This window comes from Virgibacillus chiguensis (assembly GCF_900129865.1).
Taxonomy (GTDB): Bacteria; Bacillota; Bacilli; order Bacillales; family Amphibacillaceae; genus Virgibacillus; species Virgibacillus chiguensis.
This window is the reverse complement of the sequence record NZ_FQXD01000023.1, coordinates 1-45,848: the sequence shown is the minus strand read 5'-3', so window position 1 is coordinate 45,848 and position 45,848 is coordinate 1. Positions and strand designations below refer to the sequence as shown.

At 34.6% G+C, this 45,848-nt stretch carries 26 protein-coding genes, 14 tRNA genes, 1 rRNA gene, 1 pseudogene and 1 other annotated feature; of the genes and pseudogenes, 2 read left to right on the top strand and 40 right to left on the bottom strand.

The window, feature by feature from the left end:
• The 14 genes from tnpA to BUB45_RS17815 form a co-directional block, all read right to left on the bottom strand.
• The coding region (gene tnpA, locus BUB45_RS17880; RefSeq protein WP_139300150.1) for an IS200/IS605 family transposase at positions 1 to 254 on the bottom strand (254 nt) is incomplete at its 3' end.
• A 337-nt stretch (positions 255 to 591) separates the two neighbouring features.
• Positions 592 to 848: a binding site (T-box leader), on the bottom strand.
• A 55-nt stretch (positions 849 to 903) separates the two neighbouring features.
• Positions 904 to 1,449: a GNAT family N-acetyltransferase gene (locus BUB45_RS17875; RefSeq protein WP_073013019.1), complete on the bottom strand. Its 546-nt coding sequence runs from the start codon at positions 1,447 to 1,449 to the stop codon at positions 904 to 906.
• A 93-nt stretch (positions 1,450 to 1,542) separates the two neighbouring features.
• A complete protein-coding gene (locus BUB45_RS17870) occupies positions 1,543 to 2,736 on the bottom strand; it encodes a DUF4317 domain-containing protein (RefSeq protein WP_073013016.1) in 1,194 nt (397 codons plus the stop codon).
• A gap of 206 nt (positions 2,737 to 2,942) precedes the next feature.
• On the bottom strand, positions 2,943 to 4,166 hold the full coding sequence (locus BUB45_RS17865; RefSeq protein WP_084723804.1) for a YecA family protein: 1,224 nt from the start codon (positions 4,164 to 4,166) through the stop codon (positions 2,943 to 2,945).
• 274 nt (positions 4,167 to 4,440) lie between these two features.
• Positions 4,441 to 5,985, bottom strand: a complete 1,545-nt coding sequence (locus BUB45_RS17860; RefSeq protein ID WP_073013013.1) for an acyl-CoA carboxylase subunit beta — start codon at positions 5,983 to 5,985, stop codon at positions 4,441 to 4,443.
• A 387-nt stretch (positions 5,986 to 6,372) separates the two neighbouring features.
• Entirely contained in the window at positions 6,373 to 7,128 is a 756-nt protein-coding gene (locus BUB45_RS17855; protein ID WP_073013011.1) for a methyltransferase domain-containing protein, read from the bottom strand.
• A 361-nt stretch (positions 7,129 to 7,489) separates the two neighbouring features.
• Complete coding sequence (gene kamA / locus BUB45_RS17850) at positions 7,490 to 8,890, bottom strand: lysine 2,3-aminomutase (protein WP_073013008.1); 1,401 nt, start codon at positions 8,888 to 8,890, stop codon at positions 7,490 to 7,492.
• A gap of 50 nt (positions 8,891 to 8,940) precedes the next feature.
• Positions 8,941 to 9,714 carry a thioesterase II family protein gene (locus BUB45_RS17845; protein WP_073013025.1) on the bottom strand — a complete coding sequence of 258 codons (774 nt, stop codon included), beginning with the start codon at positions 9,712 to 9,714 and terminating at the stop codon, positions 8,941 to 8,943.
• Positions 9,715 to 9,716: 2 nt separating this feature from the next.
• Entirely contained in the window at positions 9,717 to 12,902 is a 3,186-nt protein-coding gene (locus BUB45_RS17840; protein WP_073013005.1) for a condensation domain-containing protein, read from the bottom strand.
• Between the two features lie 19 nt (positions 12,903 to 12,921).
• Positions 12,922 to 17,757 carry a non-ribosomal peptide synthetase gene (locus BUB45_RS17835; protein ID WP_073013003.1) on the bottom strand — a complete coding sequence of 1,612 codons (4,836 nt, stop codon included), beginning with the start codon at positions 17,755 to 17,757 and terminating at the stop codon, positions 12,922 to 12,924.
• Positions 17,758 to 17,771: 14 nt separating this feature from the next.
• Complete coding sequence (locus BUB45_RS17830; RefSeq protein WP_073013000.1) at positions 17,772 to 19,016, bottom strand: ACP S-malonyltransferase; 1,245 nt, start codon at positions 19,014 to 19,016, stop codon at positions 17,772 to 17,774.
• A gap of 14 nt (positions 19,017 to 19,030) precedes the next feature.
• Positions 19,031 to 22,882, bottom strand: coding sequence for a beta-ketoacyl synthase N-terminal-like domain-containing protein (locus tag BUB45_RS17825; RefSeq protein ID WP_244527765.1), 3,852 nt, complete (start codon positions 22,880 to 22,882; stop codon positions 19,031 to 19,033).
• Between the two features lie 438 nt (positions 22,883 to 23,320).
• A complete protein-coding gene (locus BUB45_RS17820; protein ID WP_073012998.1) occupies positions 23,321 to 30,721 on the bottom strand; it encodes a condensation domain-containing protein in 7,401 nt (2,466 codons plus the stop codon).
• Positions 30,722 to 30,737: 16 nt separating this feature from the next.
• The gene (locus BUB45_RS17815; protein WP_073012995.1) at positions 30,738 to 31,424 is read right to left on the bottom strand and encodes a 4'-phosphopantetheinyl transferase family protein; all 687 of its coding nucleotides are present in this window, start codon (positions 31,422 to 31,424) and stop codon (positions 30,738 to 30,740) included.
• 277 nt (positions 31,425 to 31,701) lie between these two features.
• Between BUB45_RS17815 and BUB45_RS17810 the strand changes: the two genes are divergently transcribed.
• A complete protein-coding gene (locus BUB45_RS17810; RefSeq protein WP_073012993.1) occupies positions 31,702 to 33,456 on the top strand; it encodes an ABC transporter substrate-binding protein in 1,755 nt (584 codons plus the stop codon).
• Positions 33,457 to 33,712: 256 nt separating this feature from the next.
• A complete protein-coding gene (locus BUB45_RS17805) occupies positions 33,713 to 34,954 on the top strand; it encodes an MDR family MFS transporter (protein WP_073012990.1) in 1,242 nt (413 codons plus the stop codon).
• A 629-nt stretch (positions 34,955 to 35,583) separates the two neighbouring features.
• Here BUB45_RS17805 and BUB45_RS20690 read toward each other — a convergent pair.
• The 26 genes and pseudogenes from BUB45_RS20690 to rrf form a co-directional block, all read right to left on the bottom strand.
• Complete coding sequence (locus tag BUB45_RS20690; protein WP_280157593.1) at positions 35,584 to 36,291, bottom strand: sodium:solute symporter family protein; 708 nt, start codon at positions 36,289 to 36,291, stop codon at positions 35,584 to 35,586.
• 80 nt (positions 36,292 to 36,371) lie between these two features.
• On the bottom strand, positions 36,372 to 37,025 hold the full coding sequence (locus tag BUB45_RS20685; protein ID WP_280157586.1) for a sodium:solute symporter family transporter: 654 nt from the start codon (positions 37,023 to 37,025) through the stop codon (positions 36,372 to 36,374).
• A 30-nt stretch (positions 37,026 to 37,055) separates the two neighbouring features.
• Positions 37,056 to 38,672: an amidohydrolase gene (locus BUB45_RS17795; protein ID WP_084723800.1), complete on the bottom strand. Its 1,617-nt coding sequence runs from the start codon at positions 38,670 to 38,672 to the stop codon at positions 37,056 to 37,058.
• Between the two features lie 808 nt (positions 38,673 to 39,480).
• The gene (gene plsY / locus BUB45_RS17790) at positions 39,481 to 40,107 is read right to left on the bottom strand and encodes a glycerol-3-phosphate 1-O-acyltransferase PlsY (protein ID WP_073012987.1); all 627 of its coding nucleotides are present in this window, start codon (positions 40,105 to 40,107) and stop codon (positions 39,481 to 39,483) included.
• Between the two features lie 146 nt (positions 40,108 to 40,253).
• Positions 40,254 to 40,706 carry a VOC family protein gene (locus BUB45_RS17785; RefSeq protein WP_073012984.1) on the bottom strand — a complete coding sequence of 151 codons (453 nt, stop codon included), beginning with the start codon at positions 40,704 to 40,706 and terminating at the stop codon, positions 40,254 to 40,256.
• 175 nt (positions 40,707 to 40,881) lie between these two features.
• Positions 40,882 to 41,364 carry a GNAT family N-acetyltransferase gene (locus BUB45_RS17780; protein ID WP_073012981.1) on the bottom strand — a complete coding sequence of 161 codons (483 nt, stop codon included), beginning with the start codon at positions 41,362 to 41,364 and terminating at the stop codon, positions 40,882 to 40,884.
• A 73-nt stretch (positions 41,365 to 41,437) separates the two neighbouring features.
• Positions 41,438 to 42,046, bottom strand: a complete 609-nt coding sequence (locus BUB45_RS17775; RefSeq protein WP_084723798.1) for a metallophosphoesterase family protein — start codon at positions 42,044 to 42,046, stop codon at positions 41,438 to 41,440.
• Entirely contained in the window at positions 41,985 to 42,179 is a 195-nt protein-coding gene (locus BUB45_RS20830; RefSeq protein WP_084723795.1) for a metallophosphoesterase family protein, read from the bottom strand. The genes BUB45_RS17775 and BUB45_RS20830 overlap by 62 nt, the downstream gene beginning before the upstream one ends.
• A 132-nt stretch (positions 42,180 to 42,311) precedes the next feature.
• A complete protein-coding gene (locus BUB45_RS20515) occupies positions 42,312 to 42,515 on the bottom strand; it encodes a GNAT family N-acetyltransferase (RefSeq protein ID WP_244527766.1) in 204 nt (67 codons plus the stop codon).
• A 289-nt stretch (positions 42,516 to 42,804) separates the two neighbouring features.
• Entirely contained in the window at positions 42,805 to 43,350 is a 546-nt protein-coding gene (locus BUB45_RS17765) for a GNAT family N-acetyltransferase (protein WP_073012978.1), read from the bottom strand.
• 123 nt (positions 43,351 to 43,473) lie between these two features.
• Positions 43,474 to 43,971: pseudogene (locus tag BUB45_RS17760) on the bottom strand (P-loop nucleotide/nucleoside kinase family protein).
• 222 nt (positions 43,972 to 44,193) lie between these two features.
• Positions 44,194 to 44,278 (bottom strand) — tRNA-Leu (locus tag BUB45_RS17755).
• A 9-nt stretch (positions 44,279 to 44,287) separates the two neighbouring features.
• A tRNA-Cys gene (locus BUB45_RS17750) sits at positions 44,288 to 44,361 on the bottom strand.
• 16 nt (positions 44,362 to 44,377) lie between these two features.
• A tRNA-Gly gene (locus BUB45_RS17745) sits at positions 44,378 to 44,452 on the bottom strand.
• 4 nt (positions 44,453 to 44,456) lie between these two features.
• Positions 44,457 to 44,531: transfer RNA gene (locus BUB45_RS17740), tRNA-Gln, on the bottom strand.
• 12 nt (positions 44,532 to 44,543) lie between these two features.
• Positions 44,544 to 44,616, bottom strand: a tRNA-His gene (locus BUB45_RS17735).
• A gap of 8 nt (positions 44,617 to 44,624) precedes the next feature.
• Positions 44,625 to 44,698: transfer RNA gene (locus BUB45_RS17730), tRNA-Trp, on the bottom strand.
• Between the two features lie 11 nt (positions 44,699 to 44,709).
• Positions 44,710 to 44,794, bottom strand: a tRNA-Tyr gene (locus BUB45_RS17725).
• 18 nt (positions 44,795 to 44,812) lie between these two features.
• Positions 44,813 to 44,888: transfer RNA gene (locus tag BUB45_RS17720), tRNA-Phe, on the bottom strand.
• Positions 44,889 to 44,924: 36 nt separating this feature from the next.
• Positions 44,925 to 45,001: transfer RNA gene (locus BUB45_RS17715), tRNA-Asp, on the bottom strand.
• A gap of 17 nt (positions 45,002 to 45,018) precedes the next feature.
• Positions 45,019 to 45,095: transfer RNA gene (locus BUB45_RS17710), tRNA-Met, on the bottom strand.
• 73 nt (positions 45,096 to 45,168) lie between these two features.
• Positions 45,169 to 45,244 (bottom strand) — tRNA-Val (locus BUB45_RS17705).
• A 5-nt stretch (positions 45,245 to 45,249) separates the two neighbouring features.
• Positions 45,250 to 45,324 (bottom strand) — tRNA-Glu (locus tag BUB45_RS17700).
• Positions 45,325 to 45,348: 24 nt separating this feature from the next.
• Positions 45,349 to 45,440, bottom strand: a tRNA-Ser gene (locus BUB45_RS17695).
• Between the two features lie 2 nt (positions 45,441 to 45,442).
• Positions 45,443 to 45,517: transfer RNA gene (locus BUB45_RS17690), tRNA-Asn, on the bottom strand.
• 23 nt (positions 45,518 to 45,540) lie between these two features.
• Positions 45,541 to 45,656: ribosomal RNA gene (rrf, locus tag BUB45_RS17685) — 5S ribosomal RNA — on the bottom strand.
• Positions 45,657 to 45,848 lie beyond the last annotated feature (192 nt).

Sequence of the window (45,848 nt, the reverse complement as noted above, 5' to 3'; positions counted from 1 at the left end):
GATCTTCCTTTTAGATACTGCAATATTTTACTTGGAGCAATACTTGGAGGACAAGATAATAATAAATGAATGTGGTCTTTCCCAACACTTCCTTGCAATATGGTAATTCCTCTGGCTTCACAACCTTGTCTTATCAAATCACGCACTCTCACCGCTATATGCCCGCCCAAAACCTTATATCTATACTTTGTCACCCATATGACATGATACTTGATATCATACACAGTATGACTATTTTTTCTATATCCTTCCATACTTTCACCTCTTCACTTAGTATGGACAAAAAAGATAAGGCTAAAAGCGGATACCGTCTAAAGACGGTGGAGTTAGACCACGCATTTGTAAGTTAAATTAGTTCAGCTTACATCTCTAATTTTGGAAGTGGGAGTCGTACATCACCTTATATTCGGGATTAATTTAAATTTATCAGAAAAATAAAATTATAATAGCATCTCTATAGGGAAGCTATAAACCAAGCATGAGAAATTTGACTTATCGCCAATTCATATAAAAAACGCTGTCGTTTTTCTTATAAACCTTTAAATTTTTATACTTGACCAAAATAAAAAATCCCACCCCCAAGACGATTGTCTTGGGGACGAGATTAAGAATGATAACCGTGGTGCCACCCCAGTTTATTTATATGTCACCATATAAACCTTTTAAGTACGGCAAAAGGACCTTTGCTTATACTTTAGCTCAATAACAGGAGCTCCTGTCACGCTATCATTTGCAATCCAACGTGCTACTCCGAGGCTTGGTTCCATAAAAGACTGCATACCCCTTTTCAGCACCGGGGCTCTCTCTTATGCATTCCTTTTATATACTCTTCTCTTCATCGTATTTTATATTCAATTTCAAATAGGTTATCATACTATTAAAGTAAACTCAACATCATTTTTACTATTGCTTGTTAATTACGCCATAGTATACAAGATCTTCAAATCGATCTTCTTTCTTTACATGCTCCTTCAATACTCCTTCTTTTTCCATGCCGATTTTTTGCAAAACTTTACTGGATGCTGCATTTGACAAAAAACAGCGAGCAAACACTTTATGATAATGTTTTTCAGTAAACGCAAATTGTAAGATAGCTTTTGCTGCTTCTGTCGCAAAACCTTTTCCCCAAAATACTTCCCCAATGAAATAAGCTATTTCACCATGAAGAATTCTTTGATTGTTCGATAATGCTATGGAACCGTACAATCTACCGTTCGTCTTATCCGTTATTGCAAATTCATATAATTTATCCTCACAAAAATTATCATGATGGTTCTTTATCCATGATACAGCATCATCTATTTGATAAGGATACGGTAAATTCAATGTATGCTTATAAATATTGTAGTTATTACAAAGTTTAGCAACTTCGGCTGCATCTTCTTTTTGAAATAGTCTTAATAATAACCTATTCGTAGTAATCGTTTTTGTCTGTTCATCATAATACAAAAAAACCCCTCCAATTGTATATTGATGGAGTAATACCAATCCTTTTCTTCCATTGTCCCAGTTAACATGATAATACAAACATGGCAATACGAATTATTCCTCTTCTCCTTCCACTTTTTCAAACAACACTTCTGGGATCAATTCAAAACCTTCAATCATCGTATTTTCTTCTACTTCAATCATCAGGCTTAATTTCCCTCCGAAATGAATTTGACGCACATATCTTAGGTCTTGTGGGCTAATGGAAATATCCGCTACTTTTGTCTTTATTTTGATCGACTTTGACGTTGGTTTCGGCACAATATTATTCGCTTTTAATTCGAACTTTTCATCATCAATGACTGTCTTGAATGCCTCTTCTACCTTTTCCGTATCCACATCTTTTACACCACTGCTCTTTAGAACTCTTTCTACGTCTTTATAGTCTAGTTTCGGTACTTCTTGCTCTTCCTCACTTTCTTCAATAACATGATAGATTTCATCATACACATTGGAAAGAGTCGACGTATTTATACGCTCGCCCGCTACTTTCTTTACAATTTCTTCAAAGACTATTTTATCTTCTTCAGCCGTCATAATTTCTTCTGCATTCAATACTTCCTCGATAAAATGGTAATTTAATTCATTTGCTTTTCCTGCTGAGTAAAGAACATGATTCACATCTGCAGCATTGTCGGTAAAGCAAGGAAACAGAAATCCAGATATCGGTGCTTTCAAGTTAATAATTGGATCGACGACAATATTATATTTAAATTCCTTTTCCACATAATCAAATAATAGCTCTTTTTTAGGATCTTGTGTTTTATTCATACTGCATAAGATAAATGAGTGAGAATGTACCGTGTCCCGTTCACTTTCTTCTGCTTCTTCACGCTGGGGTTTCATTGGTTTCAAGTATTCCCCACGAATAAAACTAACAACAATGTCCATTTCATATTGCTTATCTTTTAGCATTTTTTCTACGAGTCGAAGCATATGCGCTTTCCATTCTTCGGTGTCACTACTCAGTAATCCTTGATGCAGGATAAGCTGACTATTATCTTCTGCTTCGCGTTTAAATTTTAACTCAAATAATTTCTGATCAAGCTGGCCAGTTAATACTTTTTTAAAATTGGCCATAAATAGCTCTTTCTGTTCGTCCTCTAATAACTCAAATGGTGTACTCTGATGATGATATACTTCACTTGACTCTTTCATGATGTATACGTTGAAAATCTCATGGATTTTTAAAAGATCATTATTTAATTTAAATTGTTTCCGGATATTTGCGATGTCCTTCTTATTCAATCTCGTTTCACTCCTACATTGGTAATCAGCATATGGATCATGTATGCACTTTTCATCATAACATAGATGCGCTTATTATATTTTCATCATGGTGGATGAGAACTATGTTCGTTTCTTTCTATACTACTAACCACATTCAAAAACTCTCACATGCTTGCGCTTAGCAATATTTGTGAGAGTTTAGTCTAAATGCACACCTTAATCATTTATTTGCCACAGCATTTTTTATGTTTTTTTCCGCTACCGCATGGACAAGGCTGATTTCTACCAATTTTGACAACCTTTTGACTAGGGTTAGAATGAGTCTTTCCACTTATCTTGGAATTAGATTTCGTTTCTGGCATCGGTTGAAGATGTTTTTTCTCCAATCCAAATGCTTCATCAGGAGTATGTCCTTTTAGTACCCATCCCCTTGTGTTATTCATTAAGTGGATTACTTTATCCATTACAGCTTTCACTAATTGTTCGCTATCGAACTCTAACATCTGGGATAAATAGGAAATAACTTGATTGGGACTGTCGCCAGATTTTATCGTATACGTACACTCTTCTACGATCATATCTGCATCTTCTATATCCATGTCAAAGTTTTGCGTTAGAAAATGAACGAATTGCTGGTAACTAGCATTTCTTTCCACAAAACCTGGTGCTCCAGCTTCAAGGAGTTGTTTTTCTGTAAAATCATAGTAAGGAATGCTTTCTTTCAGTTGCTGTTCTCGCTTCACCTCTTTCGGTTCCAACACATCTATATGTGAAAATGAATCTGTGTCAACAGTTATTTCCGGACAATAATGTGTCGAATCTGCAATAACTTTGAAATACATTGTAACGTCAATAGGTTCTTTCATATATTTTTCTACCATCTGGATTAACCGCACCGGGTCTAATACGCCGTAATAATATAATAAGCCACGCGTTAGCTTTATCCATTTTGTATTTCGTTTTATCGTAGCTCGTACATGTAAATCATGTTTCAAAGCTAGAATAGGGTCGTACAGTTCATTTGGCAAGGCAAAAACCTTATTTCCTTCCCAAGTTCCAGTATAAATGAACCCGGTATGACGTAGATACTCCATTTCATCCATTTCTAGATCTGGAGCCATTATTTTCCCGTTATTTTCGGCGATTTTTAATAGCATATTAAAACGTTCCCTATCCCATAAAAGAACCGACGGATATAGATGATCAGGGATATTTTTCTCTAAGAGATGAACGATTTCAGCTTTCTTTAATTTGCTTGCATTTTTGATCTCTAAATATTTTCTAATACCGTCTAAATCAGCCTTTGTATATCTGTTTAAAGCGTCATGCAATGACAAAGGAAATGGGATTTTTCGCCATTGTTTCTGTGCTTGTTTTTGCATTCTCGCCATTTCTTCTTTCGTTAATTCTTCTATTATCTGCTCTACATTCTTATCATCTTTGTTCATAACATACACCTCTTCGTGTATCATTATAAATGATGTTTTGCTTGTATCCAACCAAAACAATAACCTGAGTATTCGATCATTAGGGGGGAGTCTTTTATCTCACACGGAAGGGTATGACCTGAAGCCCTCTTATACCCTCTACATTTTTCGTACCAAAAATATCCCCTTGAAGAATTTTATCTTCAGAGGGGATGATTAATTAAAAAGGAACTAAACTTATGTTTAAAATTTCCATGTACTTATCAATTTCAATTCTTTATTTTCAATTGATTATTCATAAAGAAATATTCCCATGTTTCTTTTTAGGTCTTCCTTCCTGCTTATTTTCTAGCATCTCTAAAGACTGTAATAACTTTATACGTGTTTCTCTCGGGTCGATAACTGTATCAACCATTCCAAGACCAGCAGCAATATAAGGATTTGTAAACTTTTTACGAAACATGTCAATTTTCTCTCTTCTCGTTTGAGACGGGTGCTCGCTCATGCTAATTTCCTTTTGATAAATGATATTCGCTGCTCCTTCAGGTCCCATGACAGCAATTTCAGCATTAGGCCATGCATATACTAAATCTGCACCAATTGATTTGCTGTTTAAAGCTACATATGCACCTCCATATGCTTTTCTCATAATGACAGTAATTTTTGGAACCGTAGCTTCTGAATACGCGTATAGAATTTTAGCCCCATGTCTAATGATACCGCCATATTCTTGTTTGATTCCAGGAAGGAAACCTGTAACATCTTCTAAAGTAATAACCGGGATATTAAAACAATCACAAAAGCGAATAAAGCGACTTGCTTTGTCTGAAGAATCAATATCTAATCCACCTGCCATATATTTGGGCTGATTACATACAAGACCAATGCTTCTACCTCCTATACGAGCAAACCCTACTACTATATTTTTAGCAAATCCAGCATGAATTTCAAAAAAACTGCTTTCATCGACTACCTCTTTAATCACTTTTTTGACATCATAGGGTCTTATAGAATCAAATGGCACGATATCTGCTAAAGCAGGTCTCTCTTCATTAATCATCATTTCATAAGGATACGTCGTTGGAAATTCAGTATAATTGGAGGGTAAATAATTTAATAATTCTTTGACCATATCTAATGCTTCTTCTTCTGTCTTAGCCTGCATATGAGCACTGCCACTTTTCGAATTGTGGACATGTGCTCCTCCTAATTCTTCTACTGATATATTCTCTCCAGTTACAGCTTCTATCACCTTTGGACCGGTAATAAACATTTGAGAGCTTTTCTCCACCATGACGACAAAATCGGTGAGAGCTGGTGAATAGACAGCTCCACCAGCACTAGGGCCCATAATAACAGAAATTTGTGGAATGACACCAGAATATATAACGTTTCGGTAAAATACTTGTCCGTATCCATCCAATGAAGAAACACCTTCTTGGATACGTGCACCACCAGAATCATTTAAACCAATAAAAGGAACTTTATTCTTAGCTGCTAAATCCATTACTTTAGCAATTTTCAGACCATGCACTTCCCCCAACGTTCCACCATAAACAGTAAAATCCTGGGCGAATAAATATACTTTTTTCCCATTTATTTTTCCAAACCCAGTCACTACCCCTTCGCCATTGTACATATCCTCATCATAAGAAAAAGATCTGCTTTTCATGAAAGGATTCAATTCTACAAACGTCTCTTTATCTAGTAAATAGTCAATTCTCTCACGGGCCGTCATCTTCCCTTTAATATGTTGTTTGTCTATTCGTTCTTCACCACCACCAAGTTCCACTTGGTGGCGTTTATCGTATAATTCATTAATTTTATCAATAATACTCATCTTTATTCATCCTCCCTCAATCATCCAAAATATCTTCCATATGCTCTTGATTTCTTATAATTTCTCATTTAAGGGGGAGCGGTTAGAAGTGAGGTACATTTTCCCTACCACACTTCTACTGTTTACGATGATATAAATCAACAAAAACTCCCTTGTGCTTTGAGATGAATAAAGGATGTAAGACTATTCATTGTGGCCTTTGTTTGCTATCTGTTAATTGGTTAATATCACCTTTCTATACCTTTTTCATCCTCTTATTACTGCTGTCATCCACTTAACCCAATATGGTAAACAACTTCCATTTTTTAATAAAGAGAATCTCCAATTAGCAAGGGTTCATACCTCACTAATTGTTGAGTTTCACACTAAATAGCGAAGAGCCACTTTTTAGTGTTTTGTAGCTTCAAACGTAATAATTTGCGAGGCTTTCGTTGGATATTGATTATATATATAATCTGAAGAAATCACTATCGATGTAAATCCTATTTTTTCTAATATCAAACGAAATTCTTCCACTCCATACCACTTTAATGGAAATATTTCAAGTTCAGAATCCATTAGCTTTCCTTGTCTCCATTTTTCATAGCGATTATGATAGACAGAAAATTGATTGATTTGGTCAATTTTAACCAATGTTTCCTCTAACATAATTGTATCTCCTTGTGGATTGGTAAATCCTCGTTTTGATACAAAACCTTCTTTGGTGTTTTCCGGTAGAAAAATATCTAAAATTAATCTTCCATTTTTCTCTAAGTGTTCATAAAAACATTTTAAAGAGCTAATTGCCTCTTCTAATTGATGCAAAAGTAAAAATGAACCCGTTGGTACAATAATAGCCTCATACTTTTGATTAATAGTGAAATTGGACATATCTTGTTTATAACAGCTAGTATGAATACCTCTTTCATTGCAATTTTTGTTGAATAATTCCAACATATTATTTGAAGAATCTATCCCCTCTATATCTAAACCGTTTTCTAGTAAAGGAATTAATATACGCCCATTTCCAACCGCAGGCTCTAATACTTTCCCTTCTATTCCTTTTAATCGATCTTGGTAGTACTCCAAATCACCGAAAGATTTACCAATATACTTATCAATTTCATAAACCTCCGAGGATAATTTTCCGTATATATTATTCATTCTTATATCCACTCCTTCACCGTACTCAAAAAATTTAATTAACTGTAAATTTATCACTAGTAATTTGATGTCATTCGTCCACAATTACTTCATTTGAAACGCTATCAGCTTTACATTGGATGCGGTCAATTTATGATTTAACGAAGAGGAAAATGCTAAATTTTTTATTGGCTTTAGAATTAAACTGGCAATAAAATCAAAATTGTTTCCTTTATTAACATCACACCTCAAAAATCAATACGCCCTATAATTTATTAATTGGTCATTTATGACTTATTTGTTATTTTGTTATTAAATTATCCTTTTTACACTTTCGAATCTTTCCTTTCTACTGACCAAGGGATTCTATAAAAAAGTAAGTTTAATTTTTAGACGTTATAGCTTGTTGTTTTTGATATTTCTTTTCTTTTAATTGATCTCTTTTTTCTCTTCTATCCTTTATAGTAGAATGTTTTTGATCTTGATTATATTCTAGACGACGATTGGTACGTTTTAAATCTTTTGGAACGAGATTAAATTCTGATTCATTAATCAATGATGATATTCCTATTTTCGATTGATATGCTTCCATATCAGGATAAATTGTTTTAAAATAATCATCTGCTTGCCCGGATACATAATTATTCGGCTCTGGATATGTGGTAATAACACCTTCAAAATTTCGAAGTACTACCTTATCAGCGCTTTGGGAAATAATATAATTAGGTTGGACAACAATTTTACCACCACCACCTGGAGCATCAACGACAAATTTAGGTACTGCATAACCTGACGTATGTCCTTGCAACCCTTCTATTATCTCTAATCCTTTTGAGATAGGCGCTCTAAAATGCCCAATTCCTTCGGATAAATCACATTGATAAATATAGTATGGACGTACTCGCATTTTAACCAGATCGTGATTCAACTTTTTCATAATCGGAACACTGTCATTAATACCAGCCAAAATTACCGCTTGGTTTCCTACTGGAACACCCGCGTTAACAAGCATTTCACATGCGCGCTTAGATTCCTCCGTTATTTCTATGGAGCTATTAAAATGAGTATTGAGCCAGATTGGATGGTACTTCTTTAAAATCTCACATAATTCATTCGTAATTCGTTGCGGGAATACTACTGGTGCTCTGGTACCAATACGTATAATTTCTACATGTTTGATAGCTCTGAGATTTTTTATTATATATTCCAATACAGTATCATTAATTAGTAACCCGTCTCCTCCTGATATGAGCACATCGCGAACTTCAGGTGTTTGTCTAATATATTCTATTGCATTATCAAGCAAGTTTTTGGCAATCCCCATTCCAATTTGACCTGAAAAACGCCGTCTTGTACAATACCTACAATACATAGAGCATTGATTAGTTACTAAGAATAATACTCGATCAGGATATCGGTGTGTTATACCGGGAACTGGAGAATCTTCGTCTTCATCTAAAGGATCTTCTAAATCATATTTTGTTTTATAAGTCTCTTCAGAAATCGGAACAGATTGCATACGAATCGGACATCGTGGATTATCTGGATTCATTAAAGATGCAAAATATGGTGTAATATTAAGTGGTATAGTCTTAATTGAAATCTTAACCCCCGCTTCTTCTTCTGGGGTTAAATTAATTACTTTTTTGAGATCCTCCAAGGTTTTAATTGTATTTCTTAACTGCCACAGCCAATCATTCCATTGTTCCTCTGTAACATCTTTCCACAGTTCAATATCTTTCCAATTTCTAGCCGGCTTGTATAAATCTGCGTTATTAAACATTTTAAATCCCCTCCGTTTTTGTATTATGCATGCTATTTATAGCTAAACTCCTAAACTATTTTATTTTCAATATTTATCATAATAGTCAACAAAGTTTCCTTTAATAGATCAGCCGGCTCAGTACTTTCACTTATAAAAAAATGGCCTCCATTAAAATATCGATAACAAAAATCTCCTTGAATTTCCTCACGCCACTTATAAATCTCTCGTTCATGAACAGCCTTGTCATATTTCCCTAGCCATAATTCGAATGGAAAAGATGATTTTACTACGCCATCTAAAGTAAATGTATCCAATAAGTGAAAGTCATTTCCAGTAATATTAATAATGGAATGCAATAAAGAATCATCCACATCTACTGGTATTCCTCCTAAAGCTTCTATATCCATTTTCACACTATCTCTTGATCTTACAATGAATGGTTTTTCAGGATGTATCGCATATTCAAGAACTGTTTGAGGAGATTTAGCTGCTGAGATGATAACTCTTTCAATATAATTCTGTTTCTTACTTAAACTACCAGATATAGCATATGAAAAAAGTCCTCCTAAACTATGTCCAAGAAATACGGTTGGCCTGTCCATACAATCTATTACTTTAGGAAGAAAATATGCCATAGCCTCTGAAAAATTAGCAACAAAATCTTGATTCGCCGATATTCCCCTCCCAGGCAGCTCAAAAAGATAGGTCTCAATATCCTTAGGTAAAGTTCTCACTAAAGGTATAAATGATAAAGCGGAACCCCCAGCGTGATGAAAACACATTAATTTTACTTTTGCTTTTTTGTTTGGATTAAATATGATATAGCCTTCACGTTGTTCCATCTTCACGTGTTATTACCACCTAATATATACATAGCTTCATCTATTGATACATCACCCTGTTTAACTTTTTCCAATAAGTCTATCTTATTGACAGACTCTGTTTGACCATTGGTTGAAGAATTATTATCAATTCGATGCGATAATTGTTCAACAAATCTATCTATCGTTGGGTATCGAAACAAATCTCCAATTACAAATTCATAATCAGGTAATCTCTGCCGCAGCTGGTTAAATAGTTTTAATACAATGAGAGAATGACCTCCTTGATCAAAAAATGTTTTATTCGTAAATACTTTTCTACCTAATACCATTTCCCACTCATTCCTTACAATGTCTTCTATCTCATTAGATACAACCGAAACAACCTTTTGTGATTGATGAACTATTTTTTCTGATTCCTCCATGAGTAGTGGACGGTCAATTTTCCCATTGGAATTGCGTGGGAGACGATGAAGTAGCACAATAAAACGAGGAATCGCATAATAAGGGATTCTCTTACTAATCTTTTCTCGAATCACATCTTCAGAATCCTTTGTCCCACTTAGAAAAACTACTAATTCCTTCTCCCCCTCCATCGATGAATATGTGACAAAACATTCCATACCTGTCTCCAAACTTAGGAAAGCATTTTCTATTTCTCCTAATTCCACTCTAAATCCACGTATCTTAACTTGTTGATCTTCCCTTCCATAAAACTCGATCATTCCATTTGTATTTAAACGCACGTTATCTCCGGTCATAAAATACTTTATATGGTTATGTTCATAAATCTTTGACGTATCCATACTATTCATAGTTACATATCCATTCATAACTTGATCACCACCAATATGTAACTCCCCTATCATCCCTGGTGCTACTGAATTTCCTGTTTCATCTACAATTCGTAATAGTGTCCCTGGCAAAGGCTGACCAATTGGACACATGCCTGAAACGGACAATTGATCCATATTATCATTGCAGTGGTAAACAACAGATTCAATTGTACATTCACTCAATCCATATCCATTATAAAAATCCACACCTTTCCAAAGCATGTTACAAATCTCATTTTTCTCTTCGAGACGAAAAACATCAGATCCTACTACTATCGTTTTCAAATGTTCTAGTATCTGATTTTTATCATACAAATACTTTATGAATTCCCTGATTAAGTGAGGTGTTGACTCAACAAAAGATATTTTATATTCTTTAGAAAGAACATATAAATAATCCATATCCACTCTTCTATTCTCATCACATACGATTAGTGAACCTCCAGTGGACCATGCCTTAAGTAAATCACCCAAATAAACATCGGAAGTCCAGCTTCCGAGTTGTAGAATATGTTGGTTCTCTTTAAAACAATAGAATGTTTTCCAACTTTCGATAATTTGAAAAACACCTTTTATTCCTAAGGAGACAAGTTTTGGTTTGCCTGTACTCCCAGAAGTGGAGATAAAATATGCTAAGTCCTCTTCCTTAAATGCATAGGAATTTAATTCCAATTCATTCTGACATACATTGTCTTTTAAAAGCTCTTTCATTTCCTCTAGGTTTAAAACAATTTTTGGATTTAATACTTTTATTATTTGATCATTTCTTGTTTTTGGTACGCGTCTATCTAAGTTGCACCACCTAGCACCAATTCTCCAGCAAGCGAACATACCAATTGCAACTTCAATACCTTTTTCTCCATTCAGGGCAACTGTGTCCCCACTTTTAACATCTTGTTGTGATAAATAATTAGACACCTGTTCTATATAGGTTCTTACTTGCTTATAAGATAACTCCGTTTTCCCATCAGACAGTGCTAATTTATCACTTGACCAATCGACCATAGAATCAATGGAATAATTAATCTGATTTATCGGCAACTCATTTTCTAAGCAGATTTTCAATTTTTCATTTTCCAAGGTAGTTAAATTAAATTCTTTTATCAATTTATCTCCATAAAATTCTATTTCTTCAAATATATGTTCTAATGATTCCATAAGCTCTAGTAAATCTTGTTTCTGATATTTACTAGCATCCCAACCTAATCTCCATTCACCGTTATCACGGTTTAAGCTGATGGTTAAAGACAAAGGATCAGAACTCGTTCCTTTTTGATGAACTAGTTCAGCGTCTTCAAAGTGTAAGCCACCTTGATAATTTTGGAATATAACAGAAGACTTAAACAGTTCGGTGTCTCCTGGTAAATTACTTAGTTGCAAAAGCTTAGAATACGGAACCCCGCTATACTCCGATACATCTTGAATCGTATCCATGGTATTTAAGAAATACTCTTTGATAGAGATATCAGGTTTCAGATCTAGCTTTACTGGTAACGTATTAATTAGCATTCCGTTCATTTCATGCGACTCTCTTAATTGATACGGCCTTAAAGCAAATGTAGAACCAACAAAAAGTTGGTTCGTTAATTGATATCTATTAAGTAATAAGCCCCAAATAGACATCACAATACTCGATACAGTAACTTTATTTTGAACGCTGTACGAATGAATATTTCTGCAAGCCTTTTGACTTAATTTTCTATCAAAAATTTCGAATTTTTCTTCCTTACTTTCAGAAGAGGAACACTCAAAAGATAGCCGCTCTGCCGCTTTTGCTTCACGTAATACATTCAACCAATAGGCTTCACTCTGTTCTTTATAATCCGATTGCTCCATAAATTCGATGTATGCTTCAACATCAGGCCGTTCCTTTAACATGTAGTAGTCGTGATTTAAAACATTAAAAAAGTCATCTAAAATTTGCGACATAGACCATCCATCAACAAGAATATGGTGATGTAGCCAAACTAATAAGTGCTTGCCATCCTTCCAATGTTCAACCATATACAATTTTTGTAATGTATCTAAGGATGATTGTTGAAAAGTTTGTAATTCATGATTCAACCAATTTTCAAAGCTTCCACATGCTCTAATTAACTGTTCATAATGAATTGTAGTAATAGATGCCACACAATTGCTATCAATAACTTGCATAGGTTCAGAACCATTATTCCAATCTATCTTCGTTCTTAAAGCAGGATTTGCCTTTATTACTTTTGCCCATGAATTAGTTATATCATCTTCCGTATGATAACTTGGAATCTCATAGGAAACAACTTGCCAATAGGCCTCAGAAGAAGGATTCTTTAAGTTTTCCATTAACATAACAGTCTGTAAAGGAGTAAGTGGAAGCTTCTTTATGTTCTGATTCATTCTATCAACCTACCTTTATTTATTTTAGAATAGCAGTTAACTCTAATATAGTTGGATATTTAAGGAAATCCCTAGGAGTAAGGTTAACTCCTTCTGCACGTAATTTTGAAACAATTTGTAAAGATTTAATAGAATCTCCTCCTAGCTCAAAGAAGTTATCACTCAAGCCAACTCTATTGATTTTTAAAACATCACTCCATACCTTTACAATGGATTTCTGAAGTTCTGTCTTGGCTTCAATAAAATTAGATTCCACTTTCTTATTTAGATATTCATACGCCATTTCACCTAATCGTTTTCTATCTCTTTTCCCGTTTTGTGTAATAGGTAGATCAGATAATTCAATAAATGCTGATGGAATGTACGATACAGGGAGATTATTCGATACCTGCTTTTTCACTTCAATATCGATAGCTTCATGTTCATTTACAGAGGTGTAGAAGCAAACTAATTGTTTTTCCCTCATCCCTTCAGCTAAAACGACTGTGGCATCTTTCACGTTTGCCAAATTCATTACACATCTTTCAATTTCTTCCGTTTCGATGCGAATTCCATTCACCTTCACTTGATCATCTTTTCTTCCAAGAAAGTCGATACTTCCATTACTCGTAATCCTTACTAAATCACCTGTTTTATAGAAGCGTTGTGAATCTTTTATAATGAAAGACTTCTGTGTTTCATTCTCATCTTTAAAATATCCTAACGCCAAAGATGGTCCACCAATTAATAATTCTCCAGGATAACCTATTGGTACTGGATTTTCATCCTCATCGATAACTTGTAAAGAAACATATGGAAGAGGTTTGCCAATATTGTAGTTTCCATTACTAACTTCCTGTACAGTAACTTCAATACCTGTTTCAGTAGGTCCGTATAAATTAAAAATGTTTGTATTGGGCAAGATTTCTTGTATCTTTTTGGCTAGTTGTTTCGACAATGCTTCACCGCTTAAATGCAAGTATTTTAATGGGAGTGTATCCGTACTTAATCCTTCAAAATAATCTAACACTCGTTGAAAAACAGATGGAACAAAATGACAATAATTTATCGATTTATTTTTAATCAATGCATATATTTTCTCAGGATCCTTATGCAAATCATTTGCTCCGATAACTAAAGTAGCACCAACAGAGAGTGTATAAAATATTTCCCATATTGATACGTCAAATGTATAAGGCGTTTTAAATAAAATTCGATTACTCGGCTTCAAGTGTTGTTGATTTTTTTGCCATAACACTCGAAGACTGGCCCCTAGGTGAGGACATAACACCCCTTTTGGGTTTCCAGTCGAGCCTGATGTGAACATCAAATAAGCTGGATCTTTTGTTTTAATGTGTTCCATTTTGAATATAGGTAGTTGATGACATGTTTCCATATCATTTGTATAGATTAGTTCCCATCTTCCCGTGCTTATATAATCAACTTTTTTGTTAGATATTAAAACTCGAGGTTCTATTCTGTTTAATATATTTTTTATTCTTTCTTTTGGATGCTCCACATCTAAAGGGACATAGATTGCACCTATTTTTAAAATTCCTAAAATAACAGCAAGCAGTTCCTTATTTCGCGTCATGAAAACAGGAACATAATCCCCCTTTCTGATACCTTTGGAATGTAGTAATGAAGCAAATCGGTTTGCATGTTGATTTAATTCTCCATACGTAAATGCACTTGTATGATCTTCAACAGCAATATAGTCTTTATGCTTTGCGACAGAATCCTCGAATAATTGGTGTAGTGGCTTACTTTCTTTCATCAAATTGTAATATTCCTGTGCCTCTATGACAGATGTCTTCTTAAAAGCACTCTGCCACTGTTGGTCAGGGTAACGCACAAGAGCATCCATTAGGTTAAAATAGCTATCCGTTAATAATTTAATTTCTGATGTGTCAAAGTTGGCATATGAGAATTCAACATGCCCCGCTATTTCTTCATCTTGCACATGAAAAAAACCGCTAATTGGGAATCTAGCTCCACCTGTATCTTGCTCAATGAACTCTGCTCGTTTATTTCCTAACTCTACATCTAAATGGATTTTTTCACTAAATGTATTATTAACGATATCAAATTGCTTCCTATTTTCTGTTAGTGAAGCAATATCAACAATGGAAAAATCCCCATGTTCCATATGTTCCTGCATCAATTCATTTACTTCAGTTAATATATCGATGAATGTTTTTTCTTTTGAAATAGTAATTGTAACCGGTATTAAATTAACAAACATCCCTACCTTGGAAAAGTCAATATCTCCCCTACCATGATAAGGAATTCCAATTGTGATGGTTTCTTGTCTAAAGTATTTTGTTAGATTGATAGCCCAACCCGTTAATAAAATAATAAACTTACTTATTTTATGCTTTTTCGCCAATTGATCTATTGATTTGCCGACACTTAATCTACTTTTACATTCGTATATTTCCCCTTTAGCTAATAAAGATTCGGCATTTTCCTTCATTGATACTTGCGCTAAATGAAAATGGCCTGCCTTTTCTTTCCAATATGTTGACAGTTGTTCTTCACTTGAAGCTATATACTCGGTACTATATATGTTCTCTTTTGTACTAGTATTTAAGCTTCTATCGTTATATGCAGTAGATATGTCACGTAATATTTTTTGTAAAGACAATCCATCGCATACAATATGATGCGTAGCTAGTACAAAAACAGTCTCATCATTATTTGTTTGAATTAATGCACCTCTAATGAGCAAATCTTTCTCCAAATCAAAGTTCGTATTGTAAATGGAATTAGCATGAATTAGTGCCTCTTCTTTGGAATCAACTTTCATTTGATAGAACCATTCCGTAGTATCAAATTTCCTTTGATATTTTCTCTCAATTTCTCCTTTTACATTTTCCCGAAATATAGTAGAAAACGTTGGTTCACGTTCGATAATAGTAACAATTATTTCCGACAATAAAGGAATATCTATCGTATCTTTCAGATGAAAAGTGGCTCCAATATTATAAAAAGTGTTATTCTCATTTGTTTTCCATAAATACCATAATCCTTTTTTCATGCTTGTTACTCGAATCCATTCATCTCTATTTATGACTGGAGATTCCTTACGTTGCCCATCTAATGTATTTTGCAAAGGTTTCCTAATTTGATGATATACATTTATTGGTGTTCTAACCTTTTGAATAAAATGAGGGGTACATTTCACCCTAAACAAATTTGACAAGGTTGCAGCTATTCGAGCAGCGTCCATCGAATTTCCGCCCATCTCAAATATATCTGTATTAGGATAACATTGAATTTGTAGGACATCAGAGTAAACCTTTGTAATTTGAGTCATCACGCTATCATTAACATCTTCCAAATAAGTGTTGTTTTTCGATTTTTGCTTGTTTTGTAAATGTTCTTCATGTAAAACAGTTAAAATTCTTCTGTCTATTTTCCCGTTATCCGTTAACGGGACTTGATCATGATATAGTATTTGTATTGGGACTAAACTTTTTGTAAGCTTTCTCCTTATGTATGCTTTTATTTCTTCTTCTACAAATATCGAATTCTTCTCTAGTACAACAGAAGCTACAATCAATTTCTTTGAATGAAATTCTATTGGTAACACAATAGCATGTAAAACTTTTGCATGTGTTTGTAATACTTTTTCAATCTCACCTAACTCAATTCTGACCCCATTAATATTTACCTGAAAATCTTTCCTTCCATGAAAATAAAAATTTCCATCTTTACCTTTACTGACAATGTCGCCTGTATTATAGGCTCTGATTAATTCCCCTCTAACCTTTATTTTTCTGAACTTTTTATCAGTTTCTATTTTAGTGTTCAAGTATCCCCTTGCTAATGCAACGCCAGAAAGCCAAAGTGTTCCTTGTTCTCCAACTTCTGAAATTTCATTCCCGAGTTCATCTAGAATAAAACAATCCATATAAGGTAGTGGCTTTCCAATATGAGGAAATTCATTACCTCCGTCTCTCTTTGGTTGAATGGTACCAGATGTGCTGACAACAGTTGCTTCACTTGGCCCATAATTATTAACTAAATTAAACGGAACACTATCTAATGGAAATTTTGTTAATTTATCTCCCCCTACTAGCATGTATTTCAATGTAGTTTCGTGATTTTCCCAAGGCAAATCTAGCAATCTTTCAGCAATAGGAGTAGAAACAAAAGAATGTGTTACCTTATGTATTGCCCATTCTTTTTGTAATTCATTTGGAAGTAATCTTTGTGCATCTGATGTAATATGAATGGAAGCTTTTGCACCAATAGCACTCCATATTTCCCATATAGACGCATCAAATCCCGGGGAAGCTGTTAATGACACAATTGAATCGGAGCCTACATGGAAGGTTTTAGTATGCCATTCAATTAGTTTCATTAAGGACTTCCATTCTACAATTACACCCTTAGGTTTACCCGTTGTCCCTGAAGTAAAGACAATATATGCAGCTGCATTTAATGAAAAATTTTCATTCCCACTTAATTGAAATGCAGCCGATCCATCTAACATTTCTAATTCATCGTCCAAATAAATAATTCTGCTCTTATCATTCAAGGATTGATTGGTATGGACCAAGATCACATTAGGATTCGTTTCTTCAATAATTGTATGTAGCCGATCCTCAGGTGTATCTGGATCGATGGATACAATTACTCCTCCTGCTAAAAATGTCGCATAGTGTGCAACAAACAGCGCAGGTGATCTCCTCAACATGATTAGCACCTTTTGCTCTTTTTTATGTTCTATTCCTTGCTCTCTAAAAAGTATTGCAAGCTGAAATGCTTTTTTCTCTAAATCTTTTAATAAATATTTCGTTTTATTAAACCATAAGCATTGTTTCTCATAATAATTTTGCTCCACTTTTACCATTTCTTCACAAAACATTTTCTACCCCCTTCTTAAATATATAGTTTATGAATTCTTGCAAGGATATTTTTATCCCTAATAGATGATTTTAATAGGTCCACTGTTTCTTCCCTATTAAAGCCCTTATTAAATAGAATAGAAAAGAACTGGTTAGATAATTTTTTCGAATAAATAGAATCAATTTGAGGTCGATTATTTTTCTTTAATTTCCCTAACTCCTGCCTCAATTCTATAAATGGGGCATGTATTTCTTTTTCAAATTTCGACTGCTCTATCTTTATTTTAATAGGGGTCCCAACTATGATTCTTAAACTAGCTTGTAAGAACGAAATAATATCGTTCATAGAGTAGGATTGTGCTTCTGAATGAAATAAGGTATGATACCCATTTATTTCGTTGTAAGGGGAAACAAACACATTTGGATATTCAGCTTCAATGATCTTGGTTAATACAGTTTTAGGGCCAATTTCTATAAAATGGCTAATACCTTCACGAATCAATTTATCCATAACTACAGGCCATTGCACACCTTCTGTTAGTTGCTCGCTTAATTGATTAACAATGTCGTTTGAATGTAAGTAAGGTTCGCCAGTAATACATGAGTATATGGGGTACTTACTATCTTTCTTCTGAATTTTTCTTAATGCTTCACGAAAACCATCCTTTGCAGGCTGCATTAATTGACTATGCGCAGGTACACTAACATCCAATTTCTTGGTAACAGCACCTTGCCCATTAAGTATTTCAGCCACTCTATGCAATGCATCTTGATGCCCACTTAGCACCAGCTGGTCTTTCATATTATAATTTGCGATAGTTACATGGTTGTTATTTGTACTTACTTCTTTACATATAGACTCCACTTCCGTGTAATTAAGACCAAAACAAACCATCATTCCTCCATCTGCTCCACATTGGCTCATTAATTTTGCTCTTAATTGAACTAATTGAACCGCTTCTGAGAATGAAATAGCCTCACCGCAAACAGCAGCAGTTAATTCTCCCAAACTATGGCCAGAAAAATAAATTTCCTCAACTTGATTTAACTCTTTAAATATCTCCCAACTTGCAATACTATAAACTAGTATTGCAGGTTGGGTAATATTAGTATCATTTAACTCCCCAGATTTATTTTCACATGCTACTAAAAGATTATAACCAAGTATCTCACTAGCTTCGTCATATAATCTTCTAGCGATCTTATGATTTTCATATAAAAACCTTCCCATGTTAGTGTATTGAGATCCTTGTCCAGGAAATACGATTGCTGTTTTCAATTTTTTTCACTCCTTCATTTCCTATTTAATAAATGAAGTGCTTCCTCTGAGGAAATGTCATCATTTGTTAGAGCTTCAAGTATATCGTCTAATTCATCTTTCTCAGCACCGTTGTAGAAACGGTCACAATAGGAAAGCTGATTTTCAAAAGTAGGGTTACTATACAAATCAGGCACCTCAAAATTTATTCCTTTGAAATGCTGATTCATCAGTTGCACAAATCTTAATGCACTCAGTGAACTCCCTCCGCTACTAAAGAAATTGTCACTTTCTCCAACATCAACTACTCCCAAAACTTTATCCCAAATATCATATAATATTAATTCGATCTCTTCCTTATTTAATTCTTTCTGTATACTTTCGTCCTCTATTTGAACATCCATATTCACCTTTTGCTTGTCGTAATGATAATCATCGACTTCTTTCCAAAACGTTTCTCCAAAAGGTATCTTTAACACTGGTTTCAAATAATGAACTTGCTCTAAATCAAATTTTGAAACCAAACTCCATTGGTAACCATTCTGAAAAAAACACTTTAGTGCATTCTGGAATTCAACAAAATCTATTGGAGGAATTGCTGTATCATTTCCAAAATCTTTCTTATCATCTAAAATCAATGTAAGATTAATTGTATTACCGTTAATCCCTTTATGGTTTAAATAACCTGCCATAGAGTCCAAATATTGATTTACAGCACAACATTCACTCGCCGATTTAGTACCCATTAAAGAAGAAATGGATGAGAATAAAATAAAGAAATCCAATGTATTCGTATCTAACTCTCTTTCAATAAAATGAGTGCTCAAAACTCTATTGTAAATCCCTTTTTTGAACTGATTAATATTTAGCTCCTTTATCCATAAATGGTACAGCTGCTTCGCTAACATAAAAGCTCCGTTAATATCTCCGTATTTATTTTTAATTATTGTAAATGTATTTTTAACGGCAAGTTCGTCTGTAACATCACATTTCATTATATTTACTTTGGAACCATTTTGCTCAATCGATCGGATCATCTTTATTTTATAAATGAGCATTTCATCATCCGCATTATTTCTATTAATAATTTCATCCCATTCAGAACGATTAGGCAGTAAATTTCTAGCTAACAAAATAATATTCACTTTATTTTTTTCACTCAAAAAGCTTCCTAGCTGTACTCCTAAATAACCAGTACCTCCTGCAATGACATAGTTCCCGTTTTCTCTCAATGTAATTGGATTAGCCTTTATATCCTCACGTTGTCTTTCAATTACTTTCGTATATCTTTGATTTGTTCGATAAGCTATTAACTCTGGTCTTACTTCTTTTGGTGTACGTAATTCCTCTACTAACTGTTTAGCGATTTCTATAGGATCTCCTTTTAAATCATGATCAATTAAGAAGGAACTAATCGTTGGCTGTTCCTGTGAAATTACTTTCGCTAAACCAAATAATGTAACCCTTGCTGGAATAACTTCTTCATTTTCATTCACTTGTTCAGTTAGGGAAGAAAGTGTATTAATTTGAATTGGATGCGTAACATCAAACCTAAATAAAATCTTTGTTAGATTGAAAAGAGAAAATACTCCCTCCTCTTGCGTTAACTCTATATCTTCTTTATTAGTCATTGTTTTATCAAATGGTTTTAAAGTAAAACCATGAACTATTCCCTTTAATTCTTTGAGTGCGTCTGCACCTATATCCTCAAATAGATGCTGAAAGTCGTCCTCTGATTGAATATTAATACCATATTGAGCAGATGATTTTTTCCTGAAATTATTATCTTTATTAATTTCGATAACTTCTGCCCCATTTTCTATAAGGATATTCTTTAATTCAAGAAGAATTGGATCATTTTCATTCATTAAAATTAACCATTTTCCATTTATGTTTACATTATCTCTTCCTGAATCAAGGTAATGGTAAATCCACTTCTTCTCATAAAATAATTCTTTCGTCTGTTCCTGCAAAACCTCTTTATCTGCTGGCCAAATCCGTTTTGTATTGAAAATACTTACTGGTAATGGAGCTATTTTTTTGTGTGTAAAAAGTTCTTTACATATATCATCCACACAATCTCCATCAAGGTATTTCTTCACTAATCCTGTATACGAATCTTCTTGCTGAAGAAAGTGATCCAAGTTCTTGATACTTTCTAACTGGGTCTCTTCTTCGTCAGCTAAGAAGATTCCCTGTTGATAAAAGTTAAGAGGGACTTTCTCAAAGGTTCTGACATGTAGTACCCTTCCAATTTTCTCTATTAGATCTTCAATCCCTTTTGCAAAAATACATACCCTTGATTTCTCATGATTTCTACAATTATTGAGCGTATATGCTAAACTTCCTATGGCGTAGTGCTTATTATGTTGAAGGTGTTTGGAAAGAACTCCTAATTGCTCCCAAAGTGCACGTCTTGTTTTACTAGAGATTAATAAAGGTAATTCTTGTTCAACTTGAATATCCTGACGAAGGTCGTCATCCCTATACTCTTCTATTACAACATGAACATTCGTTCCACTTATTCCAATCGAATTAACACCCGCTCTTAATATACCTGCCTCTGAAATAACTTGATTATCAGCACTCACTTTAAAAGCTGTTTTATTTAAATCAATCTTTGGATTCACTTCTTTAAAATGATTCACCCCTGGTATCATCCGTTTTTCAATAGAAAGTGTAGCTTTAATTAGTCCAGAAATTCCGGCTGCATCGCCCATATGACCGAAATTAGATTTTATAGAACCTAAGTAGCAATCTTTCTTCTTTTTCGCCCTCTTTGTATATGCTTTATTTAACCCCTCAACTTCTATTAAATCACCAACTTGTGTACCAGCTCCATGTGCTTCCACAAAGTTAATTTGGTCAAATGTTAATCCTGCTTCATCCAAAGCAGCAACTATGGCTTTTGACTGCGCATCTGGATTAGGTACTTGCATACCGTTTGACATGCCATCACTACTAACACTAGAGCCTTTTATTACACTATGAATATGGTTTCCTTCACGAATCGCATCAGATAACCTCTTTACTACAACAACAGCAATGCCCTCGCCCCCAATAATTCCATCCGCGTCCTTATCGAAAGGTTTACAGCGATAGTTATTACTTCTGACCACATAATCAGGGGCGTTCTTTTCCCAATAAGGAAATAAGTCTAAATTAACGCCACTTACTACTGCTAAATCACAATCTCCTTGTCGCAAGGCATTTTTAGCCGTGTGAATTGCCGTTAATGAAGACGAGCATGTTGTATTGACTGCCATCACTGGCCCCCTTAAATCTAGGGCATATGACAGATGATAACCAAGATTTGCTGGAATATTGGATAAAAATGCACGTTCATCAATATCGTCGAACAGTCGTAAATAGTCAAAAGCAGGGTGCGGGGTATGTGCAACGTATACTCCTGTATTAGAACCTTTTAAATCCTCTTCTCCATAACCTGCTCTTTTAAGGGACTCTATTGCAGTTTGTAAAAATAACCGCTCGGATGGTCCCATAAATTTAGCCTCATGCTCACTCAAATCAAAATAGTCAGGATCAAACTGCTCTATATCAGTTAACCAGGATCCATATGACCTACTGTCTCCCTCTATATCACCAGCTATATGACTATAATTATTTCTAAGCTTTTTGTTTGAGTTCATAACAAGATCAAAGCGTTCTCGAGGAAATTTTGTTATATAATCTCGCTTTTCAGTAAGACCGTCCCATAGTTCATCAACATTGTTAGTATTGGGAAATTTTAACGACATTCCAACTATTGCAATTGGTTCAGATTGGAATTGTTCGACTTCATTTAATAAGTCATGTGCTATTTGGGTATCCAGTTTTTCGTCACCCACTAGACTCAGTATTTTCCGTGATATATTGCTTTGTTTCAAGGTTATCACTCCCAAAGTTTTTATGATGTTTTTATTAAGGAAATATGTTGCGATTAATCAGTAATATTATTTCTTAAAAGAAAATGCAATCATATGATGCATTACTATTTAATCTGCCAGGACCCTCCAATTTAATAAGCTAACGTAAAGATACATATATAAAGTGAATCTTCAAATTCTATCACCCTCCACTGATTGTTAGTACTAAAAGGTATGACCTAAAGTCCTCTGCCCAAAAAGGGATTTAGGTGCTGTTATCTCCCACTTAAACTTGTTAGCTAACATTCCCCATTCTTGAAGTGGGAGTCTCACAGCCCCTTATATCCTTGATAAAATCTGAAATTTATATTTGTATTAAACATTAACATGTACTGCTAGATTCAATGAGACAAATACTACTTTTTATCTCTACACTTCTAAGCTGAAAACGATCCATGGTCATACTCTCTGAACATTCTTTACCCCATCTACAAGTTCATCCATATATCCCCTGAAATTTGCAATTAGCAAATCAGCTTCACTTTTACTAATTTTCTCTTGGTCCGTCTCTAGACTTATAGTGAATTGTCCATTTAACACATAAATGTTTATCTCCAATAAGTAATTTAATTTATTATCTGGATGAATTGCAGGTGCTTGTGGAAGATCTTCCGCATATTTAAACAGTCTTTCTTTTTCGTTCGATATATTGTTATGTGTGCCAATATCATTATCAAACTCACCCAAGTAGTTCACCAAAATATTAGAATTTATTTTTTTCAAACTTTTCCTTTCTTGAAACCATCTAGCGACCATATAACTTATACCGCTTCCAGTATTCGCTATTGACTCATTAACAGATTTTAGTAACGATATAGACTCAGAATTAGATGATACAAGAAGTGGATACATCGTTGTAAACCATCCGATCGTGTTACTTAAATCTAAATCTATTTTTGTATCATTACGACCATGTCCTTCAAAATTAAATAATATATCTCTTTCCCCGAAGACTTTCATAAATGCTTTTGAGAATGCAGTTACTATCATGGCATCTGTACGGAAATCCTCATTTATATTTTTCGCTCCCAGAATTAATGTCGTTTTATCACGATCTATTTTACTAATAGTATGATATCTCTCACTAAAAATATAATCCTCTCTCACTGGAGTAACGCATAGAGGGTGCACATGATCAATGTTCAGGTTATCCCAATAGGCCGTATCTTCTTTGCTTACGTTTATATTCCTTAGGCGATTAACCCAACTAGAAAAAGGCTCTACGAATACACGATTGATATCTTTTCCAGCAAGCATATCGGAGTATGTTCTCTCTAATTCGTCCATTAATACCCTCCAAGAAATACCATCTACAACTAAGTGATGTACGAATAAAGTTAATAATGGCTGAGAATTTGTTAATGAAACGAGCCCTTTTATAGGTAATTCCTTTCCAAATTTGAATTCATGTTGTAAAGTGAATTGCACCTTTTCCATCTCTTTCTTCAACTTCTCCTTGGATATTGTTCTAAAATCCTTCGAAACTAATTGAAAATTGTTAGCAAGATCAGGTTCTACAAATGCTCTAGGTTCATGATCAGTCAGATCGAACCACGTAACTAAACTTTCATTTTTAGAAATGATACATCTAAAAGCGTTTTGTAAAGTTTCTAGATTAACATCCTTTGGTAATTCTACTGTCATTAGTAAGTTCCAATAGTGTGGGTGTGTAAAGGATTGTTCAAAGAACCATTTCTGCATTGGCGCTAGATGAATCTCTTTAGCTTCTATATGTCTGTTCTCGGATTGAAGATACTGCTTGCTAGACTCCTTCGCAATTTTTCGAACAGTCCTTAAGTTAAAGATTTGGTTAATTCGAATAGGGATATTTCTTTCTTTAGCCCTTGATATTAGTCTTAGTGCTTTTATGGAGTCCCCACCAACTCTAAAGAAATCGGAATTAACACCAACCTCTTCATCTCCCAAAATACTTTTCATAATTTCTAACAATTCTTTTTCCAAATTCGTTAACTCTAAATCATGTTCAGTATCATCGGAAAACTTCTTTATTCTAGGTTTAGGTAACGAAGCTCTGTCAACTTTTCCGCTTGTAGTAACTGGAATCGAATCCAATTTTTCATAATGAGATGGCAACAAGGTCTCTGGTATATTTTGTAGAAGTAGTTTATCAATCTCTGTTTGATTGATCTCTCTATTCGTTACAAGATAAGCACATAACCTTTCGTCTTGATTGCTATTCGTATGAAGACGAACAGCAGCATCTTGAACCGTTGGTAAATCACGTAAGTACCTCTCTATTTCCTCTAATTCCACTCGATGTCCGCGTAGCTTGACCATATTATCTTTTCGCCCAAAACAAACCACTTCACCATTTGGCAGTATTTGACCTATATCACCTGTTTTATAGATATAACCAGGTTGCAAGTACTCTATTGTATTTGGAACAAATTTTTCTCTAGTTAACTTTTTGTTACCTAAGTAACCTAACGCTACACTTTCCCCAGATAACACGATCTCTCCAATTGCATGAGGAGGAGCTAGATTACCCTGATTATCAACAATATAAATAGATGTATTTTGGATTGGAATCCCGATTGGAATGTAACTAGAGACGAAATCCTCTTTAGTTACTTCATGAATAATCGTACCCACCGTGGCTTCAGTGGGGCCATATTCATTAAATATTCTGGAATTGGGAAATCTAGAATATATCTCTCTGCATAAGGATACATCTAATGCTTCTCCTCCAAGAATAAAGTTCTGTATATCTGGTAATTCCTTTTTATTCTCTATTAGAAGTTTTATTTGCTTAGGCGTTCCTTTAATCGATATCTTTTCCCTAATATTCGTGAGCTTTTCAAACTTTTGGTCAATCTCACCTTCACAAGATAATATTTTTCCGCCAGTAAGTAATGGTAAAAACATCGATGTTATCGTTAAATCAACCGAAATAGATGTAAAGAGTGGCATATTTAATAGTCTTTCATTTGAATAATAACGTTTTGCCCAAGTAAGGTAGTTATTGAGATTTTTCCTTGAGATTACTACCCCTTTAGGTATCCCAGTGCTTCCGGATGTAAATAATACATACGCTGGTTTGCCACTTACTGTCTTATCCAAACTACTAGCATTACTTTCTAGTACAGAGGTTTTTCCTAACATTCTATTTAAGGATTTTCCCTTTACGCCAGTATTTTTCTTTTTAATCTTAATGATCACATCAAATCTATACTGATTAAGTTCATTTGGGATTGTGTAAGTTTTATTTGAACTTATCAATTCCACATCTGCGTCAATATCTTTTACGATATTTTCTAATATAAAATCATTTACAAATAAATCTGTTTCCCAATCTAGTTTTGTGTTCCTATTTGGATGATTTTCTTTATATGTTCTTAATGAACTTAGGAAATCCTTATTTTTATCTAAATGTAGCAAATCTCCTAAAAAAACAAACCCACCTTCTTTTAAGGACTCTACTGCATTTTTTAATACTATTTTCAAGTAATCATAATTTGGAAAACAATGTACAACACTATTGATAATAACAGCGTCTACATCCTTGCCTTTATAATTAATTTCGTGTGCTTTAGCTACTCGAAAATCTATATGATTAATATCCTCTTCTTTTGCTTTATTCCTATTTCTATTAATAATAGAAGGGGATAAGTCTGTTGCTATATATGAATCTACATGTGCAGCTAACGAAAATGTTGTCAATCCTGAACCACAGCCAATTTCAAGTACCTTTGAATGATTTGGTAAGAGATCAAGTATCTTACTTACTGCGTTAGTCACGTATTCATCCATTTCTACATCACTAAATGGCTCCCCTGTATAACTACTATTCCAGCCACTCGCCCCTATATCGGTCTTTTGTTCTTCGGCAAAAAAGTTCCATAGTGATTCGTCCATCAATTCACTTTTTTCACCTATAGCGGATTCTTCTAGCTTATCCGAGTCAAGGATCTTCACTACTCTTATATCTTTACTTTCATATAAAATTTTGTTAGTTAGAGAGTAGAAATTTTTCACTGTTAAAATACATTCTGCATTTGTTTGCTTAACAATCGATTCAATTTTAGATTTAGGTGTATCAGGAGAAATAGGTACAAAGGTAACATTAGCTAACAAACTTGCTAAAATACTCATTATTGTGTAACGATTATTCTCAGTAATGATCAAAGTACTAGTAATAGGATAATCCATGTTTTGAAGTTCGCTAGCTATTCCCCTACTTATATGTAAGAGTTCTTGATAAGATACGGTGCCATTCTCATCTTCAATTGCAACATGATTTGGATATTTGTTAGCACTCTCTTGAATCATTTCAATAAAGGAATATTTTGTGTGAACCGTTTTTCCCTTTATACTGTTTCCATGATCCACGATGTTATAGTCTATTATTTGTTCTCCATTTAGAATATCATCCAATATAGTATGATAATTGTTAATTAATGTATCGATAAATTCATCAGAATATATTTTATCGTAATATTCTATATTACAAATCAATTCACCATCTGGCATTTCAACAAATTCAAATTCTAAATCCCATTTCGTTGTTTTGTGTGCTGTCAGTATCGGTGTTAATTCATAACTATCAAGATGGGTTTCCGTATTCTTGAATTTAAAGTTCTGTAGTGCGACATTTATATTAAAAATTGGCGATCGACTTGCATCTCGTGGTAACTGTAGTTTTTCAACTAATAAATTAAATGGATAATCCTGATGCTGAAAATCCTCTAGTAAAACTTCTTTTACGCTTGATAAAAGCGTACAAAAATCATCTTTAGAATTATAGTTAACCCTTACCGGAATGGTATTTGTAAATAGACCAACTATTTTCTCCAAAGCTTCATTAAATCTACCAGAAATTGGAGAACCAATCACCATATCCTCTTGTCCTGTCATACTATTAATTAACTTAAATATACTAGAAACCAATAACATATAGAGTGTGCTTTCTTCTTTACTAGCATACTCGCGTAATCTTCTTGCCTGACTAGAACTAAAAGAAAACTTTTTTAGCTTTCCAGTAAATTCAAAAATATTTGGTCTAATTTTATCCCCTACAATCTCTGTAACAGGAAGGTCATCAGTAAATTTATTTAACCAATATTTTTCATGCTCTTCAAAGGTCTCACTTGCTATAAGTTGATGTTGCCATATCGTATAATCAATATATGTGTTTTCTATTTTTTGTAGTTCATCCATTACCTTATTATCACTATTATATAAAGTGAATAATTCATCTGATAGTATAGCTAGCGACCAGCCATCCATAATGATATGGTGCATCATAAGTGAGAAAATGCTTTCATTATCTGAAATTTTATAAACTAATACTCTAATCAGCGGACCCTTTTCCAAATCATAAGGAGTTTCTTTCCACTTATCAATTTGAGCAAAAGCATTTGCTTCCGCATTTTTATATAATGCAAAGTCTTTAAACTCATATAAATAATTAGGTTTGTCCAATACCTTCTGTTTTGTTTCCGATTCACTTCTTACAAAAATAGTTCTTAGCATTTCGTGCCGTATTGATAATAAATCGAAAGTTTTCTTGAACTTATTATTGTTAATAGGACCAGCTACTTTAAAGACAAATGGCGTATTATACACCATTTTCTGTTCTGTTATTTGATCAATAATACTTAACCTTTTTTGGCCATAGGACACAGGGAATAATTTATCCTCATTCACCATCACTCTGGGAACATCTTTCATGGACGTAACATCTGTTTTAAAGATTTTCTGCTCTATTTCTGCAAAAGAAGTAAATAAATCTTCCATTTCTATTTCACTCTTAAACTTAGATTTTAATCGGGAAATAAATTGTAACCCTGATAGGGAGTTGCCTCCTACAGATATGAAACTATCTTCTTTTTTGATATGTGTAATTTCCAAAATATTTTCAGCTACATGAATAATTTCTTCCAGATTAGACCGTTGGTAAGTATCATGATCGTGTTTATGATTTATTAAACTATTGGTCCAATAAGATTTTTCATAAAAAGAATAGGTCGGTAATGAAACCTTATTTATTGTAATGTTACCAAATTGTTTATGCCAACTACATTTACCTCCGTCTACATAGGACTCTGCTAGTTGAAGTAAATCATCTTCTACGTTTACCTGACATATAATTTTTGTCCAATTTTCAAAGTCGGTAGTTGATAAATCTTTACAAATTTCCACAAATTCTTTTGTATTGCTTGCAATAATAGCTAATCGATGAACATGGTGTTCTCTACCTGTACATAATGTAAAAGCAATGTTCTGTAAATGATACTCAGATTCATCTATGAATGCGTAACGATTAATAATCTTTTCTAATGACTCGGTCGTTTTTGCGGAAATAGGTAATACATATTTTTTATGCCCGTCTGTTATTTGTTGGATGTTATAATCTATGTTAGGTGGCTCCTCTAAAACAATGTGAACATTTGTACCATTAAAACCAAAACAACTTATTCCGGTTCTAATCGGAGCTTCATCATATTTGTTTTCTCTCAAATAGTAGGGTGTCGTAGGAATAAAAACTGGGGAATCAACAAAATCAATATGTTCATTTGGTTCCAGCATATTAACTGTAGGAGGAACCACGCCTCTTTTCATAACGTGAATAGCTTTTATAATTCCGGATAGGCCAGCCGCACCATCTAATAAGTGCCCAATATTACCTTTAACTGATCCAATAGGGATAAATTGTTTACGATTTGTATACCGCTCAATTACTTCTTCGATACCTTTTATTTCAATTGGGTCTCCAAGATATGTACCAGTACCATGTGTTTCAATATAGTCAAGTTGTTCTGGAGTTATACCTGCTAACTTCCAAGCTCCTTGCAATAAATCAGCATGTGCTTTTGGGTTAGGTGCTGTAATCCCAGCTGAAGTTCCATCATTGTTTACTTTCGATGCAGAGATAACAGCATGAATATGATCCCGATCTTCTAACGCTTTATCTAAAGGCTTTAACAGAAGTGATATAACTCCTTCCCCTCTCCCGATTCCATTAGCTGAATTATCAAAAGGCTTGCTCTTTTGTTGTTCGGACATAATACCCGCTGCATTCATAAATAGTTTGTTACTATTAATTGGAAAAGGAAATATATTCACCCCTCCAACTAAAGCTGTGTCACAATCATTATTCATCAATCCAACGCACGCTTCGTGAATTGCCAACATAGAAGAAGCGCATGTAGAATTTACAACATAAGAAGGGCCTTTTAAATCAAAAATATAGGATAATCGAGATGCAATAAATGCAGGAACATTTCCAGGAACACTCAGTGGCGTATATTCTAGGAAGGATTCAGCATAATTCGTCATTGCAGCAGACAAATACACTCCCGTATTAGACCCCTTCATTCTATCACCAGCATACCCTGCATCTTCAAAACAGTTGTAAGCAATTTGAAGAAACCTTCTTTGTTGAGGATCCATAACTTTTGCCTCAGCTTCCGTGATACCAAAAAATTCAGGTTCAAATTTTTCTATATCATCTAACCATGCTGCATCCCAAAAAGGTTTTTCCGAAGAGATTTCTAATCTTTCCTGATTATTCTTAATAAAATTATTACATAGCGACTTTCTCGAGTCGTTTAATTCCGTTATTTTATCGTCCTGATTCATTAAAACTTCCCAAAAATCATCAAATGTTTTCGCTCCTGGTAACTCAGACGAGATTCCAATAATTGCAACCTTCCTGTCTACATTTTGAACGGTTGTTTCCGATATTTCATTTACAGATTGAATAATTTCTTTAGCAGCATTCTTTGAAATTTCTTTCTCTTTCAGCAGATTTAAGATTAACGGTTTTAATTTGCTCATTTAATGACCTCCTATATCAAACAAAAAAATTTTCTAACAAGCCCATATTAACTTCGTTTAGTTGGCACTCTTTTGGAAAAAAATCTTCTCTATAACAAACCGATAATTTATAGTTAGCTACAGCATCATATTGTTTAAAATAGTACTCATTATCATCAAAATCTTGTTTAATATATATTTCTTCCTTGTACTTCCATATCGAAAACCGATCTAAAGGCACATTTAATCCTAGTCCCATATTTTTCACAAAAGACTCCTTCAATGTCCATATTTCAAAAAAAGTTTCTTTCCTCTCTGCAGCAGGAGTTCGAAGATAATGTTGTATTTCCGTGCTTGAAAAAAATGTTAGTACTATATCGTCAAAATCGCATCTATTCACTTTTTCTATATCAATTCCTATCCCGAATTCTCCAACTGCCACAACTATCCAATCACCGGAGTGTGAAATATTGTAATGAACATGATGAGAAGAACAAAAAGGTTTACCAAATTCCCCTAACCCAAACGTTAAATCATTGTAGCTGACATGTAATCTTTTTGACAATATATATCTAACTAACAAATCAGAAATCAACGTTCTATAAGAATCGGATATTCTAACAAAAGATCTAATTTTTTCTTTTTTTTCTAAATCAATAACATTTAATAAACGAGAAAAATTATGTATTTTTGTTGGCAACTTGATTAGATAAATATCTAACATATATCACACCCTACTTTTTCATAAGATAAGAAAGCATAAAATTTGATGCTATGGCGTAACCAATTGCGCCTTTGTTCTAACTATTAAAAACTAAAATTAATTCCTAATATAATAGAACTATAAAAAATTTAAAATTTCCTTTATTATAGTATAATCATGCTATGAAAGTAATTTTTTTCCTTTTCATTATCTATGTTTTATTGTATATTGGAAAATAATAAGAAAAAAGTGAAATATGAAATTTTATTTTTCATATTTTGAAGGAGTTTGTTTTCAAATGGAGGTTTTAGAGTACTATATCGATTTAAAATTTAAATATCAACAGGCGGATAAAATACTAATATCCAAACAAGAAATAGCAGCTATTCTTTTCTGTTCTTCTAGAAATGCTCACTATATATTGCAAAAATGGATTGAAAAAGGGTATGTTGCTTGGAAAGGTCAACGTGGTCGTGGCAAAAAATCAACCTTAACATTTTTAAAGCCTTTGGACGAAGCAGCACTTCTTCATGTTGAAAATTTGGTTAAAAAGGAGAAAGTGAAAGAAGCAGTAAACTTTGTAAAACAAAGTAATTTTTCCTCTAGCCTAAAAGAGAATCTTTTATCTACGATTAAAAATGCATTTGGTATTCAACATATAGACAATCAAGAGGAAATGAATGATATTTTACATATGCCATGTCAACACAGTATGTATAATATGAACCCTTTTTTTGTAACAATTGCTACAGAGGCTCATATCCTAAATGAGGTCTTTGACACACTAGTTCGTTATAATCCTGTTAGCAAAACGATCGAACCCCATCTTGCACATGGATGGGAAGTTAACGAGGACTACTCCATTTGGACCTTTTATATTCGCAAAGGGGTTCGATTTCATGATGGAAAAACTTTAACTAGTAAAGACGTTCAATGGACATTTCAATCACTTATAAATGGTGGAATAGATATTCCAAATAAATGGTTGTTGGAGGGGATACAAGATATTACGATTCAAAACAAGTACATCATATCCTTTCACTTAAAAGATGGGAATCGTGTATTTTCCAATTTTTTAAGTGCTATTTTCACATCTATTATCCCTATAGGATATGATATTAATAGCTCCATTCTTATAGGAACGGGACCTTTCAAAATTGACTTTGTGAATGATAAAAAAATTGTTTTAAAGGCTTTTGAATATCATTTTCAAGGAAGACCTTTTTTAGACCAAATTCAAATGTGGAAACTACCTGAAACTAACCTTAATCCATTGAATTTTTTTACCCATGATAATCTAGGAAAAGATAAAACGAAAGGATTAACTTATACCATTTATGATAATGGAAGTAATTACTTAATATTTAACATGAAAAAGTCAGGTGCCCACCAAAGCTGTTTCTTTAAACAGGCAGTGAGTGAAATGATTGATTCTCGAAAAATGGTACAGGACTTGGGGGGAGCAAGAGAAGCGCCTTCCACAAGTTTTATTCCAAGTAAGAGCGATTACAAGAACATGAAGCATTCGACTATAAAGGCAAAACAACTTCTTAATAAATCGAAATACAAAGGTGAAATTATCCATTTAGCTGCATTACGTTTTGAAGATTTTTTAGAGGATGCCAATTGGATGGCACACAAACTAAAGGAGATCGGGATTAAGGTTAAAGTTCACCCAATTGAGTTAGCGGATATTTACAATGAAGATTTCATGTTATCCTTTGATGCCGTTTACACAGGAGAAGGGTTTGAAGATAATATAGAGTTAGCAATTCTAATACTGCTTCGCAATGAATATGGAATTCGTAGATTTCTTAGTCCTTCTCAACTTGACGAATTAGACAAAGGGTTCAATGCTATAATAAAACAGCCTAATTTTGAGGGATTTCTTCAAGTATTTCAAGCAGTTGAAGAAAAGTTAAAAGAAGATGGCACCATTATTTTTACCGTTCATGCATCTGAACAGGACACCTTCCAATCAAATTTACAAGGAATTCATATAAGCGGATACGGTTGGCCAATATTCCAGAAGTTATGGATAAAAAAAGAATGAGCTTATAATTTATAAATAGCTAATATAATGATTATCACAAGCATTTTTTGAAAGATGTATTTTTAATATAGGATACCCCTTTAATAATAATTATAGCTAGTAGATTAGAGTATGGACTGCATGCTTATTTACTGTTGGACTTTTCTCATTTAGAAAAACAAATTCTCTAAAAAATGTGAAATATAAAAACATACATTGCACTTTTTCCTTCTTAATTTCCAATATACAATATTAAGAGGGAAGGAGAAGAAAAGTAATGAATTTATCTGATTTTAAACAATTTCATTTGAATATTAAAATCCGCATGGTTGTTTCATTTGTTTCGGATATAGCGGAAATGAGTATATTTCCCTTTATGGCCATTTATTTTTCCAGTAATCTAGGAATAGCTTGGGCTGGAGCAATTTTAACATTGACAACCGTTGTATCGATCATCTTTGGTATGTATGGGGGTTCTTTTGCAGATCGGTTTGGAAGAAAAAAAGTCATGGTAGCAGGAAGTATGATTCAAACAATTTCATTTGTCATTATTGCTCTTGCTAATTCTCCATGGTTTGAATCTGTCTGGCTTACTTTTTTTATGTTTTTTCTATTAAGTATTACCAGCAGATTTATCGACCCTGCCTCAGAAGCACTCCTAATAGACGTTAGTTCAGAGGAAGAACAGCCCTTGATGTATCGATTTGTCTATTGGTCTAGCAATCTTGCATTCTCCATTGGGATCATCCTCGGTGGTTTATTCTTCCAAACTCATAAATTTGAGCTGTTTTTAGGATTTGCCATCCTCTCAATCTTTACATTCTTGTTAACAGTGGGATGGATTCAAGATGATTATGTGCCAAAAAATGATAAGAAAAATGGTGTTATTTTAGGCTTTATTTCCGATTATATAAAAGTATTAAAAGACGTTCGTTTTATGGTCCTTTGCGTATCAACACTACTCATTCTATCGTTAGAATTTCAGCTATATGGCTTTATCGCTGTTCGTCTAAATGAAGATATTCATACTTCGATTTTCGGACTCATCATTGATGGTCCCAAAATGTTAAGCATTCTAATTGTTACTAATACGATGATTGTAATTTTAGCATCGGGTATAGTTGGAAACATAGCTCAGAAAATAAATATGAATACTACTTTGTTCGTAGGCTTGTTTATGTACGTATTGGGTTATAGCTTCTTAGCATGGAATAACGTGATAGTCCTGTTAACAGTTGCAATCGCAGTAGCTACTGTAGGAGAAATTCTTTTCCAGCCTATTCGTTCAACCTATGTAGCTCAATTGGCAAATAAAGATGCAAGAGGCTCTTATATAGCAGTGAGCGGATTATCCATGGATGCAGGACAAATATTAGGTAGTTTAGGTCTAATGGTTAGTGCTTTATTATCGAATGCTATGATGACAGTTCTGTTTTTGTTAATAGGCGGCCTTGGGATAATGGGTTTCTTATGGACCGTTCAGGATTATAGATTAAAAACAAAAAAAGATATTGCGTAGAACTTTAAAAACTAGTACAGAGCGACATATACAAAAAGTGTTTTTATATTATTTTCTGCCTCTTAGCTAATTAAAATGAAATAAGCTTGAACATACTGAAAACTAAGAACAAAGGTGCAAGCGCCCGTTTAGCAACGTAGCGACTGGAACGAATCAACTCAAGTTTTAGGAATCATGCTCCTGCAACAGGAGTATGCCGGCGCCCTCCGGCAAACCCGTCTTTAGCCGGCCTTCCTATTTAGAACGAACCGATGATGAATTATCCTAGGGCAATGGAGTGAATTCGCCTAATTGTTGAGTGCTGGAGCCGGACGGGGCCCATTCGGTTATTTGGTTACGCCATAGCATCAAATTTTATACTTTCTTATCTTTCAAAATAAACTGTTAATTGGTTCTTAATTACTCTTAAACAAATACAATGTTTTAATAGTTTCTATTTAATATAGACAGCAGTATGAAACATTAGACGAAAAACTAAAAGGAAGGAAGCAAATATGTTTTAGGACATACTTCATTTATGTAAATTATAGAAGATTTACGACAAGTATTCGGATATGTTTTTTAGCTAATTCGTATTACTATCTTTCGTTATTTTCAAAAACAAAGTGATCACCGCCTCCCAATAATAATTAATTTGCTATATCTATAGAGTTATCTTGCTCCTTGTCCTTTGTCAGGAATGAAACAATAAGCAACGTTAGAATAGAAATAGGCAATCCGAGAAATACCGGATGTACTCCAAAAGGATGACCTGAAATTTGCCATGTAACCGCAACAACGAGCCCTAACCACATGGATGAAATACCTGCTTGTTTGGTTGCACCTTTCCAAAATAGCCCAAAAACAACAGGTGCCAATAAGCCCGATACCAACATGGCTGTACCAGTTACCCATAGATTTACTAATTGTGGAATATACAAGGAAAGCAATAATGCAAAGACTGAAACTAAAATTACGGATAAGCGACTGTATTTCAATAACTTTGTATCATCCCTATTCTTCATTCTAGGTTTAATTAAATCATTGATAACGGAAGAAGAACTTGCCATAAAAAAGGAATCAGCAGTTGAAATAACGGTTGCCATTAACGCGGTAATCATGATTATAATTATTGGGAAATGAAAAACGTTTGTAATAACTTCATAATAAATTAACGCTGAATTTTCCATATTAAGTTGTAAACCATATTTTCCTAAGACTCCAATAGCAATTACAAATGCTCCAATTAAACAACCAAGGATGATGGAAGCCCAGTATCCACGAAGAGCTACTCTGTCACTACTGGCTGCCCAATACCTTTGCCATAAATCTTGCCGAACAAACTGATAACCTCCAATTGTAACAGTATATATTAAAACTTCTGTTGTCGGTATTCCAAAAACATTTAAGTGGCTTCCTTCGTTTATTGCCTGAGCATTTACTGTGAAATAGTACTAAAATCTCCTGCAACAATTAAAGTGGCAAAGAATAGTAAGAATACACCAACTGTCTGTATAGTCCCATGAACAGCATCCTGCCATATAACAGATTTTAATCCCCCGTAATATGTCTTGATGGTTAATAGAACCCAACTAATTACAACCCCTGTGGTCATGCTAAGGCCAATCGTCAAATTTAATATAGTGGCAATAGCAGTAAATTGCATACCTGTAATTGCGCAATAGGCAATCAATATACTTATAACAGTAGGAATACGTGCGGATTCACCGTATCGAAGTGCTGTAAAGTCACCAATGGTAACCATTCTATGTTTACTTCCTATCTTTCTAATCTTTTTTACTAGAAAGAAGGCCATAAGTATTCCCACTACTAATAAGCTAATGTTCAACCATTGCTGTCCCATCCCTAAAACATATCCATTTTCCATAAAACCGAGTAATGTCGATCCCCCAACAGCAGTCCCAACAAAAGTTAGGATAATAGGAAATAATGATACATTTCTGCTTGCCAAATTGTAATCATCATATGTTTTAATCGAACTTTTATTAATGTAAACAGAAAGGGCGAATAAAAAGAAGAAATAAAGAATCACTATGGAACCTAATACCATTTTTTGTTCTTCCGGGAACATTCATGGTCCTACCCTTCTATATTTTATTTTTTATTGATTGTAGATTAATTTTCCATTTAAAAACGTATATTCCACATTGATATCTATTAGGTTCTCTACATCTATTTCGTACGGATTCTCAGAAACAACAATAATATCTGCTTTTGCGGAAGGTCTAATTACACCAATTAAATGTTCTTCCCCTGAACTATATGCTGCATCGGCTGTGTATGCTTTAATCGCATCGTGTATAGTAATGTTTTGCGTTTTATCGAGTACTTGACCAGATATTGTTTTTCTGTTTACCGCTGCATAAATCCCTGTCCATGGATTGCCACCAGTAACAGGCAAGTCTGAATTTCCTGGTGCAACAATATCATACTCCTTAAAGTAGCGATGAGGATAAACTCGTTTTACTCTTTCTTCTCCAAGGTTTTTCAAATAACTATCACCCAAATAATAAACAAAACCTATGGAGGAAGCAGCTATTAATTCAAGATTCTTCATCCTCCTTAAATGATCATGAGTTGGAAGACCACAATGTTCAATACGATTTCTCATTTTCTTGATATCAACAGATGTACTTGCTCGTTCAAACGCAGTAATAGCTACTTCTATTGCTCTTTCTCCAATTCCATGTATCGCCACTCTTAATCCAGCTTCTAAGGCTTGTTTCACAAAAGGGGAAAAGTGATCTGCATTATCATACAGGATGCCGCGGTTCTCTTCATTTTCATAGGGCATTTCTACTGCTGCCGTTTTCCCCCCTACACTACCATCAAGCATGAACTTCATGCCTTGAACTTTTATCATATCGTCACCCAAACCACTTTGAATACCCAAGGCTAAAACTTCATCAAAATAACCTTGAAATCCATTTTGATCGATCGCCCAAAACCATGGCCTAATTCTTACTTGTAAGTCTTTATTCATATCCATTTCCTGATAAGCCCTAAAGTAGTTAGCCTGTGTACCCATTTCATGTACGGTTGTTATTCCCCATTTAGCAAAATCTTTTTGCGCTAATTTCATTCCTTTTATGATATCTTTCACTTTGTATTGAGGGACAGCTATCATTCCTTGAGCTTTTTCTTGAACCAGGCCTGTTAATTTCCCAGTATCTTTTTCACGTTCTATATGCCCACCATCAGGACTTGAAGTATTTTCAGAAACACCACTAATTTCTAGCGCTTTTGAATTACATACAGCCATATGTTTACAGGTTCTCTCTAAAATAACCGGATGGTTTGGAGCAACTTTATCTAAATCCCATCGTGTTGGATTTCGCTTTTCTTTCATTCTACTGTCATCCCACCCCCACCCTCTAATCCATTCACCTTCTGGCAATCGATCCGCTTTTTCTTTAACTTTTTTTAGGATAGCTCCTATGGATGGAGTTTCGTTAGGGCGACAGTCTAATTTAAGTAAATTTAATCCGTATTCAACCGGATGTGTATGACTTTCAATAAATCCTGGTAATACCGTTTTTCCATTCACATCTACAATTTGAGTATTCTCACCTTTCCAAGAAAAAACCTCTTCCTCAGATCCAACGTAGACAATGTTTCCATCTTTAATTGCTATTGCCTCAGCTCTCGGTTGCAGGTCATCCATGGTAAAAACTCTCGCATTCATAATAATTGTATCCGCTTCCAAATAATATCTCATTTTATTTCTTCCTTTCGTTTAATATATACTAAAACTATAGGCGTTACGTGCAATCATTTAGCGCCCGTGGATGGCACATTTGATCTGAAGAAAACGTTTGTTAATAATTTGAATAAGCTCAATAACATCTTAACAGCCAAGGACAAGTAAGTTTCCATTAAGACTGTTGTATCGTTGTTAAATGGTGATGTACCTCGATAACACCAAAATTTTCGTAAATCATATTCTACGCAATTCTGCATACTTTGTATGTATTTACCAACAAGGAGAAAAGCTGATTTACTGCTGATTAAGAAAATGAAATGTTTTATTTTGAAAAACTTTTACCTCTTATAATTAAAATCTTAGTTATGGAATCGCTACCTTCTCTAATAAAATTAAAACCAGTAATAAAAAAGAGTATAAAATAATATACCTCCATTTTTATTACTGATTTTATCTAAGGAATGCTCTATTTCTGGAATAGAGTCTATTAGATTAAGCAGCTCTTAAATGTTTAATTATTTATAATTTAACAAATATTCTTTCTTTAGTCAACCTATTTCTGTATCATTTAAGTATTTACATTATCTCTACTTTTATCACTTAATGGGATACCACCCGCAGTACGCCTTTATTTTAGCCCACCAAAACGTAATATCTATGTTTAAAATTTTATCAACTTATAAAACAATTCCAATAGAATCTTTAAAGGTTGCGAAGTTCTTTCTCGAAAAGCATGCACATTTCGTTACGTTACATGTATTTCAACTCCCAATAGCACTCCCCCAAAACTATAACCTTAATGGTAAATCCACTACCATTAAAATCAAAATATAAGTTTATTTTCTGTGCCTGAAAGTAACCTTTGTATATTTTCTCTGTGTTTAATAATAATAATGGCAGCCATTAAACAAGCAAATATATTAAAATAAAAGGTATGTCCAAAAACAGAAATAAATGAGACAACTGGAATAAGTCCAGTAGCACTAATTGTTCCTAAAGATACATACCGTGTCATAGCTACAATTAATATAAAAAAAGTAATGCATAAAAGAGCCAGAATCCAATTAACCATAAACAGCACAGACACTGCTGTTAATGCTCCCTTCCCCCCTCTAAATTTAAAAAATAAAGGCCAGTTATGCCCAATAACTGCTCCTAAACCTGCGACTAAAAGGCTTAAACTATCTTGAGCATCTACCGTATAGAAGTAAACTTCAAAGAAAATTAGACCTATAAAACAAGCAATTATCCCCTTTAAAACATCTCCGACAAGAACAAATACCGCAGCGGTTTTACCTAATACCCTCAACGTATTGGTTAGCCCCGCGCTTCTACTTCCACAGCTCCTTATATCTCTTCCATATAATTTTCCAACAATGACAGCAGAGTTAAGGCTACCTAAAAAATAACCAGAGGCTAAAGAAGAAAATAACAGTATGATATTAGTCATTACTTCCTCCTTTAATTTCCAAAGTGATTTTCTGATTCAAAAATGATTTTATTCATGATTTGCGCCCTTTTATTGAATAAGAATTTTTTTCAAATCGAGCCGAATTGGCATATAACATTTCAGTATACTTATAAAACGTCACTCACTTATTTGTTACCGAGTTGTTCCGCCAAACCGATTAAAAGTCCCTCGGTTCCACGAATGTAACAGAGCCGATACGAGTTCTCGTACTGAACCACTTCGCCTACGAGCTGGGCACCATACTTAGTAAGTTTGGCCACCATTTCGTCAATGTCTTCAACGGTGAACATTACACGTAGATAACCGAGGGCGTTTACAGGAGCAGTCCGGTGATCCGATATAGTAGGCGGGGTGAGATATCGCGAAAGTTCAAGTCGGCTGTGGCCATCTGGGGTAACCATCATAGCAATCTCAACGCACTGAGAACCCAGTCCTGTTACACGACCAGCCCATTCACCTTCGACAGTGGTTCTCCCTTCAAGGTTCAAGCCAATCTCCTCGAAGAAAGAGATTGCGTTATCAAGGGATTCTACAGCGATGCCGACATTGTCCATTCTTAGTAATTTGCTTTTTGTCATAGTTTTATCTCCTTATGTGTGAAATTTATTACTATAGACTTCTTCTAGATTGCTAAAACAATTCCTTTATATCTATACCATTTCTTTTATTTGATTAAATGACCCTTTTCATAAATAATCATAAATAAAGAGCACAACTCTTATTCTAGAATTGCGCCCGATTCTGGAAGATTAATTATTCCTTTTCTGGATTCAATGATTTTACCATTGAGTAATAACTACTTCCAGGTGGATAATCTTTAACTTCTCCAACAACTTTATAACCGTGTAATTCATAGAATGATCGAGCTTGGAATTCAAACGTCGTTAACATTACCTTTGTTGCTCCTTTTTCTAGAGCTATTTCTTCTGTTTTACTCAATAACGAACCGCCTAACCCATTATCACGAAACTTTTTATCAAACCAAAAGTCATTTATTTCAAGCCAATTCCAATAAACCTCCGCAGTAATTCCACCGATCCATCTGCCTTCATCATTGGTTACGATGATATTTATTGGCTGTACTGATTCTTTTTTTCTTACATTTTTATGATGGATTGAATGTTCATTATTGAATTCCCTAATCTTAGTATTTAAGAATGTTGAAAACTCTTCGTTATTTTCCAATGATACATTTATGCTATGTTTCCCCGAGATATTTACTTGGTTGTTAAACATAATGGCCCTTATATGCGATACTGGCGCTAATCCTTATTCAATAATTGCGCCCGATTATGGAACAATCATTTAATCAATTTCCAATAATCTCTTTATCTTGATTGCCATGAAAAATACTTAACAAAGCTTCTTTATCAGGCACGTTATACTTGTAATAATCACGAAGAAACTCTTGATTGTCATACTGTATTTCTTTAAACGTGCAATTAATGCAGCCATCATTTTTAATATTGATAATTGCATAATTCGCTACTGGTTTTGAATTACATCCCAATGAGCCAGGGTTAATATAAATCCTGTGACTTCCTCTAAAATGATGTAAGATGTGATGATGTCCAAAACAAACTATGTCTGCGTCTTCATTCACATAAAAATTATCAAGCTTTGTCGCCGAAGGATTATTATCTATACTTAGAAATTGATTCTTATCATTCAAATGGTAATGCAGAAACAAAAACTTTTTGCCATTAATCGTAATTTCTATTCTTTTTGGCATTTTATTAATAAATGAAATATATTCTTTATCCATATTTTTTGCTATCCAATAATGATGGTCTCTCTCTTCGCCACTGCTTCCAGGTTCTACCCCATGAAAGATATTTAGTATAGATTCATCGTGGTTACCTTGAACATGAAATATCATTTCTTGAGAGAAGCCCCTCAAGGACCTGATTTGTCTCATGTCCAATGGCAATCAAATCTCCTAAGCAATAGATATGCTCTATATTTCCTTGTTCATCTATATCTTTAAGTACGGCATTAAGTGCAGAACTGTTCCCATGTATATCCGTTAGTACAGCAATATTCTTAGACATAACTTCTCCTTCCAATGTTCAACTGAATGGCCTATTTGATGAAACTCAACCTTAAATATCTTCGACAGCTTAATAAATACTTTTGCTTTAAAGCTCCATAAAGTGACTTGGTTTTGGATAAATATCGCCCTTTTAGATTGAGTTGTAAAATTTATCCGCTTGCTTTGTATCCGTATGAAGCACTAAAATTTTATAATGCTTTCTGGCTTCGTTAATTATATTTGTTACAAGAATACTACCGATGCCATTCCTTCTATAATCCATATCAACATAAAACCTTTTCAGTCTGCCTATATGTTGTTCATTAGAAAACGGGTCCTTGTTTAGTTTGCCAATAGAGATAACTAAACCTTTTTCATTAAATACACCAAAGATCCCTTCTCCAAAATGGCTAAACGTATTAATACCATTTTTTTAATCATTCAATAACCGTTCTACAAAGCGAAAACCTTCTTCTTTGCTTTGCTCTACTAAAGTGTCTAAAATTTAAAAACAGATTAATAATTTTTCTTATCTCCTATCCCCGCATACACTGCTCACTCCAAGTGTTTTTCCACAAAATGGCCTAATTCAAGCTCAATGCTTCTTCTACAACTGCTTCCTTTTACGGAACAGCGCATAGGCATCATCCATTAAATCTTCCCATTACAATGGTATTGTAGTATTCTTTATCAGATAAAAGTTTGTCATTTTTCAAAATCCCTTCGGTTTTGAAGCCGAAATTCTCATAGAGATTTATTGCTTTCTCATTTGTCTCAAGAACATTTAAGGTTATTTTTTTTATTCCGTTTGAGTCAGCCCAGGCAATTGATTCTTTTAGTAGATTCTTACCAATTCCATAACCCCAATAATCTTTTAGGATACAAACCCCAAACTCTACTTTGTGTGCAAACCTTTTCAAACGATTGCCTTCGCATCTTGAAAAGCCGACAATCTTGTCATGAATTACAGCAACTAAAAAAAGGTTCTTCTTATTTTCTGTATCTGTTTTAATTAGTTCTTCAAAACCTTGAATGTCTATAAATGCTTCACCTTTTTCTCTGTCAAGGTTTTCAGTCTCTCCATCGATTTGCAATCTGATTTCAGACAATTCCTTTGCGTCTATATTTTTAGCAGATCTAATTACATAGGTTGTATCGCTTACAATAAATTCTTGCTGATCAATTCTCATCCGTTCCCCCCACCCTTTATTTGTTTTATTTATTTAAACAATCTCGCCCGATACAAACACAGTGCTTCCTCCACAACTGCGCCCGATTGATGAAGATGCGACATTTTTATGTCGAACTCCTTGTTATTCTTTTCCACTGAACTCTAAAATATTTAAACCCTCTGATACTTCAGGTGCTTCAAAAAAGTTAGTAACATGAGTAAACATCTCTTCCGTGTCAAACTCTGCTCTTTCGGGTTGTTCTATTCGCCTTTGTGCAATTTGACGTAAGCATTACTCGTTAGTTAAATTAAGGTAAATTAGTTGATGGCTTGAATTGACATCTAAAACTAATTCCAAAAACCATTTTCGCTGCCCTTGAGTATTAGCTGGAAAATCCATTACTACATCTGTACCGACACTTAATATGTTTTGGACATGCTTTTTTACCAACGGCTTGATCTGTGCCGAAAATTTTAGATAATCCTCAAATGATTCGATTTGATTGGGATAAAGGGATGAAAGCCATTCATCCTCAGATAACAGTACCGCATTTTTATTTACTGCTATTTCTTTTGATTTAGTTGATTTTCCTGCACCCATTTTTCCGCAGAAAAAGTATAAATTCCCACTTTGTTTCATATTCTAGCGGTTCTGCCGCCATATCTATTTCATGCGGCAACTCATTTCTTCGCCTAATATATCCCATTAAAAAAACGCCCTCCTCTGGTTAGTTTAAAGGAAAGCGTCTGTTCGTCCGTACGCGCGGGACTGAATATCGCACGTACTATGTTATATACAACGCAAAAAAAGACATCCCTACGAATAGATTCCGTAAGAATGTCGTCATATCAATCTTAATGATACCGGTGGTCGGGGTCGAACCGACACTCCCAAAAAGGGAACGGGATTTTGAGTCCCGCGCGTCTGCCAATTCCGCCACACCGGCATAGTATATTGGAGGCGGTAACCGGATTTGAACCGGTGATAAAGGTTTTGCAGACCTCTGCCTTACCACTTGGCTATACCGCCATCCTAAAAACAAAATTGGAGCGGAAGACGGGATTCGAACCCGCGACCCCCACCTTGGCAAGGTGGTGTTCTACCACTGAACTACTTCCGCTTCATGGCTGGGCCACCAGGATTCGAACCTGGGGTACACGGGATCAAAACCCGATGCCTTACCGCTTGGCTATGGCCCAATATACAAAAAGGGCGACCGGTGGGGATCGAACCCACGTGTGCCGGAGCCACAATCCGGTGCGTTAACCACTTCGCCACGGCCGCCATATGATTGGCAGGGGTAGTAGGAATCGAACCCACATCAAAGGTTTTGGAGACCTTCGTTTTACCATTAAACTATACCCCTAAATATGAAAATGGTGGAGGGGGAGAGATTCGAACTCCCGAACCCTGAGGGAGCGGATTTACAGTCCGCCGCGTTTAGCCACTTCGCTACCCCTCCACGATATGGAAACAAAAATGGTGGCTCGAGACGGAATCGAACCGCCGACACAGGGATTTTCAGTCCCTTGCTCTACCGACTGAGCTATCGAGCCATTTGTTTTATGTATGAAAGCAAAACTAGTTTAAAGTGGCGGTCCGGACGGGACTCGAACCCGCGACCTCCTGCGTGACAGGCAGGCATTCTAACCAACTGAACTACCGGACCAAAAAACTAACAAATATTGGTTGCGGGGACAGGATTTGAACCTGTGACCTTTGGGTTATGAGCCCAACGAGCTACCAGACTGCTCCACCCCGCGATATGAATGATATTTTCAAGAGCCTATAAAACAGTTTACTAAAACTAAATTAAAGTTTCAAGCATTTTCGAACTGGTGGAGGATGCAGGGCTCGAACCTGCGACCCCTTGCTTGTAAGGCAAGTGCTCTCCCAGCTGAGCTAATCCTCCTCAAATGGTGACCCGTACGGGATTCGAACCCGTGTTACCGCCGTGAAAGGGCGGTGTCTTAACCACTTGACCAACGGGCCAATTATGTATGTGACAGTTTATAGTGGCGGAGAGCGAGGGATTCGAACCCTCGAGGCCGCGGTAACGGCCTACACGATTTCCAATCGTGCTCCTTCGGCCACTCGGACAGCTCTCCATTGGCTCCACAGGTAGGATTCGAACCTACGACCGATCGGTTAACAGCCGATTGCTCTACCACTGAGCTACTGTGGAATAATACCAATTAGAATGACTATGCCTGGCGGCGTCCTACTCTTGCAGGGACAAAGTCCCAACTACCATCGGCGCTGGAGAGCTTAACTACTGTGTTCGGCATGGGAACAGGTGTGACCTCTCCGCCATTACTACCAGGCAAAGTTGCTATCTGTTATGTTGTGCTTCAAAGAGGCACAAATCTTATTATAATCGTTTTTGTGAAAAAATCAAGATCTTTGTTGAAAAAAGTCATTTTTTCCTTGTTACCTTGAAAACTAAATAAGAGATCATTCAACGTACATCTACCAAAAAGGTTAGTTAAGTCCTCGATCGATTAGTATTCGTCAGC

Bases quoted from the DNA above. Each gene is read 5' to 3' on its own strand.
- BUB45_RS17865 (WP_084723804.1), bottom strand. From the start codon at position 4,166: ATGAACAAAGATGATAAGAATGTAGAGCAGATAATAGAAGAATTAACG.
- BUB45_RS17860 (WP_073013013.1), bottom strand. From the start codon at position 5,985: ATGAGTATTATTGATAAAATTAATGAATTATACGATAAACGCCACCAA.
- BUB45_RS17855 (WP_073013011.1), bottom strand. From the start codon at position 7,128: ATGAATAATATATACGGAAAATTATCCTCGGAGGTTTATGAAATTGAT.
- kamA (WP_073013008.1), bottom strand. From the start codon at position 8,890: ATGTTTAATAACGCAGATTTATACAAGCCGGCTAGAAATTGGAAAGAT.
- BUB45_RS17845 (WP_073013025.1), bottom strand. From the start codon at position 9,714: ATGGAACAACGTGAAGGCTATATCATATTTAATCCAAACAAAAAAGCA.
- BUB45_RS17840 (WP_073013005.1), bottom strand. From the start codon at position 12,902: ATGAATCAGAACATAAAGAAGCTTCCACTTACTCCTTTACAGACTGTT.
- BUB45_RS17835 (WP_073013003.1), bottom strand. From the start codon at position 17,757: ATGTTTTGTGAAGAAATGGTAAAAGTGGAGCAAAATTATTATGAGAAA.
- BUB45_RS17820 (WP_073012998.1), bottom strand. From the start codon at position 30,721: ATGAGCAAATTAAAACCGTTAATCTTAAATCTGCTGAAAGAGAAAGAA.
- BUB45_RS17815 (WP_073012995.1), bottom strand. From the start codon at position 31,424: ATGTTAGATATTTATCTAATCAAGTTGCCAACAAAAATACATAATTTT.
- BUB45_RS17810 (WP_073012993.1), top strand. From the start codon at position 31,702: ATGGAGGTTTTAGAGTACTATATCGATTTAAAATTTAAATATCAACAG.
- BUB45_RS17805 (WP_073012990.1), top strand. From the start codon at position 33,713: ATGAATTTATCTGATTTTAAACAATTTCATTTGAATATTAAAATCCGC.
- BUB45_RS20685 (WP_280157586.1), bottom strand. From the start codon at position 37,025: ATGTTCCCGGAAGAACAAAAAATGGTATTAGGTTCCATAGTGATTCTT.
- BUB45_RS17795 (WP_084723800.1), bottom strand. From the start codon at position 38,672: ATGAGATATTATTTGGAAGCGGATACAATTATTATGAATGCGAGAGTT.
- plsY (WP_073012987.1), bottom strand. From the start codon at position 40,107: ATGACTAATATCATACTGTTATTTTCTTCTTTAGCCTCTGGTTATTTT.
- BUB45_RS17785 (WP_073012984.1), bottom strand. From the start codon at position 40,706: ATGACAAAAAGCAAATTACTAAGAATGGACAATGTCGGCATCGCTGTA.
- BUB45_RS17780 (WP_073012981.1), bottom strand. From the start codon at position 41,364: ATGTTTAACAACCAAGTAAATATCTCGGGGAAACATAGCATAAATGTA.
- BUB45_RS17775 (WP_084723798.1), bottom strand. From the start codon at position 42,046: ATGAGACAAATCAGGTCCTTGAGGGGCTTCTCTCAAGAAATGATATTT.
- BUB45_RS20830 (WP_084723795.1), bottom strand. From the start codon at position 42,179: ATGTCTAAGAATATTGCTGTACTAACGGATATACATGGGAACAGTTCT.
- BUB45_RS17765 (WP_073012978.1), bottom strand. From the start codon at position 43,350: ATGAGAATTGATCAGCAAGAATTTATTGTAAGCGATACAACCTATGTA.